The organism is Halorubrum tropicale, assembly GCF_001280455.1.
GTDB lineage: Archaea > Halobacteriota > Halobacteria > Halobacteriales > Haloferacaceae > Halorubrum > Halorubrum tropicale.
On the sequence record NZ_LIST01000005.1, the window covers coordinates 1 to 57671 of the forward strand.

49 protein-coding genes and 4 pseudogenes (1 of these 53 running past the window's edge) are annotated in these 57671 nt (G+C 64.9%); 17 read left to right on the forward strand and 36 right to left on the reverse strand.

Features of this window, described 5'->3' with window-relative positions:
- On the forward strand, positions 1-233 hold a 233-nt coding region (locus AMR74_RS17310), incomplete at its 5' end, for a transposase (protein WP_139043002.1).
- 665 nt (positions 234-898) lie between these two features.
- Here the strand turns inward: AMR74_RS17310 and AMR74_RS18545 are convergent.
- Entirely contained in the window at positions 899-2113 is a 1215-nt protein-coding gene (locus AMR74_RS18545; RefSeq protein ID WP_139043003.1) for a polymer-forming cytoskeletal protein, read from the reverse strand.
- On the reverse strand, positions 2110-2511 hold the full coding sequence (locus AMR74_RS18550; protein WP_139043004.1) for a hypothetical protein: 402 nt from the start codon (positions 2509-2511) through the stop codon (positions 2110-2112). The genes AMR74_RS18545 and AMR74_RS18550 overlap by 4 nt, the downstream gene beginning before the upstream one ends.
- Before the next feature lie 106 nt (positions 2512-2617).
- On the opposite strand from AMR74_RS18550, the pseudogene AMR74_RS19885 reads away from it, so the two are divergent.
- Positions 2618-2803, forward strand: a pseudogene (locus tag AMR74_RS19885) (type IV toxin-antitoxin system AbiEi family antitoxin domain-containing protein); the annotation flags it as partial.
- Positions 2804-2865: 62 nt separating this feature from the next.
- Here AMR74_RS19885 and AMR74_RS12380 read toward each other — a convergent pair.
- Entirely contained in the window at positions 2866-3354 is a 489-nt protein-coding gene (locus AMR74_RS12380; RefSeq protein ID WP_053772380.1) for a winged helix-turn-helix domain-containing protein, read from the reverse strand.
- 115 nt (positions 3355-3469) lie between these two features.
- On the opposite strand from AMR74_RS12380, the gene AMR74_RS12385 reads away from it, so the two are divergent.
- The 3 genes and pseudogenes from AMR74_RS12385 (at position 3470) to AMR74_RS12400 (ending at position 6445) form a co-directional block, all read left to right on the forward strand.
- Positions 3470-4270 carry a hypothetical protein gene (locus AMR74_RS12385; protein WP_053772381.1) on the forward strand — a complete coding sequence of 267 codons (801 nt, stop codon included), beginning with the start codon at positions 3470-3472 and terminating at the stop codon, positions 4268-4270.
- A gap of 159 nt (positions 4271-4429) precedes the next feature.
- A pseudogene (locus AMR74_RS17325) lies at positions 4430-5922 on the forward strand (RNA-guided endonuclease InsQ/TnpB family protein).
- Positions 5923-6121: 199 nt separating this feature from the next.
- Positions 6122-6445: a hypothetical protein gene (locus tag AMR74_RS12400; protein WP_053772384.1), complete on the forward strand. Its 324-nt coding sequence runs from the start codon at positions 6122-6124 to the stop codon at positions 6443-6445.
- Between the two features lie 691 nt (positions 6446-7136).
- Here the strand turns inward: AMR74_RS12400 and AMR74_RS12405 are convergent.
- A complete protein-coding gene (locus tag AMR74_RS12405) occupies positions 7137-8606 on the reverse strand; it encodes an orc1/cdc6 family replication initiation protein (RefSeq protein WP_369333404.1) in 1470 nt (489 codons plus the stop codon).
- Positions 8607-9447: 841 nt separating this feature from the next.
- Between AMR74_RS12405 and ppk2 the strand changes: the two genes are divergently transcribed.
- Complete coding sequence (gene ppk2, locus AMR74_RS12410; protein ID WP_053772385.1) at positions 9448-10338, forward strand: polyphosphate kinase 2; 891 nt, start codon at positions 9448-9450, stop codon at positions 10336-10338.
- Positions 10339-10844: 506 nt separating this feature from the next.
- On the opposite strand, the gene AMR74_RS12415 is transcribed toward ppk2, so the two are convergent.
- The 4 genes and pseudogenes from AMR74_RS12415 to AMR74_RS12430 all read right to left on the reverse strand — a co-directional run.
- Positions 10845-11123, reverse strand: coding sequence for an amphi-Trp domain-containing protein (locus AMR74_RS12415; protein WP_053772386.1), 279 nt, complete (start codon positions 11121-11123; stop codon positions 10845-10847).
- Between the two features lie 445 nt (positions 11124-11568).
- Positions 11569-12867 (reverse strand): MFS transporter, encoded by a 1299-nt coding sequence (locus AMR74_RS12420; RefSeq protein ID WP_053772387.1) that lies wholly within the window; start codon positions 12865-12867, stop codon positions 11569-11571.
- A gap of 516 nt (positions 12868-13383) precedes the next feature.
- A complete protein-coding gene (nasA, locus tag AMR74_RS12425; RefSeq protein WP_053772388.1) occupies positions 13384-15453 on the reverse strand; it encodes an assimilatory nitrate reductase NasA in 2070 nt (689 codons plus the stop codon).
- A gap of 142 nt (positions 15454-15595) precedes the next feature.
- A pseudogene (locus AMR74_RS12430) lies at positions 15596-16252 on the reverse strand (arsenic resistance protein); the annotation flags it as partial.
- A gap of 12 nt (positions 16253-16264) precedes the next feature.
- Between AMR74_RS12430 and AMR74_RS18560 the strand changes: the two are divergent.
- From AMR74_RS18560 to AMR74_RS12440, 4 genes and pseudogenes are all read left to right on the forward strand, one after another.
- A complete protein-coding gene (locus AMR74_RS18560) occupies positions 16265-16624 on the forward strand; it encodes a universal stress protein (protein WP_137705250.1) in 360 nt (119 codons plus the stop codon).
- Between the two features lie 80 nt (positions 16625-16704).
- Positions 16705-16935, forward strand: a pseudogene (locus tag AMR74_RS19590) (hypothetical protein); the annotation flags it as partial.
- A 91-nt stretch (positions 16936-17026) separates the two neighbouring features.
- Positions 17027-17278 (forward strand): AbrB/MazE/SpoVT family DNA-binding domain-containing protein, encoded by a 252-nt coding sequence (locus tag AMR74_RS12435; RefSeq protein ID WP_053772389.1) that lies wholly within the window; start codon positions 17027-17029, stop codon positions 17276-17278.
- Entirely contained in the window at positions 17279-17713 is a 435-nt protein-coding gene (locus AMR74_RS12440) for a PIN domain-containing protein (RefSeq protein WP_053772390.1), read from the forward strand.
- Positions 17714-17750: 37 nt separating this feature from the next.
- On the opposite strand, the gene AMR74_RS12445 is transcribed toward AMR74_RS12440, so the two are convergent.
- The 6 genes from AMR74_RS12445 to AMR74_RS12470 form a co-directional block, all read right to left on the reverse strand.
- Complete coding sequence (locus tag AMR74_RS12445) at positions 17751-18674, reverse strand: MarR family transcriptional regulator (protein ID WP_053772391.1); 924 nt, start codon at positions 18672-18674, stop codon at positions 17751-17753.
- 358 nt (positions 18675-19032) lie between these two features.
- A complete protein-coding gene (locus AMR74_RS12450) occupies positions 19033-20112 on the reverse strand; it encodes an Mrp/NBP35 family ATP-binding protein (protein WP_082356875.1) in 1080 nt (359 codons plus the stop codon).
- Positions 20113-20121: 9 nt separating this feature from the next.
- The gene (locus tag AMR74_RS12455) at positions 20122-20787 is read right to left on the reverse strand and encodes a TorD/DmsD family molecular chaperone (protein ID WP_053772559.1); all 666 of its coding nucleotides are present in this window, start codon (positions 20785-20787) and stop codon (positions 20122-20124) included.
- A 45-nt stretch (positions 20788-20832) separates the two neighbouring features.
- Positions 20833-24090 (reverse strand): molybdopterin-dependent oxidoreductase, encoded by a 3258-nt coding sequence (locus tag AMR74_RS12460; RefSeq protein ID WP_053772392.1) that lies wholly within the window; start codon positions 24088-24090, stop codon positions 20833-20835.
- Positions 24087-25358 carry an NrfD/PsrC family molybdoenzyme membrane anchor subunit gene (nrfD, locus tag AMR74_RS12465; RefSeq protein WP_053772393.1) on the reverse strand — a complete coding sequence of 424 codons (1272 nt, stop codon included), beginning with the start codon at positions 25356-25358 and terminating at the stop codon, positions 24087-24089. The genes AMR74_RS12460 and nrfD overlap by 4 nt, the downstream gene beginning before the upstream one ends.
- 4 nt (positions 25359-25362) lie before the next feature.
- Positions 25363-26394: a 4Fe-4S dicluster domain-containing protein gene (locus tag AMR74_RS12470; protein WP_053772560.1), complete on the reverse strand. Its 1032-nt coding sequence runs from the start codon at positions 26392-26394 to the stop codon at positions 25363-25365.
- A 339-nt stretch (positions 26395-26733) separates the two neighbouring features.
- Between AMR74_RS12470 and AMR74_RS12475 the strand changes: the two genes are divergently transcribed.
- Complete coding sequence (locus AMR74_RS12475) at positions 26734-28572, forward strand: bacterio-opsin activator domain-containing protein (protein ID WP_053772561.1); 1839 nt, start codon at positions 26734-26736, stop codon at positions 28570-28572.
- Between the two features lie 69 nt (positions 28573-28641).
- Here AMR74_RS12475 and mobA read toward each other — a convergent pair whose 3' ends face one another.
- From mobA to AMR74_RS12490, 3 genes are read right to left on the reverse strand one after another with little or no spacing between them, the layout of a single operon-like run.
- Positions 28642-29292 (reverse strand): molybdenum cofactor guanylyltransferase, encoded by a 651-nt coding sequence (gene mobA, locus AMR74_RS12480; RefSeq protein WP_053772394.1) that lies wholly within the window; start codon positions 29290-29292, stop codon positions 28642-28644.
- The gene (locus AMR74_RS12485; protein ID WP_053772395.1) at positions 29289-29786 is read right to left on the reverse strand and encodes a molybdopterin-dependent oxidoreductase; all 498 of its coding nucleotides are present in this window, start codon (positions 29784-29786) and stop codon (positions 29289-29291) included. The genes mobA and AMR74_RS12485 overlap by 4 nt, the downstream gene beginning before the upstream one ends.
- A complete protein-coding gene (locus tag AMR74_RS12490) occupies positions 29786-30046 on the reverse strand; it encodes a 4Fe-4S ferredoxin N-terminal domain-containing protein (RefSeq protein ID WP_053772396.1) in 261 nt (86 codons plus the stop codon). Before AMR74_RS12490 ends, AMR74_RS12485 begins: the two co-directional genes overlap by 1 nt.
- Before the next feature lie 507 nt (positions 30047-30553).
- Between AMR74_RS12490 and AMR74_RS12495 the strand changes: the two genes are divergently transcribed.
- A complete protein-coding gene (locus AMR74_RS12495) occupies positions 30554-32230 on the forward strand; it encodes a transposase (RefSeq protein ID WP_053772397.1) in 1677 nt (558 codons plus the stop codon).
- Positions 32231-32783: 553 nt separating this feature from the next.
- On the opposite strand, the gene AMR74_RS19890 is transcribed toward AMR74_RS12495, so the two are convergent.
- From AMR74_RS19890 to AMR74_RS12510, 5 genes are all read right to left on the reverse strand, one after another.
- Positions 32784-33818: a transcription initiation factor IIB 3 gene (locus AMR74_RS19890; RefSeq protein ID WP_077152337.1), complete on the reverse strand. Its 1035-nt coding sequence runs from the start codon at positions 33816-33818 to the stop codon at positions 32784-32786.
- Positions 33819-34264: 446 nt separating this feature from the next.
- Entirely contained in the window at positions 34265-34405 is a 141-nt protein-coding gene (locus AMR74_RS20050) for a DUF7563 family protein (protein WP_449271910.1), read from the reverse strand.
- A gap of 4 nt (positions 34406-34409) precedes the next feature.
- On the reverse strand, positions 34410-35840 hold the full coding sequence (gene sufB, locus AMR74_RS12500; protein WP_053772398.1) for a Fe-S cluster assembly protein SufB: 1431 nt from the start codon (positions 35838-35840) through the stop codon (positions 34410-34412).
- A gap of 52 nt (positions 35841-35892) precedes the next feature.
- Complete coding sequence (locus tag AMR74_RS12505) at positions 35893-36810, reverse strand: ABC transporter ATP-binding protein (protein WP_053772399.1); 918 nt, start codon at positions 36808-36810, stop codon at positions 35893-35895.
- A 145-nt stretch (positions 36811-36955) separates the two neighbouring features.
- The gene (locus tag AMR74_RS12510; protein ID WP_053772400.1) at positions 36956-39778 is read right to left on the reverse strand and encodes a DNA-directed DNA polymerase; all 2823 of its coding nucleotides are present in this window, start codon (positions 39776-39778) and stop codon (positions 36956-36958) included.
- Positions 39779-39880: 102 nt separating this feature from the next.
- Between AMR74_RS12510 and AMR74_RS19150 the strand changes: the two genes are divergently transcribed.
- From AMR74_RS19150 to AMR74_RS12525, 4 genes are all read left to right on the forward strand, one after another.
- Positions 39881-40054, forward strand: coding sequence for a DUF7331 family protein (locus AMR74_RS19150; protein WP_167551914.1), 174 nt, complete (start codon positions 39881-39883; stop codon positions 40052-40054).
- Positions 40055-40151: 97 nt separating this feature from the next.
- On the forward strand, positions 40152-40574 hold the full coding sequence (locus tag AMR74_RS12515; RefSeq protein WP_053772401.1) for a DUF7322 domain-containing protein: 423 nt from the start codon (positions 40152-40154) through the stop codon (positions 40572-40574).
- 26 nt (positions 40575-40600) lie between these two features.
- The gene (locus tag AMR74_RS12520) at positions 40601-41062 is read left to right on the forward strand and encodes a DUF7346 family protein (protein ID WP_053772402.1); all 462 of its coding nucleotides are present in this window, start codon (positions 40601-40603) and stop codon (positions 41060-41062) included.
- A gap of 66 nt (positions 41063-41128) precedes the next feature.
- Positions 41129-41407: a hypothetical protein gene (locus AMR74_RS12525; protein WP_053772403.1), complete on the forward strand. Its 279-nt coding sequence runs from the start codon at positions 41129-41131 to the stop codon at positions 41405-41407.
- A 78-nt stretch (positions 41408-41485) separates the two neighbouring features.
- Here AMR74_RS12525 and rad50 read toward each other — a convergent pair whose 3' ends face one another.
- The 4 genes from rad50 to AMR74_RS12545 all read right to left on the reverse strand — a co-directional run bounded on the left by rad50 (position 41486) and on the right by AMR74_RS12545 (position 46254).
- Positions 41486-44179: a DNA double-strand break repair ATPase Rad50 gene (rad50, locus tag AMR74_RS12530; RefSeq protein ID WP_053772404.1), complete on the reverse strand. Its 2694-nt coding sequence runs from the start codon at positions 44177-44179 to the stop codon at positions 41486-41488.
- Entirely contained in the window at positions 44176-45522 is a 1347-nt protein-coding gene (gene mre11, locus AMR74_RS12535; protein WP_053772405.1) for a DNA double-strand break repair protein Mre11, read from the reverse strand. The genes rad50 and mre11 overlap by 4 nt, the downstream gene beginning before the upstream one ends.
- Positions 45519-45905 carry a hypothetical protein gene (locus AMR74_RS12540; RefSeq protein ID WP_053772406.1) on the reverse strand — a complete coding sequence of 129 codons (387 nt, stop codon included), beginning with the start codon at positions 45903-45905 and terminating at the stop codon, positions 45519-45521. Before AMR74_RS12540 ends, mre11 begins: the two co-directional genes overlap by 4 nt.
- An 85-nt stretch (positions 45906-45990) precedes the next feature.
- Positions 45991-46254, reverse strand: a complete 264-nt coding sequence (locus tag AMR74_RS12545; protein WP_053772407.1) for a MarR family transcriptional regulator — start codon at positions 46252-46254, stop codon at positions 45991-45993.
- Between the two features lie 191 nt (positions 46255-46445).
- Here AMR74_RS12545 and pan1 point away from each other — a divergent pair, with 191 nt between their 5' ends.
- Positions 46446-47663 (forward strand): proteasome-activating nucleotidase Pan1, encoded by a 1218-nt coding sequence (gene pan1, locus AMR74_RS12550; RefSeq protein ID WP_053772408.1) that lies wholly within the window; start codon positions 46446-46448, stop codon positions 47661-47663.
- A gap of 55 nt (positions 47664-47718) precedes the next feature.
- On the opposite strand, the gene AMR74_RS19825 is transcribed toward pan1, so the two are convergent.
- The 10 genes from AMR74_RS19825 to AMR74_RS12595 all read right to left on the reverse strand — a co-directional run.
- Positions 47719-47850 (reverse strand): hypothetical protein, encoded by a 132-nt coding sequence (locus AMR74_RS19825; RefSeq protein WP_255409713.1) that lies wholly within the window; start codon positions 47848-47850, stop codon positions 47719-47721.
- An 83-nt stretch (positions 47851-47933) separates the two neighbouring features.
- On the reverse strand, positions 47934-49109 hold the full coding sequence (locus tag AMR74_RS12555) for a DHH family phosphoesterase (protein ID WP_053772409.1): 1176 nt from the start codon (positions 49107-49109) through the stop codon (positions 47934-47936).
- A gap of 121 nt (positions 49110-49230) precedes the next feature.
- Positions 49231-50133 carry an NAD-dependent epimerase/dehydratase family protein gene (locus tag AMR74_RS12560; RefSeq protein ID WP_053772410.1) on the reverse strand — a complete coding sequence of 301 codons (903 nt, stop codon included), beginning with the start codon at positions 50131-50133 and terminating at the stop codon, positions 49231-49233.
- Positions 50130-50582, reverse strand: coding sequence for a DUF5791 family protein (locus tag AMR74_RS12565; RefSeq protein WP_053772411.1), 453 nt, complete (start codon positions 50580-50582; stop codon positions 50130-50132). The genes AMR74_RS12560 and AMR74_RS12565 overlap by 4 nt, the downstream gene beginning before the upstream one ends.
- 69 nt (positions 50583-50651) lie before the next feature.
- Positions 50652-53879, reverse strand: a complete 3228-nt coding sequence (locus tag AMR74_RS12570; RefSeq protein WP_053772412.1) for a DUF7286 family protein — start codon at positions 53877-53879, stop codon at positions 50652-50654.
- Entirely contained in the window at positions 53873-54406 is a 534-nt protein-coding gene (locus AMR74_RS12575) for a DUF7284 family protein (protein WP_053772413.1), read from the reverse strand. The genes AMR74_RS12570 and AMR74_RS12575 overlap by 7 nt, the downstream gene beginning before the upstream one ends.
- Positions 54397-54870 carry a DUF7285 family protein gene (locus tag AMR74_RS12580; RefSeq protein ID WP_053772414.1) on the reverse strand — a complete coding sequence of 158 codons (474 nt, stop codon included), beginning with the start codon at positions 54868-54870 and terminating at the stop codon, positions 54397-54399. The genes AMR74_RS12575 and AMR74_RS12580 overlap by 10 nt, the downstream gene beginning before the upstream one ends.
- A 6-nt stretch (positions 54871-54876) precedes the next feature.
- Positions 54877-55377 (reverse strand): DUF7283 family protein, encoded by a 501-nt coding sequence (locus tag AMR74_RS12585; RefSeq protein ID WP_053772415.1) that lies wholly within the window; start codon positions 55375-55377, stop codon positions 54877-54879.
- A 93-nt stretch (positions 55378-55470) separates the two neighbouring features.
- Complete coding sequence (locus AMR74_RS12590) at positions 55471-57297, reverse strand: hypothetical protein (protein ID WP_053772416.1); 1827 nt, start codon at positions 57295-57297, stop codon at positions 55471-55473.
- Positions 57294-57671, reverse strand: the end of a protein-coding gene (locus AMR74_RS12595; protein ID WP_053772417.1) for an ATPase, T2SS/T4P/T4SS family. It continues 1563 nt past the right edge of the window; the window shows 378 of its 1941 coding nt (coding positions 1564-1941); the start codon falls outside the window, past its right edge; its stop codon occupies positions 57294-57296. The genes AMR74_RS12590 and AMR74_RS12595 overlap by 4 nt, the downstream gene beginning before the upstream one ends.

The window sequence follows — 57671 nt, forward strand, 5'->3', positions numbered from 1 at the left end:
AGAAATTCGACCGCGAATACGTCGTTCACGGAGACGGTGAGTACGCCGACGAGGAGGTCCACGTGAACACCTGCGAGAGCCACGCGTCGCTGGCGCGACGGTGGCTCTCGCCGCATCGAGGCATCTCAAAAGATCGCCTCACACAGTATCTCCGAGCGTTCCAACTTAGACGAGAACTCTACCGCAAACCCGGACGAAAAGCGCTCAAACACGCCGTCAAAGCCACTCTCTGAAATCAACAATGTGCTACAGAAGAGCGCTTACAGTATATATTGCCCTTCCTTGCCTCCTATACAGCGTGTTCTTTGTCTTAGCCCTCACATGGTATTCTGAGATGATTGGGACAGATACACTGCGAACCGCACACGCGGTATTTGGCAGTTATATCGCTCTCACTCTCTACACAAAACGAGACCAACTGACCGCTGAGTAAGCATTCTTCATCGACCGGCTGTTTCAGACTATAATGTGTTCAAGCAATAGGATTTCAGCAGAGCCGATAATTCTGTTCTCGTTATTTTGTTGTAAGATATCCAACACTTCATGCCATGGATGATCGCGACGATGCGGCAGGCAGGTATCTACTCTCTGCTTCCGTTTTGCATGTTCCGGAAGAGATTGGCCTCAAGTTTGACAAGGGGTACGTCGAAAGTAGGAAACCACGACCAATCGTATCGGGATTCCGCCGACCGACAGCCAGTTAGACACAGAGTAAGAGCGCCTGCGTCTAGTGCCCACCCTGTACATGAGCGACTGTTTCGTGTCTGGTCTGGACTGACGGCATCTCAATAGAGTGGGCGGCTGTCTCTGTTTGACCAAGTGAACCGGATGCGCTAGTCACGTCCATTTTGCTTCAGAAACCGAATCAGCAGTTACGACCGAGAGAAACTAGCGAATTTTAGTTATTACACGGTGCGTAACCGGGGTTGCTGTCGTTAGTATCTCCTTGTATCCCGTTACCGCGACCAGAGTTATTGTCAATTATATTTCCACCAGAAATGATATTTCCAGTCACCCTCGCGCCCGAGTTTACTGTAACTGAACCACCAGCCTGAATGTTCCCTTCTACTCTGCCGTTCGAGTTTATAATCACACTACCTCCAGCAACAACATCCCCACTAAGTTTTGCGTTAACATTCACACTTCCAGTGTAAGCAATGTCTCCGTTTTCATTTGAATTGACATCATATCCCCCGGCTACACACTGAACTCCAGTGTCTGATCCATCGCCACCATCCGTCGCACCATCGCCACCATCGCTACCAATCTGTGCATTATTATTCTGAGTCGGCTCTTCTGGTGCTTCTTGTACGCCGACCGTGTCCACTGTCAAGTTACTGGCGGTCGTCTCAAGCGTTAGGTTGTGGACACCATCGTCGTTCGGGGCGCTGACGCCGCCGTAGACTCCAGTTGGGATGTCAGCAGCGTCCCAATACTCCCCACTGCTCAACCGCGTCGGGACAGTGACGGTGAGATTACCTTCAGGAACATCATCAGTGACATCCTTAGCTGGGCGGAGTTCTAGAGTAACTTGGCCGGTCCCGCTCCGGCGAAACTCTCTTTGGAGAGCCGTAATTTGTACCTCTCTGCCATTGACGAGGGCCTGATCTTCAATAACCGCGATTTTACCCCCCTCGTCACGAGCATCAAGGTAAAGCACCGATGCGTCATACCACGTCGGCGATCGGTCAAGCTCGTTGTACCCGGGGCGATACTCGACAAATCGTGTTGGAATTGTTATATTCCCTTCAGGTGTACCACTATTGTTCGAAATTGTGATAGGCGGTGCCTCAACAGTCCGTATTGTCCCAGCTGGCGCTGGGGGATTTATTGCGAATACACGGGTTGAGTAGGCAGTGCCAAGCTGGACTGTCTGATACTGTGGCTGGTCGATACTGCCAGCTTGTAGAATACCCGCTCTGAGCTCAACAAGATCGTTGCGGACCTCTCCGGAGTGTTGGAACTCCGTCTCCGCATTCTGCTGTGGAACGATTTCTACTTGATACAGTGAGAGAGCAAGGATCAGAAACCCAAACAGAATAACGACCCCGATGACTGGCGCGACAGCACGATTGTCGTCCACTCCTGATGTGCTGATTAAGCGTCCACTCATCGTGGATTCACCTGAACACGCTGTGTGTCTTCTACCGACGGCCAGATGGCTAGTCGAATATCTGCAGGGCTCGGAATGATATAGAGGAACCAGTACGCTATCATAAGATGATGGAGATAGTACGGATCGGCGATTTTAATCTGTTGCCAAATGCCGGTTTGAATAGCGATGACAGCAGCCCCGCCGCCGACAAATAGAGGGGCAAGTGCAATCATCCGGAGTGTGGCTTTTGCCGGCAGTCTCTCAAAGTCAAGGCGAAGCCGGAACGGGACCCATGAGGTCTGTTCAATAGAAAGCGGGCAGGCAATCCGGGCGACTGCTAGGTGGGTCAGTTCGTGGAGTCCTATCGCAAGAACTGGGAAGCAGATAGCAAGCAAGATTGCTTGAACTCCAGCCATACCAAGTCACTATCTGCTAAGCATTTAAATCTGGTACTGAGATTTGACGTTCAATAAACACCCCAAACCAGCGGTGCGGGGCCGTGGGAATCTTCGCCCTTCAGGGCGGAGAGGATGTCAACTCGCCGACCAGCTCGGCATTGACCTCCCCGCCCGCGAGGAACTCGTCGCGTCGTTCACGAGTGGGTATTCCTCACTGGACCCGACGCGACCCGACACCGGGTCGACCGACAGTACGTATCGCCTCCGGATCAACGTCGAGCCGGCCATGCTGGAGCCCACGGAGTCCTGACCTGGGTACGAAGTCGGCGTACCTTCTCTGCAGCGTCGAGAACGGTGCTGTTCAACGACGAACTATGGGTTTGTGCCACCATCGACGGCCTCGAGATCGGGCTCGTCGAACTCGAGGGCTTCCGCGACGGCATCCGGAAGCTCCGGGCGAGGAGCCGATTCGTGGCGCTCGATTTTCTCGGTCTTGCGCGTGTTTTCGTAGAGCGCGCGTGCGACCGGAAGCCCACGGAGATACTTGTAGTCGTGGAGGACCTCGACGCCCCGCTCCGTGAATCCGTAGAACTGGGAGGGGAGGTCACGTGTCCCCTCGCTTGGGTCGTACGTGTAGCGTGCGAGGAGCCCGGCGTCGATCAACGTCTCCAACTGGTCTTTGATGGCCGCCTGGCTCTTCCCGGTCATATACTCGAGTTCGGCGAGCGACATTAGATGGGCGGGATGGCCCAGCAGCTCCTGGATGATGAGATGGCGCGTATCCTGGGACAGCAGCTTGAACAGCCGCTGCTGTTCCGCGAACGGCCCTGCATCGGCCGCACCAGTGTCGGTTTCGCTCATACGTGCTGGTACGAGGGAGGACGCCATAACAGTTAGGGTCAACCAAGTTGGTTAATTTGGAAAATATCAAAGTGATTCAGAAGCGATAAGCTGGTGTGGTTTGAATCAGCAGCTAATGACCGACCCAAGCCCGCCGCCGGACGCTGGGGAGATTATGACCGTTGTTCACGAAGCCGTCGGCGGCATCAAAGTTGAGCCTGCAGAGAATCGGGAAATCTGGCGGTTTGCCCAGCGTGAATTGCCGTATCTCTGGAGTCAGCGGACATCGTATTTCATCTTGGGGAGCTATCGCGACCCCTATATCCGCCGGCTTCGCGCCGTCCAGAACGAACTCACGAAGCAGCTCGGTGCCTATCCGTTCATCATGGGTGATCTCCTCGAACTTCCGACTGACCGCCTCAATACGTTCGATATCATGTTTTCGTTGCTCGCGACGTATAGCGACTACATCGTTGGGGTCTTTGAGAAGGAGAGTGGTGGGGAGGCGCCTGAATTGGGCGAGATTGATGACCCACCGTATTTCAACAAGTCGTACGTGTTCCCACGTGATTACGCGTGGGTGACTGACGAGAACCTTGACTCGAAACAGCACATCGTTCAGGCCGCCCTTGAGAGTGCGTTCGCAGACGATTTGGCGGCGGATGACGTCCAAGCAAAAGTCGAGTCGCTCGTTGATCGCGCCCAAGAGAGCGGTCTTGACATCGACGAACAAGAGGTGTGGGATGTGATCGACGACCGGACAAATGAGGGCGGAGAGCCAGTAACATACAGCTGGGTCCATCTCAACAAGTTCCGCAAATTCGAACTCAACGAACGGTGCTTCCCGTGGACGACAGAGGACGAACTCCGAACTCTGGTAGACGAACTCCCGTCCCCGACACCTCGTCCGGAGTGGGAAGAGCATGAGGGCCAGTGAATTATACAGAATCGAGGAGAATACCTGACCCTTTAGCGTCAGGATGAATCCGACAACTCCTCCACAACCCACCGCCGATAGCAGGGCCGGATATTCCACTGTTCTCAAACTGAACCTTTACAAATGACACGCGTATAAGCTATTATACAGACGTTCAGAATGCTGGAAGTCCATCGTACCCATCAGGCGAAAATCCTCAACCGCTCACAGGTAGAGGACTCACTTGACCGGCATGGGTGGTCGGCCAGCAAACTCTGGAACGTCGCCAACTACCACTCTCGCAACGTGTGGGAGGAGACGGGCGAGATCCCCGATCACGGCGACCTCAAAGACGAGTTGAAGACGCATCCAACATACAAGGGACTGCACTCGCAGTCCAGTCAGCGCGTTCTGGAGGAACTCGCTGAAGCCTTCAACTCGTGGTGCGAAAAGAGTAAGTCTGACAGTCAAGCGAATCCACCCGGCTACCGTAAACAAAACTACTACGACGACCAAGGTCGTCGCGTCCACGAAGAACACCCGCGTTCGACGGTGACGTGGAAACAAAACGGCATCCGACACGACACGAAAAACAACCGTGTCCGCCTATCCAAGGGCGCGAATCACAAGGACCACCCGAAAGCGTGGGAATACATCCTTGTCGAATACGAAACGCGCCCCGGCGTCGATGTCGAGAACCTGCAACAAGTCCGCGCCGTCTACGATAAGGCGACGGAGCGGTGGGAACTACATCTCGTCTGCAAAGACGAGATCGAGACACCCGACGCTCCCGGTACCGAGTCGGCGGGTGTTGACCTCGGCATCTGTAACTTCGCGGCGGTCGCATACAGCACTGAGGAAGCCGACCTCTACCCCGGCAACCGCTTGAAACAAGGCGGGTACTACTTCCCCAAAGAACTCGCCAAGTGCGACGACTCGGGCGGTGAACGTGCAACTCGATTACACAAGAAGTGGTCGGAGCGCCGAACCCACTTCTTCCACGCCTTAGCGAAGCACATCGTAGAACGATGTATCGAGAACGACGTTGGTCGAATCAACATCGGGAAACTCGCTGGTGTCCGTGAGGATGAAAACGGTGAGTCGAAAAACTGGGGGAGTCACGGCAATCTCGACCTGCACGGCTGGGCGTTCGACAGGTTCTCAAACATCCTCGAATACAAGGCGAAAGTCGAGGGGATCGAGGTCGTAGAAGTGGACGAGCGCGACACGAGCAAGACGTGTTGTGTATGCGGTAGGGAAGACGAGAGTCAGCGTGTTGAGCGTGGCTTGTACGTGTGTGAAGACCACGACGACGCGTTCAACGCTGACGTAAATGGGGCGGAGAACATCCGCGTCGACATCAATCAACGCTCTTGCGTAGAACATTGTTGGTGTCGAGCTGTCGGGCGATCTTGTCGTAGTTCTACACGGCGTCTGGACTCACCAGAACGGGAATAAAACAGGGTAAAAGAATCGATCTACCGAATTCATCAATCCGGAGAGTTCTCACCAACAATGTACTTCATAAGAGCGTCAATCAAAGTAACTCCGAGTCTTCGGCCAGTTTGGACGACGATAGGAGTACCGGCTGGTTGGCACAGCCCGGAGTCTACCTGTATGACTTGTCCACCGGATTCCAACCGCAGGCACAAGTGGTAGACTCCAAACCGTAATATCCCAACTGCGGTCGGGATTCCTCCGCCTTCAGGCGGAGGAGGATGTCAATGCCGTTGGTTTGACATCGACAGCGTTCCCGAGTTGCTATTTATCGATATTTTGCTATTTATGCTCTTCAATCCGCGACGAGTCGATATCCGATTAACCAACAAATCTATGCCGATACGCGCTTTGTTGGTTAACACTAGATCGCAGATGTCCCACAAGCCACCAACGCCACCAACTGACCTCTCAACAGAGATGGTCGACACACTCAACAGGTACTCGCCTGAACAACTCCGGTACGTCGCACGCTACGCCGAGGCCTTGGCAGCGCACAAGGCTCGTAGGGTCGCTGTCGATGAAGAGTCCGATGATGCCGAAAGGGACGAGCAACCCGACGACTTCCCGGATGACGTCCCCTCGAAGGCCACGATTACAATCAAGGAGATCAACGACAACCGCTACTACTACTGGCAGTGGCGGGACGGAAACTCAGTGAAGTCAAAGTATAAAGGGCCGGTTGACCCCGACGAGTGACCACTCCTGTCCCCTAATCCCGTACACATCGATAGAGGGGTGTCGACGAGGATCGGGTAGGGAGAACAAATCGATACAGCTACTGACCGAGTAGTTCGTATGGCCGTCGCTCAACTCGAGAGGGATGGTGGTGTCGGTGAGCACGTGATATTTATCCGCCGAATATGTTCGTTTTGGCGGCTCTCGCGGATAATCACACATCGATAGAGGGGTGTCTATCGGAAACCATAGAAAATCACTTAACACCCGTGTATGAGTAACTCAGGTATCAAGTAAGGCCTGATAACAAACTCCGAGTACACATCGATAGAGGGGTGTATATCGGAAACCATGGAAAAATTTCATTTCAGGGGGTGGGGAGCACAATAGCCGACACATCGAACACATCGATAGAGGGGTGTCTATCAGACATAATAGAAAGTTGTCATGTGCGGGGTGGGAGAGCACGATAGCCGACACATCGAACACATCGATAGAGGGGTGTCTATCAGAAATAATGGAAAGTTGTCATATGCAGGGTGGGAGAGCACGATAGTCGACACACCGAACACATCGATAGAGGGGTGTCTATCAGAAACAATGGAAAATGGTCATAAAACAGGTAACACCGTGGCCTCAAAAGGCCACACCAGTAACTGAAATGTCTACAAATAAGCAAGGCGAGTGCCTCGGGGCTTGACCCCGAGGCGGTTCACGTCTGGTTCCGGATCTGCGCTTTTACCACAGAGGTGACCTCCTCTTCAGAAATCGCCTCAATACGCGAATCTTCACGGAGTGTCTCGAGAATTGTCCCTGGACTTTCGCCAAACTGGAACTCAAGGAACATCCCCGAGCTAGGTCCATGGCTCCGTCGCTCGAAGTCGACCAGTGAGTACGTCGTGAGTTCTTTCATCTTATTGACGTACGTTTCTTGGTGGTACTGATCCGCGTCAATGGCGTCAGTCAGGTATTGATACACACGATAGCCGGTTGTACTCCTGGCGCTCCCGCCGTCAGTTTGGGACGCAACGGCCGCGGTTGCGTACAGACAGAGCTTCTTTTGTGTACTGATACCACGAACGACCTCTAACACCCGATTCTTCTCGACTTTCTCCTGTGCGGTACGGACGTGTTTTTCGCTAACGCGGTTGTCGCCTTCACGCTCAGCCAGCTCGCCGGCAACCCGCATGAGATCGATAGCCTTCCTCGCGTCACCATGCGTCTGTGCCGCGAATGCCGCTGCGAGTGGAATCACATCATCGTCGACGACGTCGTCATGGAACGCATCCTGACGCCGTCGAAGAATTGCTTGGAGTTGGTTTGCGTCGTAGTCGTCGAAATGGACGTCTTCTGGGGTGAACGAACTGACAGCGCGACTCCCAACAGATTCCATCATTTTCGTGTCGTTTGAAATAGCAACGACGGAGATGTACGCGTCCAGTTCGTCGTTTGCCCCTGCCCGGGAGAGCTGATACAGGAGCCGTGAAAACGCAGGTTCTTGTTTGTCTCGCCGGCCAACGAGCATGTCCAGTTCATCGAGGACAAACACAACAGAGTCGAAGTGCTCGTTGACAATCCGGTAGAGCTCATCCCACTTCTCTTTCGTTGCCACGCCGTGTTTTGGCACCTCAACAGGGACACCTGCCGCATCAGCAGCCTGCTGAACGAGTTCATACACGGCGATACCAAGCGTGTCCAAATCCTGGCAGTTCACTTCAACAGTGCCAAACCGAATATCGCGGCTCTCACAGATATGGCTGATATTATGGCAAACTGCCTTCGTAATTAGCGATTTCCCTGTTCCAGACGGGCCGTAGAGGAACAGGTTTGGCGGTCGGTTATCCCCGAGCGCAACCCGAAGCATCTTGGTGACTTCCTGGAGTTGCTCATCACGGCCCACGATGCGATCCTCTTCAACAACGTAATTCGGATCGAGTAGCTCTCGGTCCCGAATTAGCCCCTCCTGATCGTCAAACTCGAGGAGCATATCTTCGATCGACTGTGTTGACCCCTCGGAATCTGCTCCTTCGTCAGGCTGTGAATCACCGTTAGTGACGTGAGACGATGACGCCTGTCGCGATGACGCCGGCTGCGGCATACTCGACAGGTCAGCTTGAGCCGTCATCTCGTCCTCCGACGGTCCCGGATCCTCCGCGGGATCATCGGAGTCGTCAGTACCCATAGGCCAATTGATACGCGCCTGTATGAAAAAGGTTCCCCACCTCTATCGAAGTGTGATTAGCCGTTTGAAACCTGCAATAACCGGTTAACCGCATGATATCCGTGAGAATGGGTTAACTGGCCGTAGCCGATGACGATGTGTTTCGCAACACGCGGTCGAAGACACACACCCCTCTATCGATGTGTTCGAAGTCTTCACGGGGTGGGGGTGTGACGGGACCTTGTCTGAGCTAACCGGACGATACAGCCCTCGTATCGGCTTAGAACAGAGAAGGGACGTTCTCATTGTCTCATAATCACTCATTTTGAGTCGGTTCTTCTCTTCTCTTCTCTTCTCTTCTCTTCTTTTAACAACACAAACACACACACCCCTCTATCGATGTGTTCAATGTGTTTCGGCCAGCGACAATGTGTCGCCAGAACACCGACAGAAGTACACTCGGCTTGAACACGATCATCCAGGGATCGAGAGACGCTATCGACATTATTTGCCGAACACGAGGTTTGTAGCAGAGAATCGATCTTCTTCGCCGTTTGGCCTACTCAGTTAGAACACATCGATAGAGGGGTGTGTGTCTCATCGTGTCGAGCTCGTCGAAAGATGTCCGCCTTGCCGTCCGGTGAGGTGAAGACAGTCCCTCGTCTGGTCTTCTATTATCAGATCGAGCCGCTCATTTTAGACCGTGCGATTGAGTCAATACGAAATAAAACAACTCTGAACACCGCACAGTCGGCCAAGCGACCTGCGTTTCGTGGGGGTAGGGGTTTATTTATTACTACCATTGATACTCTTACATGTACGCATCAACGATCGGTGGCGGAGACGAGGAGCGGCAGCTCCCATGACCGAGCACCCGGTGTTACCGGCCGAGGAATCCGTGCTGACCACCGTCGACGAGGAGAATCTCTACAAGAAAAGTGGCAAGATTAAGAAAAAACACTACAAGCGGGAACTCGAGCGGCTTCAAGAAGAACTCGTCAGGCTCCAGATGTGGGTCAAAAAGCAGGGACTCCGGGCCGTCGTGCTCTTCGACGGTCGAGACGCGGCCGGTAAAGGCGGAACGATCCACCGAATCACTCGCCGGACGAGTTCCCGGGTGGTGAAAGTCGTCGCGCTCGGCAAGCCCACCGAACGAGAGCAGAGTCAGTGGTACTTCCAGCGCTACGTAGCGCACCTTCCGGCGGCCGGTGAGATGGTGCTGTTCGATCGGAGCTGGTACAACCGTGCGACTGTCGAGCGCGTGATGGACTTCTGTACCGACGAAGAGTACCAAGAGTTCCTCCGGTCAGCCCCCGAGTTCGAGCGGATGCTCATGCGCTCGGGGATCATTCTCATCAAGTACTGGTTCTCGATCAGCGATGAGGAACAGGAACGACGTTTCCAGAAGCGCAGTAACGACCCGAAACGTCGCTGGAAGCTTAGCCCGATCGACCTCGAAGCCAGAGAGCGGTGGGTCGAGTACTCGCGGGCAAAAGACGCGATGTTCACTCACACGGATACGAGTAACTCGCCGTGGCACGTGATCGACGCGGATATCAAGAAACATGCCCGGCTCAACTGTATCAGTCACCTCCTCTCACAGATCGAGTACGAGGACACCATGCCTGGGCCGACCGAGTTGCCGGACCGTCAGCAGGATCCCAACTACGAACGCCCGGCGATCGACGGCCAGAACTGGGTGCCTGCACTGTATGGGTCAAACCCATCGGCAGTCGACGTCGAACGATCCTGATCGCGCGGGTCTCGTGTCGTGCGGTTGCCACTTTACGGAGAATCAAGGAGAAAGCCTCGCGCTTCAGCGCGGAGATGAATCCGACAATTCTCTACAGCAACCACGAACTTCTGGCCGGGTGTTTTAACTGAGTGGTCGTCGTATTAATACTCATCCGAGGCGGTCCATCCGCCCACTTAATCGGACAATATCGGAATTCCCGACCACACACACAGAAAGTACCCCTTTCTGTTGTAGTGTTTGGGTACAATAAGAAGTACCTCTGAATCCCATGCCGGGATAGGAGTAACGGCTGATTGGCACAGCCAGTAGCCGTCATCGGGACAGCTACAAATCATAAATACCCCAAACCAGCGGCGCGGGGCCGTGGGAATCTTCGCCCTTCAGGGCGGAGAGGATGTCAAACCCTCGCCCGATACAGGCGGGGTGTGTTCAGGCCACCTCTCGCTTCGATGCTCTGTGCCACGTGTTCAACATCGTATTGATTTCGGCTTGTAAGAGATTCCTCACCCGATATTGAGATCTCCAGTGCCAGTTCCGTCTTCGTCCCACTCCAACTCGAACTCGAGTTCTATCTCCGCTGATCCCCCAGACTTCGACGTTTCGCGTTCGACCTCGACCTCGAACTCGACGCGTCTCGGGGGAGTGAGTGTCACCGACTCGGTACCGGATTCGAGAGTGAATTCATTACCGGACTCCAAGTGGTCTGCGACCGTTCGAAGGTACTGTGCAACTTCACTTGTGTCCATGTTCCGTTCGAATTCGAACAGTGTTTCTTCGGCCATTCCTTAAGCTACGATGGACAGGGTATTGAGTGTGAGTATCTGTGCAACCCATGCCACAGTTGACGCATCTCTCTAAGCGCGGGAGGAGGTCGATGCTGGAGCAGGCTGGCTGTGCTTCCAGCGCCCATTCCGCTGCAATCAACCTCCTTGAACACCTCCGGGGTGCGGACTACATCGACTACAAGAAACTGGAGTCACAGCCGGCCTGACTCCGAGATTGGTGCGCCGGGTTCGGTCGATTTCGTGATTCGTATCTCCGCCAGATACGCGCACTCGGAGTCGGGCTGGCCGCAGCCGGCATCGCAGGCTACGTCATCGAAGCGGTCGAGACTGGAGACGACGGAGACGAGAGCGTGGAAGAGGCAGACGACTCACTCGCGTCTCCCTGATCGACGCCAGCGTACGGCTGTGAATCCGTGGTGATGCAGGGTGCGAGATGAACTCCTCAATCGTCAGTGACACGAGGCGCGTCACGCCGGCCGACGAGGCCGTCCTCGTTCGCGCGTTCGGCGACGTCCGGTTGGAACACCCACGCGGTCAGGGCGACAATGGGCACCATCGAGATGGCGACGAGTGCGTAGCCGACATGGAGGTTCGGCAGCACCGGTGCGGCGTACACGAGCGGGTAGACGATGCCGCCGACTGTCCCGACCCCGCCCACCACGCCGGCGACGGCGCCAGAACTGTTCGGGAACATCGCCGGCACCTGCGCGAAGATCGCTCCCTCGGCGAACGCACAGGCCATCCCGACGAGAAAGCCGACGCCAACGGCGAGCAGGATCGTCCCACGTAGCCCTGCAAGCGTCATCGCGAGCATCGTGCAGACGACGAGACACAGCGAGAAGAACGTCCACTGCTCCCGGTAGCGACCGGTGAACACCGGGAGGATGTTCCGTTCTGCCCGCGCCAGTCGATCACTGACGTAGCCGCCGATGGGGCGGAGTAGGCCAGCCGCAATGGAGAAGGTCGCCGCGAACGTCGATGTGATCACGAGATTTTGCGTGTCGAATCCCTCCCGGTAGTAGGTCGCCAGCCAGCCGTTCATCGACAGTTCGAGCCCGAACGTCATAACGTAGGCGAGCGCCAGCACGACAGTGCCGTATCGCGTGGCAGTGAAAATCCACTCTCGGAGCGTCGCTCTCTGCTTCGTCGCCCTCCGTTTCTCGGTTGACCGAGCCGCTTCGCCGAAGACGTAGTAGACGCCCGCGAGGAAGATCGAGACGACGCCGGTGTAGAAGAACGCTGCCCGCCAGTTCGCACTGAACAGCGGGCCGTTCCAGCCGGCGGTGAACACGCGGGGCAAGACCAGTGCGCCTGCTGCGGCCCCGGCGTTCCCGATACCTGCGTAGACCCCTTCTGCGGTACCGAGTTCCGACTCGACGAACCACTCGGAAACGTGCTGGATGCCGATAACGAACGTGATGCCGGCCGTTGCGACGATCAGTCGCGTGCCGAAGAACACCGCGTACGACGCTGCGAACGCACTCCAAATCGAGAAGACGCCGACGTACGCGAGGACGATCGCGAACACGACCGGTGCACCGAACCTGTCAGAAAGCCAGCCAGTCAGGATTCGACCGAACGGCGCCAACCAGATTGCTGCACTCGCTAATACGCCGATTTCGGTGACCGTGAGGCCGAACTCCTCGGCTATCGGTCCGGTGAACGGTGCGAAAGAGAACCAGATGAGAAACGAGAAATTGAACCCGACAGTCGCCAGCAGGAGGGTCCGGTACTTCGTCATCCGTATCGGACTCTTCACTGCTGGCCACCCCCTGCCGCGCTGCGGTCAGATGGACCTGCTGGCCGCCGACGCCGTGCCGTCGCACATTCGCTAGTCGGGTCGACAGCATCGCTCTGTCGTGTCGTCTCCCGTTCGATACGTCTCGTCGTTCGGTCCTGTTCGATGTCCGACATCGTGTGTGCAAAGCGGTGCGTGTGCGGTTCGGTTTCGGTGGCGACACTCCTACAATCGGAATACGAGTACTCTCTCCGGTACAGGACTGTCTGAAGTGCTAGCGAGACAAAAACCGGACGGAACTGCGACCAGTGTGTCGGCCACCTCCAGTCACGTCCCACTGTCCGGTCACTTCCCCGACTCGTCGGCGCCAGTCTCACGTGGGTCCCGGCGCTCGCTCCGACACGTGTGTGTCCGTCCAGCCAGCCAGACGACATTCGGCTCGCTTCTCTGCGTCGGAGACGGTAACGTGTCCGTCTGGCGAGAAACAACCTGACGGTCGAATCGGTGGCTCGGAGCGTCTCACGACGGCCGTGAGCTGTCGTCCGCACGGGACTCGAGCGGCGAGACAGCGACAGCACACTGTTTGAGGTTCGGCTCGGCCGACTCGGGATCGACAACCGGGAGCGTGAGTTTGTTCACCGCCGGATGGTGGATCGGAAGCCAGACCATCCCCGGCGGGATGGCGTCGTCTCGCTCGACTCGGCTCTCGACAGCCCCCCGGCGTGATTCGACCACTGCCCGATTCGACTCGAGCGACGCGGCGTGTGCCCGGATCGTCTTCGGGTGGATCCGTGCGACCGGGGGGTCGGCCTCGTCCGCTCGGGTTCGCACGCCGGTGTTGTACGCGTCGGCCCGGCGGGCAGTCGTGAGGGTGAGGGGGTATGACTCGTCTGTCGGTTCTGCGAGGTCGTCGTGTGTTCCTCTCGAGAAGTGTGCCAGATTCGATGGCGTCGGAAACGACCAGTCCCCGTCGGTCAGGTAGCGGTAGCCCCCCTGCGTCTCTCCATCCGGCGCCGGCCACCGGACGGCCCCGTCGGTGTCCAGACGCTCGTAGGTGATACCAGACAGGTCGGCAGACGTCCCGGCCGTCAGCGCTGCCAGTTCTGTGAAGACCGCCTCGGGATCTGGAGTCGTGTGCTCGAAGAGTGACAGCCCCATCCGATTGGCAATCTGTGCGATGATCCTGATGTCCTGTCGGGCGGCCCCCGGCGGCGCCGTCGCTGCCCGAACCCGTGAAACAGTCCGCTCCATGTTCGTGACAGTCCCCTCTGACTCTCCCCACGTCGCCGCTGGGAGGACGACGTCGGCGAGGTCGGCCGTCTCGGTCCGGAAGGCATCTTGCACGACGAGAAACGTGTCCTTGAGCGCCGCCCGGACGACCGACGCGTCCGGCATCCCGGCGACGGGGTTCGTGGCGACCGTCCAGGTGGCGTTGACCGGCCCGTCCCGGAGTGCGTCGACAACGCCGACCGGACCGGGTCCGGGGTCGGCCGGCAGATCGGCGGCCGTGACGCCCCACGTCTCCGCGACCGCGTCACGGTGGTCGGAGTCCTCGAACGGACGGTGTCCGGGCCAGGTGCCCTTTGCGGAGCAGACGCGCGCGCCCATCGAGTTCGCCTGCCCCGTCAGCGAGAACGGACCGCTCCCCGGCCCGAGGTTGCCCGTCGCGAGACAGAGGTCGATCAACGCTCGCGCCGTCGCGGTCCCATGGACGTTCTGGTTGACGCCCATTCCCCAGTAGACGAGCGTCGGGTCGGCGAACGCCTCGGCCAGAGCCGCGACCGTCTCGATAGTCACGCCGGCGGTGTCAGCGGCCGCCCTCACCGACGGGAGGCGCGCCGCCAGCGCGTCGAAGCCGGTCGTCACTCGCCCGACGAACTCCTCGTCCACGGCGTCGGCCTCGACGAGAGCCGCTAGGACGGCCCGCGCGAGGGCCAAGTCCGTCCCTGGCTTGGGCCGCACGTGTCGGTCAGCGTCCTCAGCCGTCTCGCTGTCGACCGGGTCCACGACGATGAGCCGACTGTCCGGGTCGGTGGCGCTCTCCGCGATCCACCGGTACAGGACCGGGTGAGCGACAGCCGGATTCGCTCCCCAGATCAGGTGTGTACGCGCCGCTGGGATGTCGTCGTACGTCGGTGGCGGCGCATCGCTCCCAAACGTCTGGTGGTAGGCCGTGACCGCCGAGGCCATGCAGAGCGTCGTATTCGCGTCGTAGTAGCGCGTTCTGAAACCACCGCGGGCGAGTTTGCCGAGGGCGTACGCCGCCTCGTTCGTCTGTTGGCCGCTGCCGAGCACGGCCACGCCGTCGCGACTCGCCCGCAGTGCGGTCCCAAAGCGTTCGGCTACGATGTCCAGCACGGTGTCCCAGTCGGTCGCGACGAGGTCACCGCCGTCGCGGACGAGCGGGCGCGTCACGCGCTCGCCACCCGAGACCGTCTCGTCGATTCCACGCCGGCAGGCTTGGCCCCGTGTGACGGGATGTGTCGGGTCGCCGCGGACAGCCACGAGGCCGCGGCCGTCCTTGCCGTGCTGCTGAAGACCGCAACCGACCGCACACCGGAGACAGGTCGTTGGCGTCCACTCACTCATCCGTCCCGATCACCCTCCGCCATCGCCACGACAGTGGCCACAGGACGGGGGCCGCACCGCGGTCGGCGTCGCATACTGAGCACACTATACCTCGCAGGTCGAGCGTCCTGAACCCGTCGAAAGCCGTCAGGATCGCGCGTCGTCAGACGATCTCCGCGACCGCCTCCCGGAGACTCAGCCCCTCCCCGACGACGTCCCGGCGGTAGTGCATGTACACCGCGCCGAGCGGCGGCTGGAGGATGTACGCCAGCGCGATGGGGAGGACGGCCTCGGCAGGCACCGACCCGGCCGCGACGACGATCGCCACCGCGATGGAGAGGCTGCGCATGCTCGTCGCGTACACCAGCGCGATGCCACGCTCGGTGTCGAGTAGCGCCCGCCCGAGTCCCGCGCCGACTGCGAGGAGAACGGCGTAGAAGAACACGAGCGGGACGATAGTGCTGGCAGAGGCGACGGGGTCCGCGAGGATGCTCTGTGAGCGCATCGTCATCGCGATGAAGACGATGAACATCACGCCAACGGAGCTCAGGCCGCCGAACGTCGGCTTGAGTCGCTTGAACCCGTCGGAGCCGTACTGTCGGAGCAGCACGCGGCGCGTGAGGTTCCCGGCGACCATCGGGAGCACGACGACCTGTGCCAGCTGGTGGTACAGCGCCGTCGGGTGCAACGCGACCGAGGCAGGCACGAGCATCGAGAGGTACGCCGGCAGGATGGCGACGGCCGCGAGCAGGTTCACGTCCATCGCGACCAGCGCGGCCTCAAGGTCGCCGTCGGCGAGCCCGGTCCACGCGGCGGTCATCCTCGGGAGGTCGTGTTCGACCGCTTCAACCCCGACGTGGTGACGGTCCTGTTCGTCTACGACCCGGGAGAGGCGGGCTACGAGGCACCCGACCCCTTCGGCACGGACACAGAACTCACAGAACTGGCCGCTGAACGCGCCGAGGAGGTGTTCACGTCTTTCGAGGTGCCCAGGGCGTCGGACACGACGGTTCGGACGGTCCACGAGGTCGGTCACCCCGCCCGGACCGTCGTTGACCACGCAGCCCGCGACGACGTGGACCACGTCGTCGTCGGGAGCCACGGCCGTGAGGGCGTCTCGCGTCTCCTGCTCGGGAGCATCGCGGAAAAAATAGTTCGTCGGTCGTCCGTTCCCGTGACCGTCGTCCGGTGACGGAGTCGTCGGCTTATCGACTGTCGACCCCCCATCACTTGTGCCGTTGACCCCGCGATTGTGGGTCCGCCCGGGGTGTCGTCGCCGAAGCGATGGACGCCTTACTCCTCTCGAAGGGTGGCCGCTACGAGGTACAGTCTGCGTCCGGGAACCGGTACGAAGTCGACGTCATCGACGAATCGTGTACCTGTCCCGACTGGCAGCAGCGCTCACCCGAGGGCGGCTGCAAGCACCTGCGCCGCGTCGATCACGAGATCAAACGGGGCCGCGTTCCCCGCCCAGACAGCCGGCTCCCAACGACCCCATGGTAGATCACCATCCTCTCCGCCGGAATCGCTCTTCTGGTACTGAGTAGTGTGGCGGCACACTAGGGTTTTCACGGCCCGTCACATATCGGGAGACATGAGTAGCGACAGAATTGACGCCGAAAGCAAGGTGTCTGGCAATCAGGCGAACATTCCGGCCCGGATCCGGCGTGAACTCGATATCGACGATGGCGATCAGCTCCGTTGGCATCTCGAAGACGATGGGAGCATTCGGGTCCAAGTGGTCCAACAGCAAACGGGCACGTTCGCCGACTTCGACGGCTACGCTGGTGAGGAGTCGACCGATGTAACGAGCGAGCATGACGCCTGGGGCGTCGACGTCGAGTAAATGCCTCGTGCACTCATCGATACGACAGTCCTCTTTGCCGCCGCATACCGGCGGGATAGTTCCCACGATGCCGCGCTTCCCGTGCTCCAGGGCATCGACAATGGAACACTTCCGGAGGCTGTCGTGCTCGACTACGTACTCGCTGAAACGCTCAACGGCCTCACGACCCACGCCGGCCACGACGCAGCCGTCGATCTCCTCGATCGCATCGAAGAAAACGCCCGCTTCCACATCGACTCACTCACTACCGACGCCCTCGCGACAGGGAAGGCCCTCTTTCGCCAACACGAACCCCTCTTGTTCGTCAACGCCTGCATTGTCGCGTATATGCAAACCGAGGGGCTCGGTTACCTGTATGCGTTTGACGACGATTTTGACGCTGTCGAGGATGTCTACCGACTCGATACAGCAACGAATCCCTACGATCCAAACTGACGCCGGCTGACGCTACAGCTGGTGACGAGGTTCTGTCTCAGGATAGTGGCACCCCATAGTCAGCCGCCAGCTTCTGGAACTCGTCCCACTCTGGGAGCCGGTCGTCGTCGACCTCGCCGTGCGTCTCGAGGTAACGGAGCAAGGCGTCGATTTCGTCTCCGAGGCCATACTTCGCCGCCTGCGCTCGGAGGTCCGCCTCGTCGACGTCGACGTGGCTGAGCAGGAGGAGACAATACGAGCGGTGGCGGCTGCCGTCGTCGATCAGTAGTGTGTGACAGCAAAGTTCCGCCGGCGAGACTGCGTCGAGATCCTCGGAGTAGACGTAGTAGCGATGGCCGGTGAGCAGGAACTGGAGGTCGAAAGCTGCGAACCGAGCAAGGCCGGTTTCGTGGAACGCCGCCGCATCGATCTCCGTCTCGGCCTGGGCGAGGAATTCGTCGTAGTCCTCCCAGAGAATCGTGCCCTTCGGGGTAACGGCTTCGAGGCGCTGGCGATGTAGATGATGTGCGAGTTCACGGGCGAACTCGTGGAGACGGTCGAAGTCGGCGTTGAACTCGTAGCGACCATCGGTCGTCCCGACGAGCCCACGGTCGCGAAACCGCTTGAGGACGCGGTTAACCGTGTTGCGGTAGTTGTCGCTCCGGTCAGCGATTTCGGAGACGGTTCGCGGCTGGTCGAGGTAGTACAGCACTTCGAGTGCCTTGCCCGTCAGCAGTTCGGGGAAGTCGATGTGGGAGTGCTGGCGGACGAGGTCCTGGTAGAGTTTGACGGTGCGAGCATCCGACGGGACGACTCGTTTTCGCCGGCCATCGCGTTCCGTGTGGACGAGTCCCTTTTCAACGAGGTCGCCGACGGCACGAGAGAGGTAGCTCTTGCTGTGGTCGAGCTTCGTCGCGAGTTCGGAGATTGTGTCGCCGCGGTCGACCGTGGCGAGGACCTCGAGTTCGATGCGCCGGAGCACGGTGTAACATAGTACGAAATTAATTTATAAAGGTTCGTTCCTCCTCCTGTGGGCACTTGAGCTGTGGATGGCCCTCGGCGTGGCACTCGTCTTGTGCTTAGCCACGCCCGTCGTGATCGCCACAGTACAACGGCTCGCAGATATGTTAACCGGGTAGAAGCGGAAGAAGGCATAGATTCACATTCTCTGAGAGGACGACTCAACGCTGACGCTGTGTTTCTCAGACGGCCACAAATTAAGCTGCCTTACAGTCGATAGCGACCAGCGAATTGTCTGCGGCGCCGAATTCCTACCCGAGGTCGCTGACTAGAACTGACCCACGGAGTTTGGAGATATCATCGATATCCGGTAGGAGGTTTTATTCACCACGGTCAGTTGCAGTCTGGTGGTGATGGCGTCGCAGCACGCCAACTTTGTTCGCAACCGTCCCCGCTAGGTCTTGGAATGCTTCCGCGGTATTCGTGTCGTCCTGACAGACGATCGGCTTACCGTCGTCGGCACCCACACGAATCGCCGGATCTAGCGGCAGCGAGCCGAGATACGGGACATCGACCGCGTCGGCCAGAGAGTGGCCACCGTCCTCACCGAATATCTCGTGGGTATCGCCGCAACTGGGACAGACAAAGCCGCTCATGTTTTCGACGACGCCCAACACGTTGGTCTGGTACTCGCCGAACATCTCGATGCCTCTGCGAGAATCGTCCACGGCGACGGACTGCGGGGTCGTGACGACGACAGTCCCCGTGATGGGCAAGTTCTGAAGCACGGTCAGTTGGACATCACCGGTCCCCGGTGGGAGATCCACGACGAGATAGTCCAACGTTCCCCACGACACGTCGGCAAATAGGTCGGTGAGAGTGTTCTGTGCGACCGGGCCCCGCCAGACCACCGGATCGTCGTCTTCGATCATCAGCCCGACGCTCATCAGTTTGAGCCCATGGGCGGTCGGTGGCTCGATTCGGTCTTCGCCGTCGACGGTCGTCACATCGGGCTCGGTGTCAGACCCGAGCATCTGCGGGACGTTCGGGCCGTAGACGTCGGCGTCGAACAGCCCGACGTTGGCCCCGCGGTCGGCGAGGCCGGCGGCGAGGTTGACGGCAACAGTGCTCTTTCCGACACCTCCCTTTCCGGAGGCGACGGCGATCACGTTCTTCACGCCGGGCAGAACCGACGACTCGGCGGCATCGAACAGCGGGACGTTCGCCGAAAGCTCGACATCGATCTCCCCCTCGTCGGCAACCTCACGAACGCGCTCCGCGATGGCGGACTCGTCCGGCGCGTGCGGCGCGCCGAGTGCGAGTTCGATGGCGGCGGTCCCATCGTCGACGGTGATGTCGTTGACGAGCCCGGCGGTGACGATGTCGGTATCGAGCGCCGGGTCGTCGACGGCGCGGAGGCGATCACGAAGGTCAGCGTCTGAGATATCTGTGGTTGTCATAGATAGCGATTACGAGGATGTGGTTTCGGATGGCTGTGCGATCTCCTGTGCGTCCCACGCGGTGAACGTCCGCGCGAGACGAGCGATTGCGGCGAAAACGCCTTCGACCGTGTCGCTGCTCGCAACGGCCGCTTCGAACCGGTCGATCCAGCCCAGACGGGAGAGCGTCCGGGCCTGAAGCTCGCGGACTGCGTCGAGGTTCGCTTCAGATCCGTCGTCTTCGAGGAGCACCGCCTCTCGCTCGCAGAGCGCGCGCATAAACTCGAAGCAGGCGGCGGCATGGTCCGGAATATTGTCCCCACGCTCGGGCACAAACTCGGCGGCTGCGTACAGCTGGGCCATCTCGGCGGCCGGATCGCCGAGGAGTTCACCGGCCTCGCCGGCGGTGTGGTACCGCGAGTCCGAGTCGAACGCCTCGCTGGGATCAGTTGCGTGCGCGGACGCGAACGGCGGGACATAGTGGGTCCCCGGCACGACAAACAGGTTGTCGTACCCGACGCCTAGCGAGGCGGCGTCGTGGTCGTCGCCGCGCAGATTTGCCGTCTCGATGTCGATCGGGAACACCTCGGCGACGGCCGCGAACGCCCCTCGATCGAGCGCGGCGGCAGTCGTCTCCACCTCGCCGTCGAAGGTGGCGGCCAACAGCCCGTACAGGCGAGCACGGGCCCTCGCCATCGCCGCCTCGTCGCGACCGTCAGCCGTGTGTGTGGGCACGTCAGATCACCGCCGCTCCACGTCGACGAAGGCGTCGTACTGTGCGTTACTCCCGCCGACCAGGTCCGAGAGCCCGGTGTCCCCGAGCTCCTCGTCTAACGGCTGGACGTGGTTGATCGCGAAGCCGGCGTCGCGCCCCTTCGCGTACCCGGCTTCCTCGGTCATCGGCTCGTCGAACTGGTAGTCGCTGTGCCCGTCGGCCTCGACTGCCGGCCGCGTTTCGCCGTCGATCGTCTCGGCAGTCGCGCCGTCGCCCGTCCGACCCCAGCCCCACATCGCGCCGACGACGCCGGGGCGGATCCCGCTCGTGACCATCGTGACCGCATCGACGGTGGTGCGGCCCGCATCGAGGGCGATCTCGTCGCCGTTCTCGATGCCGCGCTCTGCGGCGTCCTGCGGGTTGATCCACACGGGGTTCTCCGGACGGGTCTCGCGGAGCCACGGGCTGTTCTGCGTGCGGTGCATCCCCTGGGTTCGCGGTTTCCAGTTGATCAGCCGGAGCGGGCGCTCCCGGTCGTCGTCGCCGCTCACCGCGGCCTGGACGGTTCCGTCGTAGTGCTCCACGTCGTCGACCCGCGGGAGCGGGTCGAACCGCTCACCGGTGAAGGAGTGTTTCCCCTTCGGAACGACCTCGCTATAGAAGTCGACGCGGGACTCGAGCTTGTACCGCATCTGCTCGCCGTCGTAGGCGTTCGAGTCGTCCGTCCGCTCGGCGTAGTCGTACCCGTGCCCGTGCTCAGCGAACGCTTCGTCGTAGCCCGCGGTCGGCTCCTCGAAGCGGCCACCGCGGTTCAACACGGTGACGACTTTCGGCCACTCCTCGTCGGTGACCGCCGCCTTCCAGCGGTCGAGGTCAAACTGCTCGCCTAGGCCGTTCTCGTGGCTCTCGCGGAACACCCGCAGTTCGTCCCCGCTCGCGTCCCCGACGGGATCGCGACTGTACGCGATGTTGGCAGCGAGCTTCAGGTAGAAGTCCTCAGCCTGTTCGAGGGGCCACAAGTCGCCGTCCGCGTCGGGGATGGCGTTCGAACCGACGCCGGGGAGATCGAGTTCCGACCACAGCTCGATGAGCACGTCCTCGAACGGACGCGCGTTAGGGACGACTGAGACAGCCGGCTGGCTGATCTTCTCGTCGGCTAGCCGCTTGTTCGGGTACGTCCCGAAGTTCTCCCACCGTTCGAGGTACGTCGGCTCGGGGAGGATGTAGTCGGCGTACTGGCTGGTCTCGCCGATCACCGTGTCCGAGGCGACGATCAGCGGGATGGTTTCGGTGTCCTGGAGGATCGCCGGGATCTCGTCGCCGCCGGCGATCGCCATCACGTGGTTGTTCGAGTACGGCCGGATGAACAGCGCCTCGACGCTGTAAGGGTACTCGTCGGCGGCGCTGCCGTACAGTTCTTGAGTCGCCTGCGGCGGCGCGACCGGGAACCACGGCCGCTTCGCCGGGTAGCCGTCGTCGCGGTCGAACAGCGAGGTGTCCTCGTAGTTGATGCCGCCCCGAAGCAGGGGGATCCCCCACGGCGAGTGTCCGTCGGGGACCGAGCCGAGTTCGTACCGGCCGGACATGGTGTCGTAGCCCGCGTAGGGGGTGATCTGGCCACCCTTCCAGTCGTAGTTGCCGATGAGGTGCTGGAGGGTGGCGATCGCCCGCGTGTTGTAGAAGCCGTTCGTGTGCTTCGCCGGGCCACGGTAGGCCATGATCGCCGCGCGCTTGCCGTGGCCGGTGAACTCGTCGGCGATCTCCGCGATCTGCTCGGCCGGCACGCCGGCCATCTCGGCGTACTCCTCGACGGTGTGCTCGAAGACCCGCTCGCGGTACTGGTTCCAGACGCTCCGGACCGCCGTCCCGTCGATTGTCACGTCGACGTCGAGAACGGCCGTGTCGACCTTGCTTGCGGGGCGCGGCTCGCCCGTGGCGGCGTCGACGGCGACGAAGTCGTCGGCGGTCTCGGCGCCCTCCGGAATGAGCCCGAGGTCGGCGGCGCGCGCCTTCGGCCCCGCCGACTCGTCGACGAGGACGAGGTGCGTCGCGTCGCTCCACGTCGGCTCGTCGTCGTCGCTCGCGGCCGACTGCGAGGGATTCTGGAGGTACGTCAGGTCGTGGCGGTCGTTCTCGATGATCCACCGCGCCATCCCGAGCGCGAGCGCCCCGTCCGCGCCGGGTTCGACGGGCACCCACGTGTCGGCCTTTTCGGCCGTCTTCGAGAGCCGCGGGTCGACCACGTCCATCCGCATTCCGTCCTCAATGGCGTTCGTCAGCTTCGGTGCGAGCCACGTCGGACCCTTGTTGGCGACCATGGGATTGGTCCCCCACGCGATGAGGTACTCGCAGTTCTCGATGTCGGGGTACTGCCGCTTTTTCTTGGCAGCGTGCGAACGGACGTTGCCCATCACGCTCGAAACGCCGCAGGTTCCGGCGTGGTGGATGCTGTTTATCGACCCCAACCCTTGGTGCCAGAGCCGGTTCCGGATGAAGTTTCGGCGGAACCCGCCGACATCGACGATCTGATTGGACTTCGGCCCCAGATCCGGGTGGTCGGTGTCGATAAGATCGTCGGCGTACTTCTCGTCGAACGCCGACTTGGACAGCTCGCCGCTCTGGACGGCCTCCCAATCGCTCATCACCGCCTCCTGTGGGGCGTATCCCCAGATGTCCCTGAGTCCAGGGTGGCCGAAATCGTCGTCGCCCTCGACAATATCCCGAATGGCCTGGTCCCACGAGACGGTCTTCCACTCGCCCGAACCGCGCGGGCCGACGCGCTTCATCGGTTGCCGGACGCGGTAACTGTCGAAGGCCGTCTGGATCCCCGCCTGCCCTTTCAGGCAGATCCGGCCGCCAGAGAGCGACCAGCGATCGGTGTCGACGTCGCCGCTCCCCTCAACGTCGCCCATCGCCACGTCTTCCGGGTCGCTGTCGTAGGGCATCTGTGAGAACGGCTGCGTATTGAGGAACGAGTACGGGTTCCCGGCGAGCTTTCGGACGAGCGAACTGTACTCGCCGGTTCCGCTCCCGTCCGCGAGCCGCACCTTGATCGGACAGAACGTGTTACACTGTCCGCAGGTGGTGTGGATCACGTCGCTCGCACCGTACTCGCCGTAGTTGTCCCCGACGTAGTGCTGCTTCTCGTCCGTCCAGAGGTCGTCCATGTCCACATCGACCGCGGCGTTGCTCGCCGCCGCGATGACGCCGATACTCCCGGCCGCCTTGACGAAGTCACGACGCGAGACGCTCGCGCCGTCATCGCCTGAATCGTCAGTACTCATTCGTGGTCACCTCCAGTAAGCGGCGTCAACGGCAGCGTCTCCGCACCGATCGTGTACAACAGCAGGCCGACGCCGATCATGCCGACGCTCGTCCCCCACTCGACGAGCGTGGGGAAGTACATCCCGTGAGGGAGCCCCTCCATCACCGGCATGACCTGCGCCGGGACGACGATGTTGAACCGGACCGCGACGATCCCGACGACGACGCTCAGTCCCGCCAGCACCATCACCGACGGCGTGCGGCGCCAGGATCGCTTGCTCAGCAGGACCATCGGGAACACCCAGCTGAACCCGATCATGAACCACCAAAACGACCACGACATCGGGCCGTACATGATGACCTGCCAGGTCTCGATCTCGTGGGGGTGGACGCTGGCGATCGCGATGAACGTCTCGATGGCGGTCAGGGCGGCGTCGACGACGATGAAGCCGATCACCAGCTGTGCAAGCCGGTCGAGCAGGTCCGGATCGACCGACTCCCCGTCGAACAGCCGGGTCCGGAGCACGTAGATCATCATCACGAGCGCGGTCCCGCTGAGCAGCGCTGAGATGACGAATATCACCGGAAAGAGGCCGCTGTTCCAGTAGGGGCGGGCCTTCGAGACGGCGAACAGCACGCCAGTGCCGCCGTGGACCATGAAGATCGCGAGCGGGATCCCGACGATGCCGGCCCGCTTGAGCCAGCGCTGGTCGAACGACTGGGACTCCTCGCTCGTCTCCAGCCGCCCGAGCGCGAGCGCCGCGTAGAACCGTTCTTTGAGCCCCGAGGTGCGTTCGGCGACCCGTGCGAGATCGATCCGCATCGAGAAGTACAGCTCCGTGACCAGAATCCCGATGTAGGCCACGTACGCGTGGACCTCCCACGAGAGCGCGGAGGTCAGCTGGCGCCAGATGAACGGGAAGTACATCCGTTCCATCCGTCCGAGGTCGATCCAGACGAACAGCAGCGCCACCGCCATGCTGATGATGGCCGCGAACAGCGCGTCGCGGTCGATCCGGTGCATCCCCTCGACCTCGAAGACGTTGGCCATCGTACTCACGAGGAACGCGCCGGCGGAGAGGCCGACGAAGTAGATGTAGAAGGCGACCCACGCGCCCCAGGGGACGATGCTCGTGAGGTTCGTGCTCGCCATCCCCTCCGTGAGCCGGAAGTACGTCGCGTACGCGCCCACCGTGACGAGTACACCGACGACCGCGTACCATGCGACGCGGAGCCGGTCGTCTTCGAACCCGGGATCGAACTCGAAGCGTGAACTCTGTGTCGACATCGGTCTATTTGAGGTAGTAGACGTTGGGGTCGGTCCCCTCGTCCTCTTTCAGTTGGAACGCGCGTGACGAGTCGGCCATCTGTGCGACATCGCTGTCGGGGTTCTCAAGGTCGCCCATGTTCCGGGCGTCGCCGACGCACGTCTCGACGCAAGCGGGCTCTTCCCCGCGCTCTAACCGGTGGGTGCAAAAGCTGCACTTGCGGATGTTGCCGATCGGCGACTTCCCCTCCTCGCGCGGCCCGCGGTCGACGCCGTACTCGGGGCTGGTCAGTTCGCCGGCCTCGTCGACCTCGTCGTCGTAGTTCTCGCCGAAGTCGAAGTACCGCGCCCCGTACGGGCAGGCGATGTTGCAGTACCGGCAGCCGATACAGCGGTCGTAGTCGATGTTGACCACGCCGTCGTCCATCTTGTACGTCGCCGAGACCGGACACACCTGCACGCACGGCGGGTTGTCGCACTGCATACACGGGCGAGGCACGTTCGTCCGCGTGACGTTCGGGAACTCGCCGTGTTCCTCCTCCATCACGACGTTGTACGACACGCCGGGTGGCGTCCGGTTCTCGGACTTACACGCGACCGTACACGAGTCACAGCCGACGCATTTCTGGAGGTCGATCACCATCCCCCACTTCTCGTCGCCCGCGCCGATCCCACCGTCGGGCTCTTCGCCGTCGGCCTGTGCCGACTCAGTCGCAACCGCATCCATCGACCCAACGCTACAACTCAACGACTCGGCCGTGTCCGTCGAGACAGTCTGGTCGCCGGCGTCGACCGCCGGGTTCGGTGTCTCGAGATACGCCTCGCCGAACTCCTCGGCGGCGGCTTCATCGTACTTTTCCCAGTACTCGTCGCCGGTGATTTCACCGCGGGCGACGCGCTGTGCGTCCTCGGCCATCGCGATGCCGAGATCCGTGTCCGCCTCGACGTCCGCGAGCTCCTCTCGCGGATCAGGCCGCTCGTTCTCCACCATCGCGTCGAGGTCGGCCTTCCCGACGTTCGGGATACCGGGGAGCGTGTCGTCGTCTGTGGCGCTCATCGCGACCACCCCTCACCGGTCGGCGCCTCGGCGACCAGTTGCTCCCGCGTCAGCCGGTTAGTCCTGAGGTTCATACACGTATTCGTACGGCTTCCCCCGTGGAGAGGGTGATACCAATATACTCTGAGACGGCCCGAATCCGGAGAAAGACCCCATATTCCGGGTACCAATACTGTTTGGGTCGGGGTCGGTTGGGGGGAAATCGGGGCGCGTCTCAAGCCGGGCACCGACCACAGGGATTATTCGACGAGCCGAGTTACCTTCGACTATGCTTTGGTCGAGTCGAAGTGGACGAACGCTATTCCTCCGAAGGCCCCCCAACTGTCAGAGGCGAGCGGCATGAACTGGATCATCGCGCTCTCGATCGTTCTGCGGCTGCTCGGCGTCGGGTACTCGGTTCTACTACTTGCCCGGACCCGTGACCGCCGGTTCGGCTTTCTGACGCTGCTGTTCTCCTTTATGACCCTTCGTCAGGTACTCACCGTACAGACTGCGACCACCGGGTTCGAAGAGCTTCCCGGCCTCATTGTGAGCGCGCTCGCCTTGCTGACCGTGTACTATCTCTCGGAGTACGTGACCGAGGAGGACGAACTCAAGACGAGACTTCGGACGGTAAACGAGCGTCTTCAGGGCTTTCGGAAGGCGATCGAACACGCTGGCCACGCCATATTCATCACCGACTCCGACGGCACTATCGAGTACGCTAACCCGGCCGTCGAATCGGTCACTGGATACGAGCGGGACGAAGTGATCGGAGAGAACCCGCGGCTCTGGCAGTCCGGGAAACACGGCGACGATTTCTACGCGGAGCTCTGGGGACAGATCACGTCAGGATCAGTCTGGGAGGGTGAGCTGACGAACCGCCGAAAATCGGGAGAACTACTCTGGATAGACGCGACGATCGCGCCGATCACCGAGGACGGGGAGGTAAATCGCTTCGTGGCGATCGAGCGCGATATCACCGAACGAAAGGAGCACGAAATGCGTATCGAGGATCAGAACAAGCGCTTGACGGTACTGAACAACACCAACCAAGTGCTTCGCGATATCAACCGCGAACTCGTCGCCGCCTCGACACGGGACGAGATCGAGGCCGCCGTTTGTGAGCAGTTCGCTTCGTCGGACCTCTTCGACGTGGCATGGATCGGTAGCCAAGGGCTCGTCGACGGCACAGTTAGCCCGAACTCCTGGGCCGGCAGCGATATCGGGTCGGTCGAGAACCACGTCGAAGCGATGTGTAAGGCGGATCCGACACCCGTCGAGCAAGCGCTGGAGGACCAGAACCCGGTGTTCACCGACGTGGAGGGCGACGAGTTGGAGACAGTCGACAACAGGCAATGCGTCGTCGTGCCGCTCACCTACCACGAGGCGGATTACGGCGTCCTCGGCGTCGTCACCAGCGACCCACACGCGTTCGACCTGATCGAACGGGACGTGTTCGTCGAACTCGGGCAAACGATTGCCGACGCCATCAGCGCCGTCGAGAGCAAGCAGACACTCATCTCCGACAGCGTAACCGAACTGGAGTTCCGGTTGACGGGCGTCGACGAGCCACTAGCAACGATGGCGGCACAGCTCGATTGTACGGTCACCGTAGAGGACGTCGTCGACGACGGCGACGAGAACCCAGTCCAGTACGTTACCGTGACCGAGGCCGAGCCGGATGCCGTTACCGAGTACGCGGCCGATTCCGAGGCAATCGGTACCGTCGAGCACGTTCACACGTTCGAGGACACGGCACTTTACCGGCTATCGGTCGAGCAACCGTCGATCGTCACGACGTTGGCTCAGTACGGGGTGAGCATCGAGTCGTTCTCGATCACTGGAACCACCGGGAATCTGGTCGCACAGATGGCCAGTTCGAACGATATTCGAAGCGTCGTCAACGCGCTTCGGACGACCTACGATGGGTTGACGCTGATCGCCCAGCGAGAGCACGAGCGGGAGGTGCAGACTGAAGCCGCCTTCCGAAAACAGCTCACAGCTGCGTTGACGGAGCGACAACGAGAGGCAGTGCGGACCGCTCACTTCGCCGGGTTCTTCGATTGGCCCCGAGAGCACAGCGGGGAGGAAGTGGCGTCGATGATGGATATCTCACAGACGACGTTTACCCAGCACCTTCGGGCGGCGGAGCGGAAGCTCTTCGAGGCACTGTTCGACGGCACAGTAGCCACGTAGTAGGGTGACCGACGACCCGCTGGTTCACACTCGCCGGTACGGGGTTTCACTGCCCAGTGAGAAACGCTCTCAGTCGCCGATCCGCGTTCGCGCGGCACACAGTTCGGCCCGCGTGTTCGTGTTCGAGACCGAACGGTTCAGCGGAACGCGGTCGGGGGCGTCCTGATCCTGAACGACCGTCGCGTTGAGTTCAGAGACGAGTCGCTGCAGGCGGAGGTCCGACGGTTGCTGGGAACAGTACCGTTGCAGCGCCTGGGTGTCGTACACCGCGTGCAAGGGATGGTGTCCAGCGTCGTCCGCCGGGATGATCGCGTCGGCGGGTCGGCGTGCGTACTCGTCGACGAGCCACTCGACCGCAGTGGGATCGAGCTGTGGCATATCGCATCCGCAGACGAACACGGCGTCCGTCTCGACCGCACTGATCGCCCCCGCGATCCCCGCGAGCGGGCCGCGTCCCCACTCGACGTCGTACCGGTAGCGGACTGGCGGCGAGAGAGCCGGGTCGACGACGGACTGCTTCTCCGGGTCGCCGACGGCGACGACCGGCGTCCGACCGGTCGCGGCCCGCACCGCGTCGACGATGCGAGCGATCATCGGCTGACCTTGGACCGTCGCTAGCGACTTCGGCTCGGGCCCGAAGCGCTCACTCCCGCCGCCGGCGAGCACGATGGGCGTGACCGAGACGGCTCGACGGTCGTCTTGGTTGTGCTCGGCGCTCATTCGTACTCGGGGTTGTCGAGAGTTACTGTTTCGTACCGATCCGGATCAGCATCCGCTGGGAGGCTGAGCAGGTCGACCCGGTGGATCCCTTTCACCAGTCGCTCGCCGTCGATATCGCCTGCCAAAAATCGAAGCGCGTACGGCCGCGTCTCCCGGAGCTGTTCGCCGTCGCGTTCGAACGCGATGACTCCGTCGAGTGCATCGGCGACCGGAACACAGATCGCGTAGCCGTCGTCGCTCTCAACACGGAAGTGCGTCGTTTCCGCCGGGGCGTCGACGATATTCAGCAGGTCGGTCACCGGGATACCGGTCCAGGAAGCGGTCGTCCGCTCGCCGGTCGCGCAGCGGATCGTATATTCGCAGGTGATGGTCGACCCGTCGGCGCAGGTGGCGGCGTCGACCGCACGCCGCTCACCGCCGCTACCGATGACGAAGCTTGTCGGCGCGTCCCTGAGCTCGTTGGGGTCGTCACCGTCAAAGACGACGCCATCCATCAGGCGTCACCTCGCACAACCGAAGTCGCCGCCTCGTCGCCGGACAATTGGCCGTGGGAGACCCGTTGTGCGTCCTCGGTCGCCGCGAGCCCCAGCTCCGTTTCGTAGTCCGTCTTCTCGAGTACCTCTCGGGGATTTGTTTGCTCCGCATCGGCCATCGCGTCTAACTTGTTCGTTCCCGCGTCGGAGATACTGGGAAGCCACTCGCCGGTACTACTCACGGCTAGCACCCCTTTCACATCTACGGCGATTGTCGACATACACGTAGGGATACGCAGCCCGGGTTGTTGAGCGTGCTTCCAATACTGTTTGGGACAGATACGACGAGGCGTTCGGGGTATAGTGCGGGTACCAATATTATTCGGGATCCTTGGGTTCCTCCGTCGTCCGAGTGACGGCTCGACGCCGAGCCCAACTCGAACCTTCTCGTCGCAGACCGAGAAAGCACTGTTCACCAGTGCCGCGTCAATGGCAAACGCTGCAATCCAGTAGAACTAATCTGGAAACGCTACTATAGCTGATTCTTATTTCCTTTCGTGGATCTCAACGACTCGCTCTTTGCCACGAAAAGAGATATCTGACCGCCAATCCGAGACTCGCTGGCGGTCTCATACCGAAACCTACAACGGTTGAGTAGAAAAACAGTGTTTGTCCGGCTGGCATCGTCTTGGGCTCTGTGTAGACTGTTGTACAGAAGCGATGCCGCCGTGGGCCCTATACAAATCAGTTAGACGGATTCTTGGCCGTGTCGTTGCCACCGTCTCGTAGTGGCTTCGACTTTCGATTCTCGCCGGACTGTCTTTCGACAGATCGCCAGCCAATCATACACTGAGTGGCCGGTATACGATTCGACGCCGTTGTACGATCGAGCCTCGCTCCCCGCACTGGAATCGGACATTCAGATCGTCGCACAAGCGTGGTTCAGACACGACGACCATACCTCCCTTGAGCAGTTCGTCTGTTCACTCCCACTGGCGTATTTCAAATTCAGCACACACGATCACTACGCAGGGTCGACCAGCTACGGGATGGATATCCTGTTTCGGCTGTTCGTGCTAAAAGAATACTACGGCTGGGATCACGAAACAGCGCTCGTCGAGTACCTCAACCGCCATCCTTTGTTCTGCGATCAGTTAGGGTTAGAGACGGTCCCGGATCAGTCGACGTTGTGGCGGAGTTGGAACAATCGGTTCACTGCAGATCTTCGCGAAACCGTCGAGACAGCCGGTCGGACAATTCTCATCAAAGCCCAAAATGCGGGGGTTTCGGTTCCACGCGAACCTCCGCGGAAGCTCCGGTACCGGGATAGCGACGATGTAGATCCGAAACCGGACGAGCAAAGTATTCTGGAACAAGCGGTGAGGATCTCAGACCACGTTAGCCGCGTTATCTACCCGGCATTCTCGCTGGACCGAGGTGACGGCTGTGAGATCCACGAGAACGCCTACTGGGGCCTGCAGACGTACCTCGGACTTCGCGAGCGGCTGGCTGCGAACGAAGGGGCTCGTAGTTTCCTCTACGAGTCGACTCGGGATCGGACACCGCTGGGGCACGCCCATCGGGAGCAGATTCGGGACCTCTCGATTGAACAGGTTCGAGCGATGTACCGGCAGGCAATCACTCGGCTCCTGAACGAAGTTGCGGAGACAGAGCAGTTCTTTCGAGCAGGGATCGTCGCAATCGACATTACCGAGGCCGATCCCTTCACCGGCGACCGGAGTGGCCACGAAGATGAGATCATCGGGACAAAGGAGAAGACCGACGAGTACGCGTACCAGTGGGCGACAGTCCAGCTGGTCGGTAACGCTGTCCCACTCGTTCTTGATGCCCGCCCGGTACGGAAAGGCGAGTCACGACTAGAAATCGTGGAGGATTTGCTGGATTCGGCTGAAGAGCTCGTTCACGTCGATAACGTGCTGATGGACCGGGAGTTCGATAGCCAGCACGTCCTGGAGATGATTAGCCAGCGCGAGCTCTCATACGTCGTCCCGAAACGGATGCAGACCAGCGAGAAAGCCCAGGCCAAGCGGTTGCTCCAGCGTGAACAGGACCGATATGAGACCGACCGGAAGCTCCATCTCGGCAGGAACGAGTGGCACGAGACGACGCTGATCTATCGTCGAAAAGAAGACTCCGAGCATGACGATCACCGGCAGTACTCGGTGTTCATGACGAATTGCGGGAGTGGTCACCTCACGGAGTACGGCTATCGCTGGGAGATCGAGAGTGGGTACAGGTCGATCAAACGGTTCATGGCTGCCACCACCTCAAAGGATTTCGGGCTACGGTTCTTCTACTTCGCGTTCGCGTGTCTCCTGTACTCGATTTGGCGAGCTGTCGATTTGCTCGTCCAGGTCGAGTTGACGGGTGAGTACGAACACTCACCCATTGTAACGGCCGACAATACGCTCACGCTGCTGAAGAAGGAGACCGGAATCGGATAGAGAGATACTCTGTCCGGGGCAATACGGATTCCTGAGTGGCAACGCTGCCGGGGGTCTTGGAAATTCACCGTTCCAGTTAGTAGTACGACACGAGAAGACTCTCGAGAGTAGATCCGAACCAGCTTCACCTCGAAAATTCGCCCGAAACCACACATCACAGGCCCGCTAAACCCACTGTAGTCTCAACTTCATAATCTCGGAGGATAGATTTGATGTGTGCCTTCTATTTTCTACTTAAGTATATGGAATAATATACTCACTCCAGCTTTTCTTTCTGTTTTTCATTAAATCCGCAGAATGTGTTAGGACTAGGTGAAAACAAGATCGGAACTGTATCGCCGTTGAGGGCCTCTGAAACACACATTTGGAAGAGAAGTAAGGCAGCAGATGTCGTAGGAGGTTGATCTAAGCTGCCGACGGCGAAAGATCATTTTTCCGCCTTTTGTGATATCTTGGTCCGGGCACAGTTATGCGATCCAACAGAGCAAAACAATCCTTGATCGATACTGTCCAATTCGAACCTACTCAAGCAAAAGTCAACTACTCACTGTGCCTATTCATCCCCGGTATCTGTTGCGGCCAAAATCTCAGGATACCGGTTCCGTATCGTCATCTCGCTTACGTCCGTAGCATGAGCGATATCTGCTTGTCGGAGAGACTCATCGCACTGTTTGGCAGCCGCGTACAGTGCCCCTGCGGCGATGCCTACCGGATGTTTCCCGCTGTGAACACCGTTTTCAACCGCTATTCCGGCGAGACGTCGTGCCTCTCGCTCTGTCGCGTCCGTACACTCCACGTCCGACGCAATCCGCCCGATGAAAGAACGAGGATCTGTTGGTGGAATTTCTAACCCGAGTTCACGTGAGACGTGTCGATATGCCCGCTCAACGCGAATTTGTTCGACGCGGCTCACTGTTGAGACTTCGTCGATTGAGCGTGGGACACCGTTCATGCGACTCGCCGCGTATAGCGCCGCAGTGGCGACGCTTTCAACGGCTCGACCCCTAACGAGTCCGTCCGCAAGTGCGCGACGATAGATGACGCCTGCTGTCTCTCGAGTGCTGTCGGGCACGCCAAGCGCGGAAGCCATGCGATTGATCTCACCGAGTGCATGCATAAGATTCCTATCCGCAGATGAGCGTCGTCGGAAGCGCTCATCCCACCGTCGGAGGCGACGCATCTGTTGTCGCTGTTTTCCTGACAGCGCGTTCCCCTTCGCATCGGTGTCTTGCCACCCAATCACCGTCGATAATCCCTTATCATGTAAGAGGTTCGTGCTCGATGGCCCGACGCGAGAGTCCTGACCACCGGTGCCATCCGGCGTGTACAGTTTGATGTTCGTATCAAGCGTCGCGTCTGAAACGACGAGTCCACAGTCGTCACAGACTGCATCAACGTCATCATCGGCTCGACGAAGTCGTCCGTGACACTCCGGACACGTAGTCTGACTGTGCCGTTCGTCCTCATTCTCCTCCGAAACGGAGTCGGTAACAGACTGACAATCGCCGGCTGCGCTTGACGAGGGCGCATCAGTACCGTTTTTGCGGGAAACTGTGTTCGGACGCTCTTCGTTAGTGCGCTCTTTCATCACGTGGCATCACCTTTCGTGACCGGGACAGAACAGACGCGTGCCACCGTGTATCTGGCCAGTACCGCTCATTGTCGGCTCTGAGTCGGCGTCGAGCCGCTGATCCTGATACCCTGCGCGGTAACTCTCGTAGCAACGGCAGATGGAACTGACCACACTGTCTCGGTAGGTACTGTCACTCCGTCGATCGCGAGACAGACGAGTTTCCCTTGTCCCCGCCGCGCCGCAATAACAAACTCGAAGCGACGAGAACGGGCGTCGGCCGCCGTCACGTGGATCGTTGAGAGTCCGTTCGCACTCTCCCACGTTGTCGTGTCGACGATATTGAGGTCGCCTGCTGGCGTAACGGCCGATGAGCCGCAGGCTGGACAGGACCCATCGTGCGGCGTCGTTCCAAGGTACCCATAGTCGGTGTCGCACGCGAAGCAGTGTTCCATAGTTCGTTGTTAGCGACGGGATAACACTGTCTCTGCGATGTTCGCTTTATTCGAACATGCTGGACAGGCAACTACGTCACCACCGTCTAACCCGAACACGGTCACAAATTGTTGTGAGACGTGTGCTCCGCAGTGGGCGCACTCAGGCATCGGATTACCCCAGCGAGCCCTCCATTTCGAGTTCGACGAGCCGGTTGAGCTCGACGGCGTACTCGATCGGCAGCTCCTCCGTGATCGGCTCGATGAAGCCTGAGACGATCATCTGCTTGGCGTCGTCGTCGTCGAGCCCGCGCGACTGGAGGTAGAAGATRTCCTCGTCGCCGATCTTGCCGACGGTCGCCTCGTGGGCGACGTCGACCTTCGACTCGTTGATCTCCATGTACGGCATCGTGTCCGACGTCGACTCGTTGTCGAACATCAGCGCGTCGCACTCGACGGCCGTCGAGGAGTTCTCTGCGCCGTCCGCGATGTGGACGAGGCCGCGGTAGTTGGTGCGACCGCCGTCCTTCGCGATCGACTTCGACTCGACGGTGGACTTCGTGTTCGGCGCGTTGTGGTACACCTTCGCGCCGGTGTCGATGTCCTGACCCTCGCCCGCGAAGGCGATGGTGATGTGGTTGTCGGAGGCGCCGCGCCCCYTCAGGATCGTYGAGGGGTACAGCATCGTCGCCTTCGACCCCATCGACCCCGAAATCCACTCCATGCGCCCGCCCTTCTCGGCGATGGCGCGCTTCGTGTTCAGGTTGTACGTGTTCTTCGACCAGTTCTGCACGGTCGAGTACTGGACGTGGGCGTCCTCGCCGACGAACACTTCCACGCCGCCCGAGTGGAGGTTGAACGCCGAGTACTTCGGCGCGGAACAGCCCTCGATGTAGTGGACCTCGGAGCCCTCCTCGGCGATGATGAGCGTGTGCTCGAACTGGCCCATCCCCTCGGAGTTCATCCGGAAGTACGCCTGTACGGGCATCTCCACGGTGGTGTTCTCCGGGACGTAGACGAACGAACCGCCGGACCAGATGGCGCCGTGGAGCGCCGCGAACTTGTTGTCGCTCGGGGGGACGCACTTCGTCATGAAGTGCTCGCGGACGAGCTCCTCGTGCTCCTGGACGGCCTTGTCCATGTCACAGAAGATGACGCCCTTCTCTTCCCACCGCTCCTGCATGTTCTGGTAGACGATCTCGGACTCGTACTGCGCGCCGACGCCCGAGAGCGCGTTCTTCTCGGCCTCCGGAATGCCCAGCTTGTCGAAGGTGTCCTGGATCTCCTCCGGGAGGTCCTCCCAGCTGTCCGCGCCGCCGCGCTTGTCGATGTCCGGGCGGATGTACGGCACGATCTCCTCGACGTCGACCTCAGAGAGATCGGGCTGCCCGGGCCAGTCGGTCGGCATCGGCATCTCCTGGAACTGCTCGAGCGCGCGCAGGCGGCGCTCCAACATCCACTCCGGTTCGTCCTTGTCCTCCGAGATGACGCGGACCGTCTCCTCGGTGAGGCCCTTCTCGCTTTTGAAGGCGGACTTCTCCTCCTTCTTGAACTCGAAGCGAGCCTCGGTGTCTGTCTCCTTGAGGTCGTCCTGTTGTGAACTCATAGTGTATTGTTACGGATTCCCGTGTTTAGGTGTGTCGCGTGCCCGCATTCGGTTACGCCGCCTCGAAGGCGTCCTCGCGGACCCAGTCGTACCCCTCGTCCTCCAGCTTCTCGGCGAGCTCCGCGCCGCCGCTCTTGACGACTTCGCCGTCGAGCATGACGTGAACGTGGTCGGGCTCGACGTAGTCGAGGATGCGCTGGTAGTGGGTGATCTGGAGGATCCCCGTGCCCTGCTCGTCGCGGAGCGCGTTGATCCCCTTCGAGACGTCCTTCAGGCGGTCGATGTCGAGCCCGGAGTCGATCTCGTCGAGCACGGCGACGCTCGGCTCCAGCATCGCGGCCTGGAGGACCTCGTTCTGCTTCTTCTCGCCGCCGGAGAAGCCGGCGTTGAGGTACCGCTGCATGAACTTCTCGTCCATGTCGAGCAGCTCCATCTTCTCGGAGAGGATCTCCTGGAACTCGGCGACGCCGATCTCGCCGTCGTCCGCGGGGCCCTCCATCGGGGAGGTCTCGTACCCCTCGTCGTCGTCGGCCTCGGCCGACTCCTCGTCCTCGTCCTCGAACAGCTCCTCGCGCTCGTCGGCCTTCGCGTTGAGGGCCTGGCGGAGGAAGTTCGTCATGGTGACGCCCTCGATCTCGGCGGGGTACTGGAAGCCGAGGAAGATGCCGAGCGCGGCGCGTTCGTTCGGCTCCAGCTCCAGGAGCTCCCAGTGGTAATCCTCGTCGTCGAGGTCGGCGTCGATGTCGGCGACGTCGTCCTCGTCGAGGTGGAGGGAGACCGACCCGTCGGTCACCTCGTAGGCCGGATGGCCGGCGATCACCTTCGCCAGCGTCGACTTGCCCGAGCCGTTGGGACCCATCAGCGCGTGGATGTCCCCGGACTCGACGGTCAGGTCGACGCCGCGAAGGATCCGTTCACCGCCCTCTTCGGCCACTCGTGCCCGAAGGTCGTTGATTTCGAGAGTTGCCATTGTGTTCTCGTGCCTCGTGTGCGAACAGTGGGCATTGCGGGGGTTAACGGTTACGCATCTCCGCCTCAAAAATCGCAGATCGACCAAGAAATTTTCTTCCGATCGAAAAGTGCTTTCGACGACCGGCGTTTCGCCTCGCCGTCGGTCACATGAACGAGCCCAGCCCCGTCTGCTCCTGGCCCGTCTTGACCTCCTCCCACGACATGCCGAGCGCCTCTATCACGCGCTCTATCGGTCCTTTGAGGGTCTTGTCGAGCATCTTCTCCCAGTCGACCTCGAACTCGTCGGGGACCTGGTCGGCGTACTCGAAGCAGATCACGTCCGGGTCGCGCTTGAACTCGCCGTAGAGGTGGTCCCGCTGGGGGTCGAGCCCCGCCTCGTCTTCCATCCGCGCCCAGAAGTCCGGGTGGACCTTCTCGATGTAGAGCCGCTTCGGCTTCGACCCGCTGCCGAAGTTCGTCCCGAGCATGAGGTTGGCGTACTTCGCGCCGCGGACCTGGGCGGTCGGGGTGTCGTAGGCGTCGAGCTTCTTGCCGATGCCGCCGGGGATCCCGACCTCGTCGAGGTCCACGTCGCCGTCGAGCACCCGCGCGATGACGTCGACGAGGTACCCCTTGACCTCCTCCATGTCGTCGTCGATGTCGTCGCCCGTCACGATCGTCTCGATGACGTTCTGTTGGACCTCCTTCGTGATGCCGGCGATGTCCGAGCGCTTGTACTCGAAGCCGGTGATGTCGATGTCGTCGACGTCTTTCCCCTCCTTCCAGACGATGTGGCCCGCGTACCGCTTCTTTTTGCCCGCCTGGAAGAACCGCCGGTAGAGCTTCTCGAACTCGATCTGGAAGCGGTGTTCGCTGGCGTTGAGCTCCTCGCGCGCGAAGTCGTCGTAGCGCTCGTTGATGTGGTCCTCTATCTCGAAGGAGGTTTCTATCGCCTCCTCCTTCGACATGTCAGAAAGAGACAACATTACCGAATCGGTATCTCCATAAGCAACCTGGTAATTAAGCTCTTCAGCGGCCTCCTCGGTAAAGTCGATGACTTCGCGACCGGTCGCTGTGACGGCTGCTGCGCCCTCTTTGTCGTAAAGACGGAACCGATCCCACCCCGTCACGCCGTAGAGTGAGTTCATAATAACCTTGACAGCTCCCTGCTGGCGGTCGTACTGCTCGTACGGCTCGGTCCCGGGGTCGTGGTCGTTCCGGAGCGCCTTCTTCTCCTCGCGCTCGGAGAGCAGCTCGTCGACCATCTCGCGCATGATGCCGTCCGGCTCCTTCCGGAAGTGGGTCCCGTTGGGCGCGACGTACGTCTCGCCGTCGTACTCGTCGGGGTCGACCTTCGTCTCCGGGCCGGCGTTGATCGTCACCATGCACATCGGGTAGAGGCTCTTCAGGTCTTGGACCGTCACCATCTCCTTGACGCCCGTTATCGGGTCGAAGACGGCGCCGCCCTCGAACTCCTCCGACTCCTGTTGGCCCTTCGTCGGGAGCGCGAACTTCCCGAACGCCTTGTGGAGGACGTACATGTCGACGGTGTCGCCGGGCGTCGGCGCGTCCTCGATCTTACAGCCGACGAAGGTCCGCACCTCGTCCCAGAAGGCGATCACGTCCTGCTTCCGGTCGATCTCGACGCACAGCTCCACGTCGCGGATGCTGTACTCCAGCAAGCGCTCGGGGTCCTGCTCCCAGAGGTCGCCGATGTCGCCCGTGTAGCGCTCCTTTCCGACGCCGAGCTCGCGCTCGCCGACCGCGTCGAGCCGGTACGACTCCAGCTCGGTGAACATCGTGCGCTTGTAGGCGTACAGCAGGTCGAAGACGACCCGCCCCTTCACGTCCGGGCCGCCCCAGCCGGAGCGCCACACCTCGCCGATCCGGGAGAGCCGGTCGACGTCGAGGTCGTACTGGCTCCCCTCGTCGAGCACCTCCAGCCGGTCGAGGACGTACGGCGCGTCGAAGTCCTCGAAGTTCCAGCCGGTCAGGAGGTCCGGGTCCGTCTCGTCGATGTACTCGACGAACGCGTCGAGCATCGCGGCCTCCTCCTCGAAGGTGCGGACCCGGAAGTCCAGCTCCCCGTCGCCGCCGACGATCCCCTCGTAGTCGGGGAGGTCCGCCGGCGGCGGGATGTCGGCCTCGGGCGCGTCGTACAGCCAGACGACGTACTCGTCGTCGTAGGAGTCGTGGCTGGTGAGACAGATGATCGGCTCCTCGCCGTCCTCGGGGAAGCCGCGCCGGTCGTCGACCTCGATGTCGAAGGTGTTCACGCGGAGGTCGGCGTCGACCTCGGCGGGTTCGAGGTGGCCCTCGTGGACCTGGATCGTCCCCTCCCCGTCGTCGAGGCGCCGCTCCTCGACGCGGATCCCGCCGTTGATCCCGTTGTCGATCAGGAAGCGGTTGGGGAACAGGATGTCCGCCTCGAAGCTCGTCTCGAAGTCGTCCCGGATGTTCCCCACGTCGCGGGGCGTCCGGGTGACGATCCGGGTGAGCGGCTCGCCGCGGATGCTCTCGAAGGGCTCGCCGTCGGGGCTCTCCTCGCGGGTCCCGATCACCACGTCGTACTCCTCGACGGGGTCGCGGTCGAGGTCGGCGGTGGGCACGTAGAAGTAGGGCTCGACGCCGAGCACGCGGAGGTGTTCGACGATATCGTGGTCCGGGTCCCCGTCGACGTGTTCGGCCTCCCCGTCCACGTTCTCGGCCGGCCGCCGACCGAACACGTGGACGACCGGGTACTCGTCGCTCCCGTACCCCTCGACGGCGTAGTCGATCTGGGTGATCATCAACTCGACGGTCCCGGTCGACTCCGGGAACTTCGCCTCGTCGACGTCGACCACGTCGCTGACGTGACCGCGGCCGCCGCCGGCGACGACGGCCGCCTCCTGGGCGGCCAGCTCCTCCCGTTCGGTGTCCGTGTCGCCGTCGGCCCCGTCGCCCGCGTCCCCGGTCGACGAGAAGTCCGACAGCCCCGACTGAGTCATATCCGTCCTTCGGCGGCACCCGGCTAAAAAACTCGGCTTTCGGGTGCGGCGAGCTATCCCGCCACGGAAAGGCATATAATGTGTGATGACTTACCACGGTCTATGTCTTCGGACCCACGCTCCGAATCCGAGGTGGCTCGCCCGGCCGACTCCGACGCGGTCGACGCCGAGGTGGAGGCGTACGAAGACGACGGAAACGTGGTGCTTTTCGACGCCGCGAACCCCCTCGCGTGGGTCGAGGCGAGCCGAACCGTCCGGCTCGCCGACGCGGTCTGAGAGGGTTCGGCCCTCGGTCCCGCCGCGCCGATCTCGTCCCCCGTAGCCGCCGCGCTCGGACGGAACCCATTTGCCCCGGCGCGGCGTACGACCGGGCGTGTTCAGCCTCGACGAGGACGACGAGGGCGAGATCTCGGTCGGCGAGAGCTCCGACGCCGAGCGGGAGATGACGCCCGACATCCCGAAGGCGCCCTCGGTGAAGTCGTTCGACGACGGCGGCGACTTCGAGGGCGCGAGCGACGTGGACCGGGACACCCTCCGCGCGTTCGTCGTCGCCGTCATCTACGCCAACGCCGCCGTCCTCCTCGTCGCGCTCGGCCCGATGGTGTGGTTCTTCGAGGGCTGGTCGCGGATCGGTCCGGCCCTGTTCGTCGTCGGCCTCTTAGCGGGGGTCCGGACCTACCAGACGTATCGATCGTGGAAGCGGTCACGGGACGAGGCCGAGGCGGACGCCGACTCCGACGACACGGTGACCGAGGCGGACGACCGCGACCCCGACGAGACGCCCCCGGAAGCGTAATACCCGGCGAGGGCCCTCCTCCGATCATGCAGACGGTCCGCGACGGCGACGGCGAGACGTACCTCCTCGTGAAGCGCTCCGCCGAGTCGAGCCGCGTGCGGGACCCGGCGACCGGCGTCGAGCGCTACGTCGACAACGACGACCTCCGGGTCGTGGAGGGCGAGTCGCCGCTCGCGACCGCCGCTTCCGGCGTGCCGGAACCGGTCCGTCGGACGCTCGGCGCGGTCCGCGACGACCGGTCGCTCGGCCTGCTCGCGGTGGTCGTCGACGAGGGACCGATCGCCGCCATCGACCTCCTCGACGCGGCCGACATGTGCGAGTCCGACCTCCACGGCGCGCTCTCCGAGTTCCGCGCGGCCGGCCTGGTCGGCGAGGCCGAGGTCGCCGGACGGCGCGGCTACGAGGCGACCTCGGTCGCGGTCGAGGCGCTGGCGCTGCTGCGCGGCGAGTCGGCGGACGACGGCGGCGCCGAGTCGGACGACGGCTGATCCCGCCGGCGTCGAACGGCCGACGCCGACAGAAAGCACTTGCCGGTCGGCCGACGCCCCTCGCCCATGGCGCTCCGACCGAACGGGCGCCTCGGCGGCGCCCTCCTCGCGGTCTGTTGTGGTCTCCTCGCCCCGCTCATCTCGGAACAGGTCCTGGCGCATCGCCTCGGCCTGGCCGGACCCCCGGTCGCGTACGGGTTCCTCGCGCTCGCGGGAGTCGGTGCCGTCGCCGCCTTCCGGTACTCCTCGGCGGACTCGTGGCGGTACCTGCTCGCGTACGCCGGGCTCGCCGTCGCCGTCGCCCTCGGTACGTTCGCCTATCTGCTCGGGCAGGCCGGGGCGTGAGCGTCGCCCGCTGCCTGGGGAAGAGATACGAACGGCCGCCCGTCGGAGTACGCGGAGGGCGGTCCTGCGGGACTGCGGTCAGTCGTCGGCGAGCGACGCCGCCTCGATGTCCGCCGCGTCCTCCCGCCGGACGGTCGAGCGGTTCGAGCGCGGGTCCTTCTCGACGGTGACGAGCTCGTCGGCCGCGCCCACCAGCTCGTCGTCGTGGCTCACGATAACGATCTGGCGCACGCCGAAGCCGCGCATCTCCTCGACGAGTCGGACGAGCCGAGAGACGTGACCGGAGTCGAGGAACACGGTCGGCTCGTCGAGGATGAGCGGCGGGGTCGGCGCCGCTCCCTCGATCCCCTCCGAGAGCAGCCGGTAGATGGCGCAGCGCAGCGAGAGGTTGAACAGGGCGCGCTCGCCCCCGGAGAGCTGCTCGGGGTCGAGCGGCTCGCCGTCCTTCTGGTAGACGGTGAGGACGTACTCGCCGTCGAGCTCGATGTGCGAGTAGGCGTCGTTGCCGTAGACGAGCTCGAACGTCTCGTTGAGGGTGCGTTCCAGCTCGGTGACGTTGCGCTGGCGGAGCTCCGCGCGCAGGTCGCCGTACATCGACTCAAGCTCGCTCGTCTCCTCGTGGAGGCCCTCCAGCGCGGCCACCCGCTCGCCCAGCGCCTCGCGCTCCTCGCGGAGCTCCTCCAGCTCGCGGAGCTCGCCTTTCACCCCGCCGATCGCGTTCTGGAGCTCCTCTCGGCGCTCGCCGAGGCGGTCGAGCTCCTCGGCGACCCGTTCGAGGTATCGCTCGGCCTCCTGCTTCCGCTCCCTCGCCGTCTCGACCGCGGCCTCGTCGACGGCGTCCGCGAGCTCGTCGCGCCGCTCGCGCTTGTCGGCGAGCCGGTCGCGCCGCTCGTCGTTCACCTCTTCGAGGTTCTCCCGCTTCTCGCGGCGGCGCTCGATCTCGTCTTCCGCGTCCGCCACGGCGGACAGGCGCTCCTCGATCGCCGTCACCGCCTCGCGGGCGTCGTCGATCTCCGCGAGCTCGGACTCGAGCTCCTCGACGCGCGCCGCGGCCGCCTTCGCCTCCTCGCGCTTCTGGGCGGCTACCTCGCGCGTCTCCTCGGCCTCTTCCCTGAGATCGGCGGCACGCTCGCGCTTCTCCTCGGCCGTCTCCCGCTTTCGGTCCGCCGCCTCGCGCTTCTCCTCGACGCGCGCTTCGAGCGTCTCGACCCGCTCGTCGATTTCGTCGAGCCGGTCGGCGGCGCTCGCGAGCCCGTCGAGCTCCGCGATCCGGTCGTCTAGGTCGCCCTCGCGCTCGCGGGCGTCCTCGAGCTCGGCCTCCAGCTCCGCCACGCGCTCGCGGTCCTCTTCTATCCCGCTGGCGTGCGGCGAGTCCTCGACCGGCTGGCCGCACTCGGGGCACTTCCCGGCCGCGAGCAGCTCTTCGGCCTCCGCGACGCGCTCGCGGGCGTTCTTCAGCTCCGCCGACAGCTCGGCGATCCGCTCGCGGACCTCGCCGCGCTCGTCGCGCAGCGCGTCCCGCTCGTCGGCGACGCCGTCGCGGTCGACGTCGGCGTCCGCGGCCGCGAACCGCTCGCGGAGTTCGTCGGCCTCCTCGCGGAGGTCCGCGACCGACGACTCGGCCTCGTCGGCCTCCGCCGCCGTCGCCTCGGCCTCGTCGGCGAGGTCGTCGGCCTCGGCCTCGACCTCCGCGGCGCGCTCGGTCCGGTCGTCGGCCTTCCCGGCGAGGTTCGTCGCCTGATTGCGGAGCCCCTCGGCGTTCACCCGCTCGTCGTCGAGCCCCTCGCGGACCGTCGCCTCCCGCTCGTCGAGCGCCGCGCGGCGGTCGGCGATCGCCTCCTCGGTCGCCGCGTCGAGGCCGGCGTCGTCGAGCCGATCGTCGATCTCGGCCTCGATCTCGTCGATCCGCTCGCGCGTCTCGCGGATCGCGTCGTGGTGGCCGTCGCGCTCGCGCTCGGCCTCGCGGATCGCGGCCTCGATCTCGCCGATCTCCGACTCGACCGCCTCCAGCTTCTCCCGCTTCTCCGCGTGCGTCGACAGCGTCTCGGCGGCCGCGTCGCGCGTCTCCTTCGCCTGCTCCCGCTGTGTCTCGTACCGGTCAATGTCGTCGGTGACCTCGCCCAGTTCGCCCTCAAGTTCGTTGAGCCGCGCGTGGAGGTCGCGGTCCTCCTTCGCGGCGATCTGCTCGTCGAGCTGGTCGAGCCGCCCGCGCCGGTTCTCCAGCACGTCCTCGACGCCGAGCCTGGCGTCGCCGGCGCGCTCGCGGTACTCCTCCAGCTTCCCCAGCTGGAGCAGGTCGTCGATCGTGTCCTGCCGCTCCCGCGGGGTGGCGTTGATCAGCTTGTTCACCTCTCCCTGCCGGACGTACGCGCAGTTGACGAACGCCTCGGCGTCCATCCGCAGCAGCTCCGTGACGAACTCGCGGACCGCGCGGGCGCCGTCACGCGTCACGTCGCTCCCGTCGGTCGATTCGAGCGTACACTGGTGGTCGATCCGGCCGTCGTACGACTTGAGCCGCCGCTCGACCCGGTAGGAGACGCCGTCGTGGGTGAACCACAGCTCGACCTCCGTCTCCTCCTCGCCGTTCGTGATCACGTCGTCGAGGGTCCCGTCGAGCGCCTTAGAGCCGTACAGCGCGAAGAAGCAGGCCTCCAACAGCGACGACTTCCCGCTGCCGTTGAGCCCGTGGATGACGGTGACCCCCTCGGTCAGCCGCAGGTCGGCGTCGCCGTACGGCTTGAAGTTCGCGAGGCGGACGCGGTCGAACTTCACAGGTAGTCCTCCATGGAGACCTGGCCGTCCGGCGACGCCGAGTCGGCGTCCGTCGCCTCGGCGGGGTCGGCGTCGGACTCGTCCGGCTCGGGTTCGCCGTCGTCCAGTTCGTCGTCCGGTGCGTCGCCGTCCAATTCGTCGCCGTCCTCGGCGTCATCCGATTCGGCACCCGGTTCGCTGGCGTCATCCTCGTCGGTCTCGGCGTCGGGCTCCACGGCCTCGAACGCGCCGAGGCCCCCGTCGAGCCGCTCCTCGACCCGTCGCTTCACCGTCTCGCGCACGTTCGCGTCGGGGACGGTGTCCTCGCGGACCGCGCTTTCCACGTCGCGCGCGGCGGTCGACAGCGACATCTCGTCGAGGCGGTCGCGGACGGCGTCCTCCGGGTCGGCGAAGCTCACGTCCACCTCGCCGTCGGCGTCGACCTCGCGCCTGTCAGTGACGCGCGCGATGAGCGCGCCCTCGTCGGTCGCGAACTCCTCGACGGCCGCGGGCGTCACCGGGTCGCCCTCCCCGGTGACCTCGACGTGGACGACCGCCTCGGCGAGGTCGTGCTCTCGGACGCGCTCGCGGACCCGTGACTCGCCCTCGCCCTCGCGCAGTTCGACGGAGACGAAGACGAACGGGCGCGTGTCGAGCGCGCGGCGTCGGATCTCGACCCGGTCGTCGCCGCCGGCCGCCTCGGTGTCGAAGACGACGACGTTGTAGCCGCGCCCCTCGCGCTCGCTGGCGCTCGCGCGCTCGGTCGAGCCCGGGTACGTGACCCACGTCCCGGCGACCCGCGCGGTGTCGGGCGTGTGGTTGTCGCCGAGAAGCATCGCGTCGAAGTCGACGTCGCTCTCGGTCAGCACGGTCTCCGTGTCCCAGTCGGCGTAGCCGAACGGCTCGAAGAGGCCGTGCGCGACCAGGGCGGCGTACTCGGCGTCGTGGTCGGCGAACGCGTAGTCGAGGTCGTCGCGCCGCGAGACGGGGACGTGGTCGAGGCCGTAAAAGGCGGTGTCGCCCACGACGACCGGCTCGTCGCCGAGCCGGGTCGCGAGGCCGAGGCGCTCGAAGAGGTCGAGCCACTGCCCGCCCCGCGTCGACTCGTGGTTGCCGACGACCGCGAGGAACGGGATCCCCGCGTCGTCGAGCCGGCGGAGGACGGAGATGGTCCCCATCAGGTCGCCGAGTTCGGGCCGGCGGTCGTGGAAGAGGTCGCCCGCGTGGACGACGGCGTCGACGCCGTCGTCGACCGCGTCGTCGACCACGGCCTCGAACGCGTCGAGGAAGTCCTGGCGTCGGACCGGCGAGTGGTACTGCGAGTACCCGACGTGGGTGTCGCCGGTGTGGATCACCCGTGTCATCTGTCCGCGTCTTGGCCGGTGTCCGGCTTAGGGATTCCGGGGCCGGAGCGGAAGTGGTCGCGCCCGTCGCCGCGCCGCTCGGGGCCGCCGGCGTCGGCGTCGCCGTCCCGGCCGGGGCCGTCCGCCGCGCGTCGGAACGCCCGGTACGCGGCCAGCGCCTCGCGCCCACGCTCGGCGGCGGCCTCGTCGTCCGCGCGCTCCGCGGCGTCGACCGCCTCCGCCAGCCGGTCGAGACCGACGGCGTCGACGAAGCCGGCCGCCCGGCGGAGGTCGGCGCGCGCGGCGTCCGCCTCGTCGATCACGGCGACGTACGGGCGCCTCGCGGTGTCGGTGCGCGTCGCGAGCGCGGCCAAGGCGCGCTTGACGGCGGTAGTCGAGACCACGGGTCGACTGGCGCGGCATCGGTGATAAACGGTCGCGGACGCCCTCCCTCGACCCGACGGACCGCGGCGCGGTCCGAACCCCGCCTCAGATCCCCAGCGAGTACAGCCGCTTGCGCGCGTCGGTGAAGGAGAACCGGGAGTCGACGACGCCCTCCTCTTCGAGCCGCGACAGGGCGTAGCGGACGGTCCGTGGCGGGAGCAGCGTCTCCTCGGCAAGCTCGCTCTGGGTCAGCGTGTCGTTGTAGTCTAACACCTTCGCGACGAGCTTCGCGCTCGGCGGCAGGTCGCGAACGGCCGCCCAGCGGTCCGCGGTCCCGTCCTCGGCGGTGACGGCATCGGTCGTGCTCATGCGTACCTCGATCGATCGCATGCTGGATAATAATATTTACTATCACATTTCATTACTATTGGGCATTCATGTGCCTCGGTCCGACCAGTCCGTCCGGCGAACCCCCCGCGCGTCGTCGTCTCGCAGACGATACTGGCGGCATCGTGCCCCCACCCGAAGCCTCTTATCCGCGAGACGCTTTAATAAGCACAATGAGCGATACCGTCGACGACGTCGATATGCCCTACGACGAGGGAGCGGCGTCGAAACAGGAGAAGATCGACTCCTTGCAGGAGCGGCTCGACGTCTTAGAGTCCCAGAACGAGGAGATGCGCGACAAGCTCCTCGACGCCAACGCGGAGAACAACAAGTACCAGCAGAAGCTCGAACGGCTCACCCACGAGAACAAGAAGCTGAAGCAGTCCCCGCTGTTCGTGGCGACGGTCCAGGAGATCACGCCCGACGGCGCCGTGATCAAACAGCACGGCAACAACCAGGAGGCGCTCACCGAGGTCACCGACGAGATGCGCGAGAAGCTCGACCCCGACGACCGCGTCGCGGTCAACAACTCGCTGTCGGTGGTCAAGAAGCTGGAGAAGGAGACCGACGTCCGCGCCCGCGTCATGCAGGTCGAGCACTCGCCGGACGTCACCTACGCCGACATCGGCGGACTCGAAGACCAGATGCAGGAGGTCCGCGAGACCGTCGAGATGCCGCTCGAACACCCCGACATGTTCGAGGACGTGGGCATCACGCCCCCGAGCGGCGTCCTGCTGTACGGGCCGCCGGGGACGGGCAAGACGATGCTCGCGAAGGCCGTCGCCAACGAGACGGACGCGACGTTCATCAAGATGGCCGGCTCCGAGCTGGTGCACAAGTTCATCGGCGAGGGCGCGAAGCTGGTCCGGGACCTGTTCGAGGTCGCCCGTGAGAACCAGCCCGCCGTCCTGTTCATCGACGAGATCGACGCCATCGCCTCGAAGCGGACGGACTCGAAGACCTCGGGCGACGCCGAGGTCCAGCGGACGATGATGCAGCTGCTCTCCGAGATGGACGGCTTCGACGAGCGCGGCGAGGTCCGGATCATCGCCGCGACCAACCGCTTCGACATGCTCGACCCCGCGATCCTGCGCCCCGGCCGCTTCGACCGCCTCATCGAGGTGCCCAAGCCGGAGACCGAGGGCCGCGAGATCATCTTCCAGATCCACACCCGCAACATGAACCTCGCCGACGGCGTCGACTTCGGTGAGCTCGCCGAGCTGACTCCCGACGCGTCCGGCGCCGACATCAAGGCGATCTGTACGGAGGCCGGGATGTTCGCCATCCGCGACGACCGCACGGAGGTCACCGTCGACGACTTCCTCGAGGCCCACGAGAAGCTCCGCCAGGACGAGGAGACGAACGCCGACGACTCGCTGGCGTTCGCCTGATCGCGTCGCGGCCGCTCAGTCCTTTTCCGACCGTCCGCTCCCGTCGAAGCGCCCGTTACAGCGCAGCGACGACGAGGTACGGCGCGACGAAGACCAGCAGGAACACCAGTCCGACCGCGATCCCGTAGCCGGCGCCGACGCCGGCGAGCGCGAGCCAGCCGTCGTCGACCGACGCATCGATGTCCATGTCGGACCCACCGCGGGCCGAGACTTAAATCCGCGCGTCGCGCCGCCGAGGGCGTCGCGGCGACCGTCGGCTCGCCGGCTCGGTCACACGTCGCCCGCCATCGCGCGGAACAGCCCGTCGGCGAGCGCGTCGCGGTCGACGACCTCTCGCTCCCCCTCTCCGGTGGGGTCGACCTCCGGTTCGATCGTCCCGCCGCCCATCCGGGAGTGCCCGCCGCCGTTCCCGTTGTCAACGTCGTCTAACACCGACGCTATCGCGTTGCCCATGTGGACCCGGTCGTCGCGCGACCGGCCCGAGAGGTGGACGGTCTCGTCGCGCTCGCCGATCACCACGACGGCGCTGACCCCCTCCAGCTGGATCAGCTCGTCCGCGGCCTGCGGTATCGCGTCGACGTTGTTCACGCCGCCGACGTCGGCGACCGCGAACGACCCCTCGATCCGCCGCCCCGCGATCGCCCGGGCCTTCACCTCCAGCACCTCCGCGTCGACCGCGGGGTTCGCGATGCGGTCGAGCCGGTCCTGGTCGACCCCGGGGTAGAGGTAGGCGGCCGCCGCGAAGTCGGGCTCGCTGGCGCCGACGGTGAGGTGTTTCGTGTCGGCCAGGATCCCGTACAGGAGGCCGGTCGCCGTGTCCGTCGACAGCGTCAGGTCGCTCGACGTCTCGCTGGCGTGTTTGTCCGGCGGGACGGGCACCGCGTCGTTGTCCCGGAAGTACTCGGCGACGACCGACGCGGTCGCGCCGTAGTCCGTCCGCACGTCCGTGAACAGCTCGCCGGCGCCGTCTCCCGGATGGTGGTCGACGACCGCCGTCGGCAACACGCCGTCGGCCCCGGCGAACCCCCGCGGTTCGTTGTGGTCGACCAGGACGACCGACTCCGCCGCGAGGTCGCTCACGTGCTCGATCGGTTCCAGCTCGAGGTCGAGGACGGTCCGGAACGCCCGGTTCTCTTGGTGGCGGATCTGTCCGGGGTACTGGACGGTGGCGTCGACGTCCACCTGGTCGGCGAGCGAGGCGACCCCGACCGCGGCCGACATCGCGTCGGGGTCCGGATTCGGGTGCATCAACACCGTGATCTCGTCTTCGGCGGCCAGCAGTCGGCGGAACTTCACTCCGGCCGTCCGCCGGGACCGAAGCACGATCAGGCCGACGCCGACCGCGATCAGGACGACGAGCGCCGCGGCGACGGCGAGCTCGGGATGCTCCCGGGCAATGGTCGCCGCCTGCGAAAACCGGTCGCCGACCGCGCTCATCGCTCGCATGCGTTGTGGCGAGTCGCTCCCGACACATGAAGCTTCGTCACCGTTCCGACCGACCGGAACCGACGGAACCCCCCGTCATTCCGGAGCTGTGTGACGGCGCGCCGCGATTCGACGGGGCGGTCTACTCGCACCGCGCCCGGAACGCGCGAACGGCGTCGCGGTACCCCGACCGGAACGTCGGGTGGGCGAACTCGTAGCCGAGCTCGCGGAGCAGCGCGTTCGAACACCGCTTGCTCGTCCGGATCCGGCGCTCCGCCGCCGCGGAGAGGTCGCCGGCCGCGATCCGCTCGTCCTTCGACAGCTTCTCCGGGCGCGGGACGCCGCAGGCGTCGGCGAGCCAGTCGGCGAACGCGTGCTTGCCGACCGGCTCGTCGTCGACGACGAGAACGGCGCGGTCGCGCGCCCGGTCCGTCTCCAGCAGGTGCCGGATCGACCCCGCGGCGTCGTCGCGGTGGACCATGTTCAGGTACCCGGCCGTCACCGGTCCCTCCACGTACCGCTCCAGGCGGTACCGGTCGGGGCCGTACAGCCCCGCGAACCGGACGACCGTTCCGTCGACCCCGGCGTCCGCCGTCCGCTCGGTCGCGATCCGCTCCGCCTCGGCGAGGACGCGAGTCTTCTCGGTGGTCGGCTCGACCGGCGTCTCCTCGTCGACCCACCCGCCGTCGTGGTCGCCGTACACGCCCGTCGAGGAGGTGTACACCAGCCGGTCCGGCGGCGACGCTCGCGAGCCGTACTCGTCGACGACGTTCGCCAGGCCGTCGACGTACACCGCCCGCGCCGCGTCGGCGCCGCGCCCGCCGGAACTGGCCGCGAAGACGACCGCGTCCGCGTCCGGGAGCGCCGAGAGCGACGCCGGATCGGTCGCGTCCGCGCGGACGGCCTCGACGTCGGGGCCGACGGCGTCGACCGCGTCGAGCCCCGCGTCCGACCGCCGGACGCCGGTCACCGCGTGACCGCGGGCGTCGAGCTGGTCCGCCAGCGCCAGCCCGACGTACCCGCAGCCGACGACGACGACCCTCATGGCTTGCGTCGCTCGATCACCGCGAGGATCTCGGCGAGCTGGCCGAGCGTCATCCTCGTCCGCCCCTCCAACGCCTGCTGGACCTCTTGACCGGTGAGGTCGGCGTCGATCTTCGCGGCGATCGCGTCGACGTCGAGGACGGCGGTCGCCATCCCCATCAGCAGGTGATCGCGCACCTCGGCCACCGTCGCGTCGGCGTCTCGGTCCGGGTTCGCCGCCGCGAGGACGGCCGCCCCGTCCGCGAGCGAGAGCGACGCGACCTCCCCGTCGCGGAGGGCGCCCGCGTCCGCCTCGCTCAGCCCGACCTCCCCGACCAGCCGGTCGGGGTCGACCGCCGCGGCCGCCTCCGTCACCATCGCCTCGAAGGCGGCGAGCAACTCTTCCGCCGCCGGCTCGTCGGCGTCGACCTCGGGTCCGCCGCCGCGACCGTCGACGACCTCGTGGAACATACCCTCACTCGGTCGCGCCGTCTCAAAACGCCTGCGGTCGGGCGCGTGCCGGTCGGTTTTCGCGGCCGTTCACCCTGCCGTACACTCGTCTCCGTCCCCCGGCGTCGCTGTCAGTGGCCCCGGGCACGGCCAGCCGGCGGACGTCTCCTCGCGCGTCCCGCCGACGTCGCCGACGCCGGGCGGTCCGGCGGGGACGGCGACGACGACGACCGTCCGCGTCTCGAACGCGACCGGCTCCGTGGCGCCGAGCGCGACCGACTCGCCGTTCACATCGGCGCTGACCGCGCCGGGCTCTCGGACGTACTCGAACGGGCGCCCGGGCGTTCCCACGTTCGCGCGGAGGGCGAACCGCGGGTACTCCCCGCGCACCTCGACGTGCCACGCGTTGACCGTCGCCACCCAGTACCCGGGCACGGGCGCGACCGGCAGCCCCGCGCCGACGGTCCGAACGGGCTTCGGGACCCGCTCGTCCGGGACCGACGCGACCGCCTTCCTCGCGCGCCCCTCGATCGCCGACTCGACCCGCTTCCGGCGGATCGCGCGGGACGCGGCGGTCGTCTCGTCGACGAACCGGGCCGGAACGCGGACCGCGTCCCGCCCCGCCTCCGTGCGCGCCTCGACGCGGAGGTGCGCCGCGAGCCCGATCCGCTCGGCCGACGACAGGGACCCGACCCGGGCCGCCTCCGCCGCGACGCGGTTCGGGTACTCGCCGTCGCCGACCGCGACGGCCCGCTCGCCGAGCGAGTCGTACTCGGCCGCGACGGCGTCCAAGACCGCCTTCCGCCGTGCGCGAGAGAGGTCCGTCCGCTCCGCGAGCCGCGCAGCCAGCGCCCCGTCGACGCGTCGCAGCGAGGCGTCGACCCGTCCGGCGAGCGCGCGGCGGTCGGCGCGCAGGTCGTCGCCGCCGTCGGCCGCCGCGAGCGCCTCGTCGGCCGCGAGGAGCGCCCGTCCGGCGACGCCGATCCGGACCGTGTCGTCGGTGCCGAGGATCCGGTCCGCGATCCCGCCGGAGACGTCCCCGTACGGGAGCGTGACGTAGTTCACGTTCCGTGCCGCGAGCGGTCGCGTCGTCGTGCCGTCGACGCCCGCGACGCGCTCGCCGTCGACCGCCGTCCGCGGGAGGTACCCCGGCGACCCCTCCGGCGCGAACGTGACGGCGCCGCCCGGCCCCCCGCCGCCGACGGCGTAGGTGCCCGGGTCGCGGGCGGCCTCGCGGCTGGCGATCACCTCGCCAACGGGCGGCCCGCCGAACGCGCCGTTCACGCGGTCGAGGACGCCCTCGGTCGCCGCCTCCCGGTCTTCGGCCGCCGACTCCAACTCCGCGACCACGGCGTCGAGGTACGCGACGCGGGCGGCGACGCGCGCCCGGTCGACGGCGCCGTCGTACCTCGCCGGGGCGTCCCGGAGGCGCTCCCGGCGGTCGCGCACGGCCGCGGCGAGGTCCCGGTACGGCGTCGACTCGCCGACCGCCGCGTCGGTCATCGACGCCTCGGTCTCCACCTCGCGGACGCGCTCGGACAGTTCCGAGACGTCCCCCGCGATCCGGTCTACGTCCGCGTCGGAGCGGCCGCCGTACACGACCGTCGACCGCGTCTCGTCGCCGAACTCGACGGCCTCGCGCGCCAGCCGGTCGACGTCGCGATCGGTCTCGACGCCGAGTTCCGCCCGCGCGGCCGCCGGGGTGTCCGCGAGGTCCGGACCGGCGACGCCGCGGCCCTCGGCGGCCCCGAACGTCGCCGTCGGCCGATCGGGCGCGTCGCCGCGCGGCGCGTACGTCCCGGTCACCGACACGCGGACGCGGTAGCGGTCCGTCGCCTCGTCCCGCGTCACGGCGCGGTCGACGCTCACGTTCTCAACCGTCCCGTTCGGCCCCCGCTCGACGACCCGGCGCTCCCACGTCGCGGTCGCGGTGCGCTCGACGACGACCGTCCGGGTCGCGCGGCCGAACGACACCGACTCGCCCGCAGACACGGTCGCGCCGTCGGTCCCCGTCCGGCGATCGCTCCCGTCGGTCACGCGGACTCGCTCCGTCCGCGACGCGTCGACCCGGCGCCACGGTTCGCCGAACCGCGAGCGGGGACGGTCCGGCGACACCGGGCCGCCGTCGACGACCCGCGTCGCCTCCGCCTCCAGTGTCGCCTCGACCCGGTGGCTCGCCCGCAGGATCGATTCGAGGTCGTCGTGGACGCGGGTCGCGGCGCGGTCGGCCGCGTGACCGACCTCGACCGTGGCGGTCTCGCCCGTCGCCTCCTCGTCCGGGTCGAAGGCGCCGTCCTCGCTCGCCGTCGCGTCCCCGGTCGAGGCCGCGGACTCTCCCTCCACGCTCCCCGTCGGCGTCGGCGCCCCGAGGACGGCGTCGGTCCAGGCGGCCTCGCGGACGCCCGTCGGCGACAGCAGGTCGGTCACGCCGGTGCGGGCGGTCGCCCGGGCGACGCCGCCGCGCGCGTCGGGGTCGCTGGTCCCGAACACGTCCCGCTGGACGCGGACGATGCCGGCGTTCGTCGACAGCTCGACGTGGCGGTTCGCGACGACGTTCTCGACCGGTGCGCCGGCGTACTGGCCGTACCCGCGGGCCCACGCGATCGCGTAGAGGCTGGCGGTGACCTGTCGCCCGAGCCCCGGCCCTTCGACGGGCCCGCGGTTGAGCCGGCGCTCGAACCGCTCGGTCCGCTCGTGAGCGGCCAGCGTCGGGACGGCGACCGTGACCGTCCGCGGTCGCGTCCGGTTGACGACCGTCCGACCGTCCCGGGTCGCGGTCGTCGCGACGCCCTCGAAGGTGACCCGGGTCGCGGTGCCGTTGGCGGCCGGTTCGACGCGGACCCGGTCGCGCGCGGCGACGAGGTCGTCCGCCGAGTCGACGGGCGGGAGCGAGACGTTCGCCGTCACGGCGCCGTGGTCGCTCTCGACCGCGCGCAGCGCCTCCGCGCCGGCGATCGCGAGCCGAACCCGGAACGCGTCCTCGAACGCGGACCCCTCGCGGACCGCTTCGGCCCCCGGCCCGGTCCCCTCCGGCGCGCGCGTCACCGGGGCCGCCGCCGCGTCGTGGGCGGCCTCGCGGGCGGCGCTCCTGAGCGCGGCGGTGGCGTCGGCGTCGACGCGCTCCACGGCGCGTTCGACGCGGCGGTCCTCACCGACCAGCCCCTGCTCGGCGAGGCCCGCGGCGTACGCCGAACTCGTCACGAGCAGCAGCACGCCGACGAGCGCGAACGGGACCCGAGCCCGCTCGTCGACGGCGAATGCCCGCGCGCGACCGGCGTCCGGGGACCGACCGCGCCCTCTATCCCCCACGATCACCACCTCCTGACGACGATCCGAACGACGCCCTCCGACGGGCGGCGCTCGCCGCTCGCATCTCCCGGCCCGTCCGGGACCGGCTGTCGGATCACGGCGGCGGAGACGTCGGCGGTCCGCGGCGGCTCGGGGCCCACGGCGACCGACCCCTCCTCGTCGCTGCCTCGTGGCTCCCCGGCGGCGTCGCCCCGGCTCGCTGCGTCCTCGCGCCGGACCGTCGCGTCGACGCGCGTCCGCGGGCCGATCCCCGCCCGGACGGACGCGACGGCCTCGCGGTCGAACGCCCCTTCGCCGTCGCGGACGGCGAGCAGCGCGAGCAGCTCCGCCCGCGTCGCGGCGACGCGTCGCGTGCCGTTCGGCGCGTCCCCGTCCGGGTACGCCACGGTCGCGGTCTCGGTGACGAGTCGGTCGGCGGCGTCGGTCGCGGTCGGGCCGTCGGGACCGCCGGCGTCGGTCGCGCCGAGCGCGACGACGCTGGCGGAGACGCACAGCAGCAGCACGGTCACGTCGAGAACGGTGCTGGTCACCGCCACACCACCGCCCGGAGCGTTCCCCGGACGTTCCGTCCCGGCGCCACGCGCACCGTCACCCGCCGCTCGGCGACCGCGACCGCCTCCGGCGACCGGACCCCCGGCGGTCCCGGCGCCTCCGGACCGGACGCGGCCGACCACCGCTCGCCGTCCGCCTCCAGTTCGATCGCCGTCGCCGTCCCCGGCGCCTCCGCCCGCCGCAGCCGCTCCGGGTCGACCACGCCCCCGACGGTGACCGCGTCCTCGACGCGGTCGAGCGCCGCCGCCGCGCTCGCTCGGTTCCCGTCGGGCGCCGCGTCCGCGAACGCGCCGGCGTACAGTCCCAGCGCGAGTCCGACGACGATCACCGCGACGAGCGCGGCAACCGGTTCGACAGCGGCGCGGTCGGCGGCCGAGAACGTCGGAGTCGGGTCTTCCGTCGCCCCCGGCGCCGTCGAATCGCCCGGCATCGCGGAGTCTGGTAACACGCGCGATCACCCCACGAGCGTGACGCGAACGTCGCCGTAGTGTACCCGTCGAACCGTGATCCGCTCCGGCGCCGGCGTCCACGTCGCGTCCGCCGCCCGCGCCCGCTCGGCCGCAGCCGCGAACGCCGCCGGGTCGTCGAACGCCGCGTCCGGCGGAGCGCCGTCGAGCACGCGCCGAAGCCGGGCGTCCGTCACCGCGGCCGGCGCCACGCCCGCCGTCGGCCGGACCACCGGCGTGATCCGCGGCGCGTCGAGCGTCGCCCGCGCCGTCCCCCGGTCGTCGCCGAGCGAGACGGCGCCCGCCGTGAGCCGGATCCGGTCCGCCGCGACCCCGTGTTCGGCGGTCGCCGGATACTCCCCGTCCGCGACCGAGTCGACCGTGCGCGCGACGCCGTCGGCGTCCGGCGGCGGCGAGGCGGGAAACGCGGCCGCAACGCCGACGTCCGCGACGCTCACGACGGCCAGTCCGAGCCACGCGTACGTGGCGTCGAGGTGCGTCTCGAGCATGGCGCGGCTGGCCGCGGTTTGATATATAAACGGTCGGGTCGCGGGCCGGCACCCCTGGCCGGCGCCGGCCGGCTCGTCGCCCCCCGCCGGGTCTCAGAACAGCAGGCCGGCGCCGGCGAACGCGACGAGGAACGTCGCGGTGGCCGTCGGCAGCGCGATCCCGACCCGATACGCGACCGGCGTCCGGTCGAACCCGCGCTCCAGCCCCGTCGCCAGCCCGGTGAGGAGCGCGGCGAGCAACAGCACGTACGTCCCCACGATCCGGCCGAGCACGGGCACCGACAGGGTCCCCGCGCCCCGGCTCGTCCCGACCGGACCGCTCCCGCCGGCGGAACCCCCCGCTTCGACGCTCGCGCTGCCGCCGGCGCTCAGCCCCCCGGCGAGCGCGTCGGCGCCCGCGGCCGCCCCGGCGCCGAGGCCGCCGACGTCGACCGCGTCGATCCCGGTCGCGAGCGCGACGGTCGCTCCGCCCACGAGCGGTGCGAACACGGCGGCCGTGTTCGAGAGCGTCCCCGTGACGGTCGCCAGCTGGCGGCGCGCGTCGCGCTCGAGTTCGCGCAGGGACTCCAGTTGGTCCGCGAGCTCCAGCAGCACGTCGCCGGCGGGGCGACCCTCCCGCGCGGCGACGGCGAGCAGCGCGATGGCGCCCCGGAGCCTGGGCGACGGGACGGCGGCCGCCGGGCCGCCCCGCCCGACGAACGCCTCGCGGACGCCGACCCGCAGCGTGTCGCTGCGTCGCCCGGCGCGCTCGAACACCTCGCCGGTCGCGCCGTCCAGCCGCTCGCCGGCGTTCGCGACCGCGGTCTCGACCGCGATCCCCTCGGCGACATCGCCGCCGATCACGGTCATCGCGTCGGGGAGCCCCCGCTCCACGTCGCGCACGTCCGACAGCACCGCCCGACGGGGCCGCGCGAGGACGAACAGCGCGCCTCCAACGCCGAAGCCGGTCCCCGCGACCGGCCAGGCCCACGGCGCCACCGCCCGCGCGGCGACGACGGCGGCCGCGGCGCCGAGCGCGAGTCCGACGAGGAGCGCCAACCCGCTGTGGTCCGGCACCTCGGGGTGATCGCCGTCGATCCGCGGCGGCGGGAACGCGACCGGGCGCCGGAAGAGCAGCCACGCCGAGGCGGCCACCAGCCCGCTCGGGAGCGCGACGAGGTACAGGCCGGCGACGACCCCGGGACCGATCGCGACGCCGGCGGCGGCGCCCGCGGGAAGCAGCGCGATGAGCGCCAGCGGGAGCAGCACGCCGAAGGCGTACAGCGCGGAGACCGGGCCCCGAACCGCGCCGACGAACGACGCGAGCCGGTCGGTCGTCCCGGAGAGCGTCGCGTCGAGCGCGCGGTCGAGGCACCGTCCGCGGCGCTCGGGGGGCGCCGTCGCCGCCGTCCGGACCAGCGCCGCGGCGCGGTCGATCGCCGGGAACCACGGGCGCCACTCGCGCGCGAACGCCTGAAGGCCGCTCGTCGGCCCGTCCGCGCTCCCCCGTTCGTGGCGGGCGAGCGCCGCGGCCAGCGGCCCGTCCCCGGTCCGCCCGGCGAACCGCACCGCGCGCTCGGTCGAGGGGTCGAGGCGCATCCGCAACACGAGCCGTCCGACGAGCCCCGGCGCCGCGCCGAGCGCCCGCGTCCGCCTGAGCGAGGCGAGCCAGACCGGCGCCCGATGGACCGCGTGGACCCCCCCGACGAAGGCGGCCAGCCCCGCCGGTGCGGCGGCGACCGCGCCGGCGACGAGCGCCGCGACGGCCGTGACGACCGCGCCCGCGACGATCCCGACCCGGTACCCGAGGCTGATGATCCGTTCGGGGGAGCGGTCCCACCCGAGGAACGCGACCGCCCGACGTAGCTCCTCCGAGGCACCCTCCCCGTCATCGCTCGATCTGACCGATCCGTCGGACCCCGGCGAGGGGACTCCCGTCATCGGTCGCCTCCGGCGTACCGCGCCGGGGCGGTCCGACCGGTCCGGACCGCCTCCCGGATCCCCTCGGCCCGCCGATCGACGGCCGCTCGCACCGCCGCGTACGATTCGTTCGCGCCCGCGAGGGCCTCGATCAGTCGGCTCTCGCCGCGGTCGACCCGCCCCGTCGCGACGAGCCCGTCCCGGGTTCGCTCGAAGAGCGGCTCGAAGCTCACGCCGTCGCCGCGGTCGACGACCTCGACGATCGATTCGACGCGATGGGAGTCGAGCACCGCGACCAGGTCGGTCGCGGCGAACGACGAGCGGGGGACGCCGAGGTCGGTGACGACGCGCTCCTCGACGGCCGCCGGGTCCTCGCCGTGAATGGTCCCGAGGAC

Excerpts from the sequence above, each read along its gene's own strand:
- AMR74_RS18545 (WP_139043003.1), bottom strand. The coding sequence starts at position 2,113 with ATGAGTGGACGCTTAATCAGCACATCAGGAGTGGACGACAATCGTGCT.
- AMR74_RS18550 (WP_139043004.1), bottom strand. The coding sequence starts at position 2,511 with ATGGCTGGAGTTCAAGCAATCTTGCTTGCTATCTGCTTCCCAGTTCTT.
- AMR74_RS12380 (WP_053772380.1), bottom strand. The coding sequence starts at position 3,354 with ATGAGCGAAACCGACACTGGTGCGGCCGATGCAGGGCCGTTCGCGGAA.
- AMR74_RS12385 (WP_053772381.1), top strand. The coding sequence starts at position 3,470 with ATGACCGACCCAAGCCCGCCGCCGGACGCTGGGGAGATTATGACCGTT.
- AMR74_RS12400 (WP_053772384.1), top strand. The coding sequence starts at position 6,122 with ATGTCCCACAAGCCACCAACGCCACCAACTGACCTCTCAACAGAGATG.
- AMR74_RS12405 (WP_369333404.1), bottom strand. The coding sequence starts at position 8,606 with ATGGGTACTGACGACTCCGATGATCCCGCGGAGGATCCGGGACCGTCG.
- ppk2 (WP_053772385.1), top strand. The coding sequence starts at position 9,448 with ATGACCGAGCACCCGGTGTTACCGGCCGAGGAATCCGTGCTGACCACC.
- AMR74_RS12415 (WP_053772386.1), bottom strand. The coding sequence starts at position 11,123 with ATGGCCGAAGAAACACTGTTCGAATTCGAACGGAACATGGACACAAGT.
- AMR74_RS12420 (WP_053772387.1), bottom strand. The coding sequence starts at position 12,867 with ATGACGAAGTACCGGACCCTCCTGCTGGCGACTGTCGGGTTCAATTTC.
- nasA (WP_053772388.1), bottom strand. The coding sequence starts at position 15,453 with ATGAGTGAGTGGACGCCAACGACCTGTCTCCGGTGTGCGGTCGGTTGC.
- AMR74_RS12435 (WP_053772389.1), top strand. The coding sequence starts at position 17,027 with ATGAGTAGCGACAGAATTGACGCCGAAAGCAAGGTGTCTGGCAATCAG.
- AMR74_RS12440 (WP_053772390.1), top strand. The coding sequence starts at position 17,279 with ATGCCTCGTGCACTCATCGATACGACAGTCCTCTTTGCCGCCGCATAC.
- AMR74_RS12450 (WP_082356875.1), bottom strand. The coding sequence starts at position 20,112 with ATGACAACCACAGATATCTCAGACGCTGACCTTCGTGATCGCCTCCGC.
- AMR74_RS12455 (WP_053772559.1), bottom strand. The coding sequence starts at position 20,787 with ATGGCGAGGGCCCGTGCTCGCCTGTACGGGCTGTTGGCCGCCACCTTC.
- AMR74_RS12460 (WP_053772392.1), bottom strand. The coding sequence starts at position 24,090 with ATGAGTACTGACGATTCAGGCGATGACGGCGCGAGCGTCTCGCGTCGT.
- nrfD (WP_053772393.1), bottom strand. The coding sequence starts at position 25,358 with ATGTCGACACAGAGTTCACGCTTCGAGTTCGATCCCGGGTTCGAAGAC.
- AMR74_RS12470 (WP_053772560.1), bottom strand. The coding sequence starts at position 26,394 with ATGAGCGCCACAGACGACGACACGCTCCCCGGTATCCCGAACGTCGGG.
- AMR74_RS12475 (WP_053772561.1), top strand. The coding sequence starts at position 26,734 with ATGAACTGGATCATCGCGCTCTCGATCGTTCTGCGGCTGCTCGGCGTC.
- mobA (WP_053772394.1), bottom strand. The coding sequence starts at position 29,292 with ATGAGCGCCGAGCACAACCAAGACGACCGTCGAGCCGTCTCGGTCACG.
- AMR74_RS12485 (WP_053772395.1), bottom strand. The coding sequence starts at position 29,786 with ATGGATGGCGTCGTCTTTGACGGTGACGACCCCAACGAGCTCAGGGAC.
- AMR74_RS12490 (WP_053772396.1), bottom strand. The coding sequence starts at position 30,046 with ATGTCGACAATCGCCGTAGATGTGAAAGGGGTGCTAGCCGTGAGTAGT.
- AMR74_RS19890 (WP_077152337.1), bottom strand. The coding sequence starts at position 33,818 with ATGAAAGAGCGCACTAACGAAGAGCGTCCGAACACAGTTTCCCGCAAA.
- AMR74_RS20050 (WP_449271910.1), bottom strand. The coding sequence starts at position 34,405 with ATGCCTGAGTGCGCCCACTGCGGAGCACACGTCTCACAACAATTTGTG.
- AMR74_RS12505 (WP_053772399.1), bottom strand. The coding sequence starts at position 36,810 with ATGGCAACTCTCGAAATCAACGACCTTCGGGCACGAGTGGCCGAAGAG.
- AMR74_RS12510 (WP_053772400.1), bottom strand. The coding sequence starts at position 39,778 with ATGACTCAGTCGGGGCTGTCGGACTTCTCGTCGACCGGGGACGCGGGC.
- AMR74_RS19150 (WP_167551914.1), top strand. The coding sequence starts at position 39,881 with ATGTCTTCGGACCCACGCTCCGAATCCGAGGTGGCTCGCCCGGCCGAC.
- AMR74_RS12520 (WP_053772402.1), top strand. The coding sequence starts at position 40,601 with ATGCAGACGGTCCGCGACGGCGACGGCGAGACGTACCTCCTCGTGAAG.
- AMR74_RS12525 (WP_053772403.1), top strand. The coding sequence starts at position 41,129 with ATGGCGCTCCGACCGAACGGGCGCCTCGGCGGCGCCCTCCTCGCGGTC.
- mre11 (WP_053772405.1), bottom strand. The coding sequence starts at position 45,522 with ATGACACGGGTGATCCACACCGGCGACACCCACGTCGGGTACTCGCAG.
- AMR74_RS12545 (WP_053772407.1), bottom strand. The coding sequence starts at position 46,254 with ATGAGCACGACCGATGCCGTCACCGCCGAGGACGGGACCGCGGACCGC.
- pan1 (WP_053772408.1), top strand. The coding sequence starts at position 46,446 with ATGAGCGATACCGTCGACGACGTCGATATGCCCTACGACGAGGGAGCG.
- AMR74_RS19825 (WP_255409713.1), bottom strand. The coding sequence starts at position 47,850 with ATGGACATCGATGCGTCGGTCGACGACGGCTGGCTCGCGCTCGCCGGC.
- AMR74_RS12555 (WP_053772409.1), bottom strand. The coding sequence starts at position 49,109 with ATGCGAGCGATGAGCGCGGTCGGCGACCGGTTTTCGCAGGCGGCGACC.
- AMR74_RS12560 (WP_053772410.1), bottom strand. The coding sequence starts at position 50,133 with ATGAGGGTCGTCGTCGTCGGCTGCGGGTACGTCGGGCTGGCGCTGGCG.
- AMR74_RS12565 (WP_053772411.1), bottom strand. The coding sequence starts at position 50,582 with ATGTTCCACGAGGTCGTCGACGGTCGCGGCGGCGGACCCGAGGTCGAC.
- AMR74_RS12585 (WP_053772415.1), bottom strand. The coding sequence starts at position 55,377 with ATGCTCGAGACGCACCTCGACGCCACGTACGCGTGGCTCGGACTGGCC.
- AMR74_RS12590 (WP_053772416.1), bottom strand. The coding sequence starts at position 57,297 with ATGACGGGAGTCCCCTCGCCGGGGTCCGACGGATCGGTCAGATCGAGC.